General features: G+C 66.7%; 32 protein-coding genes, 1 pseudogene and 1 CRISPR repeat array. Of the genes and pseudogenes, 10 read left to right on the top strand and 23 right to left on the bottom strand.

What is annotated here, in order from left to right; all coding sequences use genetic code 11:
* The first annotated feature begins 1,000 nt into the window (after positions 1-1,000).
* The 3 genes from ACTWQJ_RS04260 (at position 1,001) to ACTWQJ_RS04250 (ending at position 3,758) form a co-directional block, all read left to right on the top strand.
* Complete coding sequence (locus tag ACTWQJ_RS04260) at positions 1,001-1,684, top strand: transglycosylase SLT domain-containing protein (RefSeq protein ID WP_443305250.1); 684 nt, start codon at positions 1,001-1,003, stop codon at positions 1,682-1,684.
* A 65-nt stretch (positions 1,685-1,749) separates the two neighbouring features.
* Positions 1,750-2,715 carry an RNA polymerase sigma factor gene (locus tag ACTWQJ_RS04255; RefSeq protein WP_443305249.1) on the top strand — a complete coding sequence of 322 codons (966 nt, stop codon included), beginning with the start codon at positions 1,750-1,752 and terminating at the stop codon, positions 2,713-2,715.
* 122 nt (positions 2,716-2,837) lie between these two features.
* On the top strand, positions 2,838-3,758 hold the full coding sequence (locus ACTWQJ_RS04250) for an alpha/beta fold hydrolase (RefSeq protein WP_443305248.1): 921 nt from the start codon (positions 2,838-2,840) through the stop codon (positions 3,756-3,758).
* A gap of 413 nt (positions 3,759-4,171) precedes the next feature.
* On the opposite strand, the pseudogene ACTWQJ_RS04245 reads toward ACTWQJ_RS04250, so the two are convergent.
* The 5 genes and pseudogenes from ACTWQJ_RS04245 to ACTWQJ_RS04225 form a co-directional block, all read right to left on the bottom strand.
* Positions 4,172-4,606: pseudogene (locus ACTWQJ_RS04245) on the bottom strand (transposase); the annotation flags it as partial.
* A complete protein-coding gene (locus ACTWQJ_RS04240) occupies positions 4,525-4,821 on the bottom strand; it encodes a hypothetical protein (RefSeq protein WP_443305247.1) in 297 nt (98 codons plus the stop codon). The gene ACTWQJ_RS04240 and the pseudogene ACTWQJ_RS04245, both read right to left, overlap by 82 nt.
* A 948-nt stretch (positions 4,822-5,769) precedes the next feature.
* The gene (locus ACTWQJ_RS04235) at positions 5,770-6,390 is read right to left on the bottom strand and encodes a hypothetical protein (protein ID WP_443305246.1); all 621 of its coding nucleotides are present in this window, start codon (positions 6,388-6,390) and stop codon (positions 5,770-5,772) included.
* Between the two features lie 216 nt (positions 6,391-6,606).
* Positions 6,607-7,632 carry a hypothetical protein gene (locus tag ACTWQJ_RS04230; RefSeq protein ID WP_443305245.1) on the bottom strand — a complete coding sequence of 342 codons (1,026 nt, stop codon included), beginning with the start codon at positions 7,630-7,632 and terminating at the stop codon, positions 6,607-6,609.
* A complete protein-coding gene (locus ACTWQJ_RS04225) occupies positions 7,617-7,988 on the bottom strand; it encodes a hypothetical protein (RefSeq protein ID WP_443305244.1) in 372 nt (123 codons plus the stop codon). The genes ACTWQJ_RS04230 and ACTWQJ_RS04225 overlap by 16 nt, the downstream gene beginning before the upstream one ends.
* Before the next feature lie 10 nt (positions 7,989-7,998).
* On the opposite strand from ACTWQJ_RS04225, the gene ACTWQJ_RS04220 reads away from it, so the two are divergent.
* Positions 7,999-8,181: a hypothetical protein gene (locus tag ACTWQJ_RS04220; RefSeq protein ID WP_443305243.1), complete on the top strand. Its 183-nt coding sequence runs from the start codon at positions 7,999-8,001 to the stop codon at positions 8,179-8,181.
* A gap of 739 nt (positions 8,182-8,920) precedes the next feature.
* Entirely contained in the window at positions 8,921-10,009 is a 1,089-nt protein-coding gene (locus tag ACTWQJ_RS04215) for a DUF6207 family protein (RefSeq protein WP_443305242.1), read from the top strand.
* Positions 10,010-10,100: 91 nt separating this feature from the next.
* On the opposite strand, the gene ACTWQJ_RS04210 is transcribed toward ACTWQJ_RS04215, so the two are convergent.
* The 8 genes from ACTWQJ_RS04210 to ACTWQJ_RS04175 all read right to left on the bottom strand — a co-directional run bounded on the left by ACTWQJ_RS04210 (position 10,101) and on the right by ACTWQJ_RS04175 (position 25,514).
* Entirely contained in the window at positions 10,101-10,604 is a 504-nt protein-coding gene (locus ACTWQJ_RS04210; protein WP_443305241.1) for a hypothetical protein, read from the bottom strand.
* A 224-nt stretch (positions 10,605-10,828) separates the two neighbouring features.
* Entirely contained in the window at positions 10,829-11,035 is a 207-nt protein-coding gene (locus ACTWQJ_RS04205; RefSeq protein WP_443305240.1) for a DUF6417 family protein, read from the bottom strand.
* Positions 11,036-11,643: 608 nt separating this feature from the next.
* Positions 11,644-11,811: a hypothetical protein gene (locus tag ACTWQJ_RS04200; RefSeq protein WP_443305239.1), complete on the bottom strand. Its 168-nt coding sequence runs from the start codon at positions 11,809-11,811 to the stop codon at positions 11,644-11,646.
* A 339-nt stretch (positions 11,812-12,150) separates the two neighbouring features.
* Positions 12,151-12,561, bottom strand: coding sequence for an Imm10 family immunity protein (locus tag ACTWQJ_RS04195; RefSeq protein ID WP_443305238.1), 411 nt, complete (start codon positions 12,559-12,561; stop codon positions 12,151-12,153).
* A 6-nt stretch (positions 12,562-12,567) separates the two neighbouring features.
* Complete coding sequence (locus tag ACTWQJ_RS04190; protein ID WP_443305237.1) at positions 12,568-19,089, bottom strand: RHS repeat-associated core domain-containing protein; 6,522 nt, start codon at positions 19,087-19,089, stop codon at positions 12,568-12,570.
* Positions 19,090-19,237: 148 nt separating this feature from the next.
* A complete protein-coding gene (locus tag ACTWQJ_RS04185) occupies positions 19,238-22,579 on the bottom strand; it encodes a LamG domain-containing protein (RefSeq protein ID WP_443305236.1) in 3,342 nt (1,113 codons plus the stop codon).
* A gap of 1,231 nt (positions 22,580-23,810) precedes the next feature.
* Positions 23,811-24,464, bottom strand: a complete 654-nt coding sequence (locus tag ACTWQJ_RS04180) for a GNAT family N-acetyltransferase (protein WP_443305235.1) — start codon at positions 24,462-24,464, stop codon at positions 23,811-23,813.
* A gap of 54 nt (positions 24,465-24,518) precedes the next feature.
* Complete coding sequence (locus tag ACTWQJ_RS04175; protein ID WP_443305234.1) at positions 24,519-25,514, bottom strand: hypothetical protein; 996 nt, start codon at positions 25,512-25,514, stop codon at positions 24,519-24,521.
* Between the two features lie 845 nt (positions 25,515-26,359).
* Here ACTWQJ_RS04175 and aspS point away from each other — a divergent pair.
* Positions 26,360-27,682 carry an aspartate--tRNA(Asn) ligase gene (gene aspS / locus ACTWQJ_RS04170; protein ID WP_443305233.1) on the top strand — a complete coding sequence of 441 codons (1,323 nt, stop codon included), beginning with the start codon at positions 26,360-26,362 and terminating at the stop codon, positions 27,680-27,682.
* Positions 27,683-27,739: 57 nt separating this feature from the next.
* Here aspS and ACTWQJ_RS04165 read toward each other — a convergent pair whose 3' ends face one another.
* The 5 genes from ACTWQJ_RS04165 to ACTWQJ_RS04145 all read right to left on the bottom strand — a co-directional run bounded on the left by ACTWQJ_RS04165 (position 27,740) and on the right by ACTWQJ_RS04145 (position 31,817).
* A complete protein-coding gene (locus ACTWQJ_RS04165; protein WP_443305232.1) occupies positions 27,740-28,525 on the bottom strand; it encodes a hypothetical protein in 786 nt (261 codons plus the stop codon).
* 7 nt (positions 28,526-28,532) lie between these two features.
* A complete protein-coding gene (locus ACTWQJ_RS04160) occupies positions 28,533-29,438 on the bottom strand; it encodes a radical SAM protein (RefSeq protein WP_443305231.1) in 906 nt (301 codons plus the stop codon).
* Positions 29,435-30,736, bottom strand: coding sequence for a radical SAM protein (locus ACTWQJ_RS04155; RefSeq protein WP_443305230.1), 1,302 nt, complete (start codon positions 30,734-30,736; stop codon positions 29,435-29,437). Before ACTWQJ_RS04155 ends, ACTWQJ_RS04160 begins: the two co-directional genes overlap by 4 nt.
* Before the next feature lie 4 nt (positions 30,737-30,740).
* Positions 30,741-31,097 (bottom strand): hypothetical protein, encoded by a 357-nt coding sequence (locus ACTWQJ_RS04150; protein ID WP_443305229.1) that lies wholly within the window; start codon positions 31,095-31,097, stop codon positions 30,741-30,743.
* Between the two features lie 240 nt (positions 31,098-31,337).
* Entirely contained in the window at positions 31,338-31,817 is a 480-nt protein-coding gene (locus ACTWQJ_RS04145) for a helix-turn-helix domain-containing protein (RefSeq protein WP_443305227.1), read from the bottom strand.
* Positions 31,818-32,095: 278 nt separating this feature from the next.
* Between ACTWQJ_RS04145 and ACTWQJ_RS04140 the strand changes: the two genes are divergently transcribed.
* Entirely contained in the window at positions 32,096-33,526 is a 1,431-nt protein-coding gene (locus ACTWQJ_RS04140; protein WP_443305251.1) for a carph-isopro domain-containing protein, read from the top strand.
* A complete protein-coding gene (locus ACTWQJ_RS04135; protein ID WP_443305226.1) occupies positions 33,523-34,485 on the top strand; it encodes an FAD-dependent oxidoreductase in 963 nt (320 codons plus the stop codon). The genes ACTWQJ_RS04140 and ACTWQJ_RS04135 overlap by 4 nt, the downstream gene beginning before the upstream one ends.
* Positions 34,486-34,516: 31 nt before the next feature.
* Here ACTWQJ_RS04135 and ACTWQJ_RS04130 read toward each other — a convergent pair whose 3' ends face one another.
* From ACTWQJ_RS04130 to ACTWQJ_RS04110, 5 genes are all read right to left on the bottom strand, one after another.
* On the bottom strand, positions 34,517-35,392 hold the full coding sequence (locus ACTWQJ_RS04130; RefSeq protein ID WP_443305225.1) for an aminoglycoside phosphotransferase family protein: 876 nt from the start codon (positions 35,390-35,392) through the stop codon (positions 34,517-34,519).
* Positions 35,389-36,864, bottom strand: coding sequence for a helix-turn-helix domain-containing protein (locus tag ACTWQJ_RS04125; protein ID WP_443305224.1), 1,476 nt, complete (start codon positions 36,862-36,864; stop codon positions 35,389-35,391). Before ACTWQJ_RS04125 ends, ACTWQJ_RS04130 begins: the two co-directional genes overlap by 4 nt.
* Before the next feature lie 101 nt (positions 36,865-36,965).
* On the bottom strand, positions 36,966-37,694 hold the full coding sequence (locus ACTWQJ_RS04120) for an HAD family hydrolase (protein WP_443305223.1): 729 nt from the start codon (positions 37,692-37,694) through the stop codon (positions 36,966-36,968).
* 2 nt (positions 37,695-37,696) lie between these two features.
* A complete protein-coding gene (locus ACTWQJ_RS04115) occupies positions 37,697-38,548 on the bottom strand; it encodes a hypothetical protein (RefSeq protein ID WP_443305222.1) in 852 nt (283 codons plus the stop codon).
* A gap of 153 nt (positions 38,549-38,701) precedes the next feature.
* The gene (locus ACTWQJ_RS04110; RefSeq protein ID WP_443305221.1) at positions 38,702-39,058 is read right to left on the bottom strand and encodes a helix-turn-helix domain-containing protein; all 357 of its coding nucleotides are present in this window, start codon (positions 39,056-39,058) and stop codon (positions 38,702-38,704) included.
* Between the two features lie 881 nt (positions 39,059-39,939).
* Here ACTWQJ_RS04110 and ACTWQJ_RS04105 point away from each other — a divergent pair.
* Together ACTWQJ_RS04105 and ACTWQJ_RS04100 are read left to right on the top strand one after the other, a co-directional pair.
* Positions 39,940-40,134, top strand: a complete 195-nt coding sequence (locus tag ACTWQJ_RS04105; RefSeq protein ID WP_443305220.1) for a hypothetical protein — start codon at positions 39,940-39,942, stop codon at positions 40,132-40,134.
* A gap of 348 nt (positions 40,135-40,482) precedes the next feature.
* A CRISPR array of direct repeats spans positions 40,483-41,060; the repeat unit is 29 nt; unit sequence GGGACCATCCCCGCGGGTGCGGGGAGCAG.
* 230 nt (positions 41,061-41,290) lie between these two features.
* Positions 41,291-42,061: CRISPR-associated endonuclease Cas3'' (locus ACTWQJ_RS04100; protein WP_443305219.1), on the top strand; the 771-nt coding region annotated here is incomplete at its 3' end.

Genomic DNA, 42,061 nt, shown 5'->3' with positions numbered 1-42,061 from the left:
CCAGCCAGCCCGCGGCGGTCAGTTCGTCATGGACGTAGGCCTCGGCGCGCTGCATCGCCCGAGGTGCCCGCAGCCGACTGCGCGGCTCGGCGGCGAGGAACTCCACGTGCCGCCGTAGTCGGGCGGCTTCCGGAAGCAATCCTCGAGTGGGCGTCGCCGTAGGGTCGTTCGTCATCCGGCACTCCGATCTGTGCGGGATCAAGGGGCGCCGGACCGGCCGACAGCCCTTTCATCTGGGGGATTTCGCGGCAGGCGAGGTCGTGCCCGACCGACGGCCGCCTCCGGGGGGATCCGTCGGCAGAGGAGCCGGAGACATCCGGCGCGATTGTCTTGTCCCATCCGTGAACCTGCCACGGCTCCGATCCCCTTGCCCCAGGTAGGAACTCCTGCGGTCAGGGTGTTGATTGGCTGACCTGGCCGCAGGACGGGGCGGTCGTCCTCATGCTCTTCCCCCGACGTGAGGGCGGCCGCTCCACCCACCATACCGGGCCGGCCCTGAAAGCCAGGGTTTCGGCTGAGGTTCTCGCAGTCGGCAGCCCGAGCCTCTTCCATGACAGTCCGCAGTCCGGTCGGCGGCGCGGCGATCCTGCGCGCGTCCTCGCGCAGATAGCGGACCTCGTCGCCGAGCGTCACAGGGGCGAAACCTGCCCTGTGCACGGCCCGCGTACTCCAGGTATCTCGTGTTGCACACATGGCCGTTCAGGTCCCGTCGTCCCAACGGACTTCAAAAGGCTTCGTGAATACCTTGGACATGTCAGAGGACCAGCCTTTCTGCGTCATGGTCACCGACCTACGTGAAACCCCTACGTACACGGATCGAACAGGGCAGAGGGTTCAGCTTCGCGAACTGCTCGGCTGACATCAGGTGTGAGTGTTCACACCTGCTTCACGATTGCACCCTCTGCTCCGGCACGGCAGAGTGTTCCAACTGCCGGCCCCCGCAGCGAGATAGCTGCGACAGTCGCGGCACGAGCCTACGGACGAACCGGAAGGAAAACGTGTGAGCCCGATTTCGGTCCGGGGATTCGCGGTGGCCTCTGCCACCGCGGTCACCGCTGTCGGAAGCGTCGTCGGCGTTGCCTCGGGCAGCGTCGCGCAGAACAACGACGCCGAGGCGACGGCAGCCGACACCGCGCTCCTCACGGACATACCGGCGGGCCACCAGGCCCAGGTGCAGACCGCGTCCCTGACGCGGCAGGCCGATGTCCAGGCCATCGCCGCCGACGCGAGCGCCAAGAAGGACGCCGAGGAGGCGGCCCGCAAGGCGGCCGCCAAGTCCGCGATCGAGAAGAAGGAGGCCGCCCAGCAGGCGGAACAGGAGGCCAAGGAGCGCGCCGAGGCCAAGGCAGCGGCTTCCCGGGACGCCTCCGGCTTCCCCGTCCAGAGCTCCTACACCGTCGCGCAGATTCAGGCGATGGCCGCACAGATGGTGCCCGGCGACCAGTTCCAGTGCTTCAGCAACATCGTGGACCACGAGTCCAGCTGGAACTACACGGCGGTCAACGCCTCCTCCGGTGCGTACGGCCTCTTCCAGGCACTGCCCGGCTCCAAGATGTCCTCCGTCGGCGCCGACTGGCGGACCAACCCGGCCACCCAGATCAAGTGGGGCCTCAACTACATGAACAGCACCTATGACAGCCCCTGTGGCGCCTGGGCGTTCTGGCAGGCCAACCACTGGTACTGAGCCCCGGGCCCCTCGGAGCGGTTAGGGTCGAAAGAAGACACGTGTCGCGGCCGGGAGGACAAGGCATGAGCGGGATACCGGGAGACACCGGGCCGACGGAGGACGCAGCTCTGACACGGGCCGCGCAGGCGGGCGACGTATCGGCGCTCGCCCTGCTGCTGGAGCGTCACCGGCCCGGGATGCGCGCGGTGGCGCTCAGCCTGCTGGGGCCGGGCCCGGACGTGGACGACGTTATGCAGGAAGCGGCGCTGGTGGCGCTGCGCCGGATCGTGGACGTACGCGATCCGGAAGCCGTGGGGCCATGGCTGCGCGTGGTCGTGCGCAACAGCTGCCGGACGCTGCTGCGCGCCTCGCGCCGTGTCGAGCCCATGGAGTGGGTACCGCTGCCATCGGACGGCGGCACACCCGAGCAGGTCCTGCAGACCCATGCACTGCGGGACTGGATCTGGGAGGCCGTCGAGGCGTTGTCCCCGACCCTGCGCCTGCCGCTCGTCCTGCGCTACTTCTCCACCGGGATCACCTCGTACCAGCAGATCGCCGAAGCCTGCTCCGTTCCCGTCAGCACCGTGCGCAGCCGGCTGAACCAGGCACGCGGCGCCCTCGCCCAGACCCTGACCGCCACCGCGGCCTCGGCGCACGAGGACGTGACACGCCGCACCGAAGCCAGCTGGCAGGAGGTACGCGAGACACTCGCGGCCGCCGAGCGCGGCGAGTTCGGCAAGGTGGTCAGGGACCGCTACTCCCCCGAGGTCTCGCTGCTGACCGGAGGCCAGCGGCTCGGCGGAGCCGACCTCCTGCGGGCAGGGATGGACTGGGACCTCTCGGCGGGTGTGCGCCAGCGCCCCCTGCATGTGGTGGCCGGCCGGTCCCTGGTCGTCTGGGAGATGGAACTGGTCAACCCGCCCGACGATCCGGACCACTGCCCGCCCGGGGTCGCCTGGATCATGTCGCTGGACGGCGGCCGCTTCGACCGGGTCTCCCTCTATCACGCAGCACGCCCCGAGGCCGCGCCCGCGCCTGCCGCGGCCTGAGTCCGGGCCTTGCCACCTCACCCCAACAATATGACCCAGATCACATTTAGGCGATAAAACTTCTCGGATTCCGGAGCGTCTTGTCGGTGTCACAGACACCTGCGGACCCTACGGAGATCCCGATGAACATACCCACCGCACACACCGACCCCCTCTCCCCCGGCACCCACTCCTACCAGACGGGCGGAATCGTCCAGCGCTATCACGTGCACGGCAGCGGCCCGGTGTGCGTGGCGCTCCCCGGCGGTCCCGGCATCTTCTGGGACTACCTGCGCATGCCCGCCCTCGAAGAGCATCTGACGATGGTCTACGTCGAGCCCGTCGGCACCGCCGAGGACAGCCGTCTCCCCTCGCACCCGCACGGTTACACCCGGGAGAGGTACAGCCGCTTCCTGCAGGTGCTGATCAACCGGCTCGGCGTGCGGAAGGTGCACCTGCTGGGGCATTCGCACGGCGCGTTCGTGGCCGCCTACCACGCCCTGTACCGCCCCGAGCAGGTGGCGGGCGTCGTGCTGTACGAAGGCGCGCCCGTCACTGGTCCCGAACACGGCGCGGAGGCGGGCCGCAGGGTGGAGGCGTTCGCCGCGCAGCACGCCGGTCACCCCGGACTGCCCGGTGTGCTGGCCGCGTTCGGCGCGATGTCCACCATCTCCAGCGACGAGCAGACCGTGACGGTCGCCCGCGGTGTGCTCCCGTCCTACTTTGCCGACTACTGGGGGAACGAGGAGCGGCTGGCCCCGTTCCGGGACGCGATCCGGGCCACCTACATCTCAGGCCTGGACGAGGACCTCGTACCCGATGTCATCGACGACCGCCCTGCCCTCAAGGGACTGGAGCCGCCGGCTCTGGTCGTCGTGGGCCGGCACGACGTGATCTGCGGGCCTCGCTGGGCACTCGAACTCGATGAGCTGATCCCCGACTCGCAGCTGCTGGTACTGGAGAACAGCGGCCACATGGGGCACATCGAGGAGCCCGAGCTGTTCGCGGGCGCGGTCCGTGACTTCGCCCTGCGGACCGGCGGCCCGCGGGACGGAGCCGCGTAGGCACCTCACGACGTGCGTCGGCCCGCAGAGGGCCGACGCACGTGAACCCGGCCACCGACGGCACCACCAGCGCACAGCCACGACGCACGCACACCTCAACGCCGACACCCGTACCAGCGCCGCTCGGAGGGGCGTCACGGACACCCGCAGACGCACCGCGCCGCGTTTCGCTCGGAGTGGTCACCGGGAACCACCCCTACGACGGCGCCGACGCACCTGCGGCACCGTTACCGTGCCGGAAAGTACCAGCTCACGTCGGCTACGGGGCCTTACAGATACTGTCGGCGCCACCCCGGGGCGTTCGGACCTGCGCAGTCATCGCCCGCAACCGCTGGGAACTTCCCAATGGATCAATGACCGGCATTCCTAGTCGCCGTCAGCACGCGCATTAGAGGTCGTTTTCTCCCGATGTTTCATCCCGGAATTGGTGTTTGATCCCGTGGTGTCGGGTCGCGCCAGGAGATGGTGGCTTCGCCGGTGAGGCGGCGGGCCATCAGGTCGGTCATGGCGAGGTGGATCATGGCTTCGGAGCGGGCTGGGAGGGTCTCGTAGTCGCGCGTGAGGCGGCGGTGGAACATCAGCCACCCGTAGGTCCGCTCCACCGTCCAACGCTTCGGCAGCGGGGTGAATCCCCTGGCCCCGGGGGTGCGTTGGACGATTTCCATGTCGATGCCGAGGGCGGCGGCGTGCTCGACGAGGTGCTGGCGGTAGCCACCGTCGACCCAGACCTTGCGGATGGTGGGGTGGGCGGCGGCCACCTGGTCGATCAGGTGGGTGCCGGCGACGGAGTCCTGCACGCTCGCGGCCGTGACCAGCACCGCAAGCAGCAGTCCGAGGGTGTCGGCGACTCGAGCCGCGCGACGAAGCAGGCAAGATCCTCGGCAGCACCGCGGGGCAGGCCGGCGACCATCACCTCCGGCAAAGTCGTGATCACGGCCCGCAGCCGCGCGCCGAGCTCTGGCAGCAGGGCCCAGGCCGACGCAGGGGCATTGACGGCAGCGAGCAACAGGTCGCCCTCGTAGAAGTAGGCGTCGAGCAGCGGCTCCTCGATCAGCAAGCACACGGCGAGTGGAAGGACGTAGGGCAATCAAGAAGCAGGCGGTAGCCGGACGCGGTGGCGGGAAAGGCCGCAGTGCCAAGCGCCGCACCGGGCCCGGAGAGCACAGCGGCGACATGAACATCCCGGTGAGTGTCCACGAGGAGGCCACCCAGTCCCTACCCGAGGAGGTCGCCTCGCCGGACTCGCCAGTGGCGGAGGGCAGGCCGCGTACCGCTCCCTGAGCCGACCCCGTCTGCTGGTACGGCGCCGAGGCGACCGCTGCAGCGATCCCAACCATGGCCCGCCCCAGCGGCGAATGAACCGGTGCAGAGCGCCGGCCGGGCTGCCCTCCCAGCGTCGCGGCTCCCTTGGGATCCTCCGGGATGCGCCCCAGCACCTCGATCCCCAGCGTCTCAGTGATCTCACCGGTCGGATAACCGTCGCCGACCAGGACGAAACAGGGGCGCCTCGACCAGCGCGCCGCCGCATCCAGCCGCGTGGCCACGTGGGACAGGGCGTCATCATGGGCGCGGGTCAGCAACAGCAGCACGTCGGCCGTCCGCATCACCGGCACCGCGGGCGAGCCGGGATCGGCTCGCCCGCAATCCGCGACGACCACCGTCCCCGGCCGGTCCGCAGCGCGTCGCAACAGCGCCGTACGGCTGTCGGTGATCTGCGCCAGCGCGGCATGGGCCTGTTCCGCTCCGGCCGGTCCCACCACCACAGGCAGCCCGCCGGGCAGGCGCTGGGTGTGCTGCCAGATCAGCCCCGGTTCGGCAGCCCGCCGCGCGGCGGCCGCCAGGCTCACCAGTCCCGGGGAGATCCCCAGCCGGAACCGGGTCAGCAGGTCTCCCCCGGCCGGATCACACTCCACGACGACCGGCTGCTGTCCGCTCGGCCAGCGAGCGGCCAGCGCCACCGAGGCCGTGGTCACCCCGGGCGATCCCTTCAGGCTGCACAACGCGACCAGGGTCACTGCCCACCCCCGTGCACCACGACCACGCTGATCTGGCCCTCGGGCGCCGCGGCGAGCCGTCGCGCATCACCCTGGTCCATCTGCAAGGAGACGACCGTCGTCTGTTCGTTTGCCCGGGACTCCACGGCGATGACCGTGGCTTCCCAGGACGAGGACGACGACGTGGCCGATCCGGTGGCCTCACTGCCGCTCGACGCCACGACGACCGTGACGCGGTTTCCCGGCTGCAGGCCAGGCGGGAACTGCCCCGCCTTCAGCCCGACCGCCGCCACCGCCTGCCCGGCCGGTGGCACCTGCGCCCGCCCCAGCACGTCCGTGGTCAGCAATGCTCCCTCAGGCAGGCTGTAGGCAATAGGGCGTCCCTCCACCGTCGACCGCGAACGGGCCGGAATCGTTTCGAGGCTGTTGTCCGCCGAGACACTGATCTCGCGCAGGTCCCGGGCACTCAACTGCTGGCCGACGGAGACCGGGCGCGCCAAGACCAACACCGCTTCCCGGTAGCCCAGTTGAGTTCCGACAAGCACGCCGGCGGTTGCGCACCCCAAGACGAGCAGCGCCCCCAGAAGCAGATAGGGAAGGCGCCGGGGGCGGGGCATGCCGGTCAACCGGGTGGGCATCTGCCCCCTTCTCCGGCCCGCCCGGCTGGTTTCTGCCGACACACTGTCCCTCGTCACCGAGGCCGGATCCGAGTGCGCGGGCACACGGGTACTCACCACCTGCCACCTCCCGGTACAGGGCTGCTCCGCACCGCGTCGCCGACGCGGTGAGCTTGATCGGTTGTGGGTTGTGGCCTCTCCCCCATCGATCCCAGGGAGGGGCGTTGCGCTCGGTGCTCAGCCGCCGGTGTTCAGCGCCTGGCTCTCCGCGACGCGGAAGGCGGCGGTCGACGTGGTCGTCAGGTCGGGGAACGTGCCGGATTCGCCGGCCCCCGCCCAGGTCACGGTCCAGTGGACCGTCGCGGAGACCGCATACGCCTGATTCGGGCGGTCGGCCAATGAGGAGCGATAAGTGTGGCCGCAGTCCGGCGAGGAGCTCTTCGGGTTGCCGCCCGCCGCATACGGCGTCCCCGGTCCCTTGCAGGTCACCGAGCTGCCGTCGCCCATCGCCCACACGACCGTCGTCGGGCGGGCCGTCGCGGTAACCGACACCCCCGGCACCGAAGCGGTCGCCGACACCGGCCCCCAGTCGTCACGGTCCAGCCACAGCCACGTCGGCAGATTCACCAGCTGATCGTCGACGGGGTTCGTCTCGATCTTCGGTGAGGGAAGGCGCAGTTGGTCGCGCGCCTGCTCGGCGAGCGCCGCCGGGTCGACCTGCGGCCCGCCGCCGCCCGGATTCTGCGCGTCGGGGATCCACACCGGCGGCCGGTAGTACGCATCCCGAACGCCGCCCGCCTCGCACCGATACACGTACCAGGCACCGTCCTCCCCCGGCTGGGGATCATCCACCCGCCGGGCCGCTGCCGACGGGCCGTACGCCCGGAACACCGCGGGCTGAACCGCCGGGACGCGGTTGCTCGGCGTGGGGACGTACGCCGCCGGTGCCACCGTGGACGGCTGGTAGTCGCTGCGCTGGTAGGAGCACTTGGCCCGGTTCAGGTCGGGGTTGGCAAACCTGGGAGGCTGCGGTGCGCCACCACCGGTGCCGCCTCCGCGCCTCTGCCCGGGAACACCACCGCCGCCTCCGGAATGGGGAGCGGGCTGCTGCGCGCCGCCGTCTCCGGCGCCCAGGTCGCATCCGGGGTGGGGGTTCTGGGCACAGTCGACCGTGGTCCAGGGGTCGTCTGCCAGGGCCGGAACCACGCTCCCGACCACCCCGAGCGCCGTCAAGCCCGTCACGATCACTACTCGCCGGAGCATGATCCAATCCCCTCGACGGCGAAACGTGTGACCTTCCATTGCCCGTCGGCCTGTGCCTTGACCTCGGCCGTGATCGCCCGATACCCGCCCGGCTCGTCGTCCGCGAGCTTGCCGGTGGCGGCGCGGTAGTGCAGCCAGTGTGTGGAGTCTCCGCAGTCGGAGATCATCACCGTGGTCGGATTCTTCGCCGGATCGACCTCGGTGACCTTCGGCGAGTTCTTCGGCCGCCCCTTGGACACCAGCCCGTTCTTGTGGTCCGCGTACAGGCCACGGGTGATCGCCGACAGAGCATCGCCGGTGGCGTACTGCGTCAGCCTCGGAGACCTCCAGTTCGACGTCTCCCCCGCCTCGGCCATGCTCTGCCACATGCCCAAGTACGCCGCGATGGCCAACTCGCGTGCAGTTGCAGCCGAGGAGGAGGGTGCCAGCGATCCGGAAGTCGCGGCACTGGGCGTGCCCGTCGACACGTCGCTCGCGCCGGACGGGTTCGCGTCGCCTGTATCAGATGACGTACATCCGGTCGCGATCAGAGTGGCCGTAGCACCGTAAGCCGCCCAACCGATCTGCCGCTTTCGCTGTCTCCGTGCACCTTCGATCGCCACTGCAACCTCACCCCGCGAATAAGGCAGACTTCTGCACCTGCGGCGCATGCAGTTCCATCAATACCGCGACGATCCGTTCCAACTGCAAGGTGCGAACGGCCGGTTCGTCGTTCTGACTTCAGAGTGCGTACGAACCTCTTGGGCTTCACTTTACCTAGGCATGGGCTCCTTGCCTGCTGCATTTGCATCTCGTCAAGGCTCTGCCGCGATGTCCACCGGTCCGGACACCATCAGCGCCCCGATCACCCGCTGGCCATAGACGCCGTACCCCGTGTCGCCCCGCCCGAGGAGTTCGCGGCGGAGGCCAGCGAGTTGAGGTCGGTCCCACCCCCCGCTCGGGGCGTTGCCCTTGCGGAGCAGAAGCCACCCCGAGGCTCGGAGCGGTAGATGATGTCGGCGATGGCGACTCCGCTAACGTTCACGGCAGTCACCAGGTCGCGATTGGTCCACGCGGAGCCGGACAGGAGGATGCCTGGTCGATCGTCGCCCCGTGGTACCCGGGGAAGGCCCACAACTCGTCGCCGACGGTGGCGAGGAAGTCGGTTTGGCCATCGCCGGTGATGTCTCCCGCGGCGACAATGGCGTGATGGTCGAGGGGCTTGGTACGCCCGTCGGCAACAGGATCTTCCGCCGCCAGTCGATGTTGGCCGCGCCGTACCGTCGTCCGCCCGGATAGCCTCCAGCTCATGCCCGAGGGGATACTTATGCAGCTGGACACGCGCAACTGCTGGACTCTCTCCGAGGCACTGGGGCCACTGCGGACCACGCCGCCTGCAGCCCTCCTCTCCCGCTCCCTGCTGATGCAAGACCCCCAAGTCCCGTCGGACACCGTCGCGTACGAGGACACCGCCTACCCCGCGCTCAGCTTTGAGGACACCCCCCTGTGGGACAGCTGCGGCCGCGACCTGGCGGACGACACTGCCGCGCAGAACCTCCAGGCCCTGTGTGAGGCGGCCGTCGCCCACTCCACCCCCGGCCAGGTCGCCGACTTCATCACCGAGCAGCTGCCCACCCCGCGTGGCGCCTGGATCCTCGGCTGTGTCCTGCACCTGGCCCACGCCGAAGACGGCGCACGCTTTTGGTGGCAGTACGCCGCCGGTGCCGGTGACGCCGCCGCCTCCTACTGCCTCTACCTGCTCCACCTCGCGCACGGCGACACACATGCGGCCGCCTTCTGGCACGAACAGACCGGCATCGACACCCCCACCGACCCTCCCGCCGACAACGGCACACCCGCCTACAGCCTCAGCGTCGACACCAGCATCCCCACCGTCCTGCGCATCCTCAGCCGTCTCACCCCGGCCGCACCGCGCGGACACACGGAATCCACCGTCGCCGTCATGGACTACGTCACCGCCGCCGTCGCCGCCGGCTACACCCGCCACCCCGACTACGAAATCCCCCTGCCAGGACCCGACTTCGCCGAGCACCTTGAGATCATCCTCGCGGCCACCCAACGTTCCGCCCGCCGTGGCAGGCCCCTGGCGACGGACCTGCCCAACCGCCGTCCGGTCGAGCCCGACACCAGCGACCACCCCGGCGAGGATCGCGCACAGGAGCCGGAACGGGTCCTGGTGGAAGTCGCGGCCGCCGAGGACGAGTCCGCGTCCGCTTTCTTCAAGGAGGCGATCGCCGCCTGCTGGGAGACGGCTACAGCCGAGCGCACCGCCAGGGAGGTCGGCCAGCAAGGCGCGCGGCTGCGCTACTACCTGGACCGACGCCCGCTCACCGAGCCCCTGCAGGCTTCCCACACCCGGGCTACGCAGCCGTCTTGACCCGGGGACGGTCAGCCGTCGGGAGTCCCTGCGTACTCGGGCCCGCGCATCGCACGGCGTTTTACCCGGCCCGGACGACCCGCGCCCGAGGTCAGGCGCTTGATGTGTCCGGCGTTGCGCGTCCGGTCGGTGGCGGGCCCGTGCTGGGCCCGGTGGCCTGGTGCAGCGGAGGGCGGCTGACCGGCACCTGGGTGAGCTTGTTGTGCCGGGGATCGACGTGCAGCCGGGCCGCGTTGATGAAGTCCAGCCGGGCGGCTTCCATCAGGTCCCTGGCCTCATTCCAGGTTGCCTCACTGGTGGCGGTCTGCTGGATGAACTGGTTCCTGTGATCCCAGAAGACCTGGTCCATGGTCGCTGCGGCGGTGACGACGGCCGGGCTGCCCACCAGCCAGATCGTTCCGAGAGCCACATTCCAGGGCACCCAGTCCACGGGGTCGCCGTGACGCCACGCCCGCCGTAGGGCGAGCTGGATGCGGGTGGACTCGGCAACGATGGCGGCGCACGCTTCGATCTGCTTGTCGCGAGACCAGTGCATCCGGTCGGTCCGGCTGGTGAGCAGTGAGCCGGCCAGCACACCGATCAGCGTCGCTGCCACGCCTCCGATCGTGGTCACGGTCGTCGCCCAGTCCACAGACTTCCTCCCCCTCGCGGCTGTCACGGTGAAGAGGAGTTCTGCCCGGCGTCGCCCTGCTGGTATGCGAACGGAAGTCCGCAAGAGGATTGATTAGGACATCACCATGCGGACTTTGGCTCGCACGCAGGCAGCCCGTACGACCAGGCCGGCCTCGATGGCCTGCGCGCACAGTGCCCGGGCGCGGGTCAGTTCTCCGAAGGGATGCGGGCAGCAATCTCGCGCGCCAGCCGATCCGCCTCCGGTGACACCGGCCCGTCCTGCTGCGCCACCGTCTGCAGCAGCCGGAGCAGGTCGTGCGCCTCTTCCAGGGTCAGCAGGGCCAGGCGCTCCACGGTGTGCGCGGCGGGCGGGATGTCGATGTCGTCCAGATCGACGTACTCGTAGTCGTCCATGATCTGGGCAAGGTACCCCGGCTCCAGCCGGTCACGCGGCCCGACATGTGTCCAGCCCCGGCCGGCGAGGGCACCGGCCGGGGCTGGAGGGGATGTGGTGGTCGTGAAGGGCGGTCGCCTACGCGGCGAAAGGCTCTGCAGGGCTTCAGCCGAACGATCGTCCCTGCAGGCAACAGGTGAGGCCCGGGGACACTGTCCCCTCCACAACCACGCCCCTCACAACACGGACCGCCCCTCGGGCATTCCCACCCGGTACGACCGGGGATGAGCTCCCGTCCCGGCTCGGGGAAACCACGGGACGGGAGCTCTCCATCATCATCCGCCCGCCGTGACCCCAACGGATGCCGCACGCGCTGCCCGCTCTGCGGGGCCCGTCGTCCGTTCTGATGTCAGTCGCGGCCGGGAAAGGGCGTCGCGCGGCACCGCGCGCGGCGGAAGCCGGCTGCCCATCCCGGTCACGACGCGGCCGCCTCAGCGCCTTGCCCGCTGCTGACCTGCCGGACCGTGGGCCACAGGGAGGCCCCGGCGCGGCATGCCGACAGGCCTGCTCGGCCGCGGCTCAGCGGGGGCGCACAGCCGGGCGTGCGCCGTCCCGCCGTCGGCCGCTATCACGGTTTCCAGGTGCGCAGGAGGGCGGCGATGCGGGCGGCGGTGCACCGCGGGCGGCTCAGCTCGTAGGCGAGTGCGGTGAGCTGTCCGCGGGTGGGGCTGACGGGGATGTTGAAGGAAACGCACCGCCGCCCGAAGACGGCGTGGGCCGGGAGATCTGGGAGCACCGAGCGGCTGGTGTCTGGAAGCGGACTCCCCGGTGGGCGCGGTCTACTCGCGTCGAGGGCGGCCCGGGTCGGCTGGGGCCACTGATCACGGCACAGGTCGGCAGATGGTCCGACCGAATATCCCGACCCGGCCGTCGCCGCGCCACCGATCAGCTGCTCAACGCCGCTGGAGAGGTGGAGAACACGGCGCGCCTGGAGGCGGCCCTGGAAGCCTCAAGCAAGCCCTTAGCCTCGATCGCCTGCGGCGCCGGCTGACGCACCTCGTGGCGGGCCCGTCACCACCTCAAATGAAATCGGTGACCCAGACGTAGGCTGGGCCACCGATTGGCGTCGTCTAGGTCAGAGTTCCGAGATTTCGGGGACCTTTTCTGGGTTTCCGTAGGTCAGAACTCGGCGCAGGCCAGCGCGCAGTTGCTCCAGGTCCGCCTCAGGCGCAATATCCAGTTCGATTTCTGGGGCCGGAAGGTCGAGCTCTGCAACTGCCTCAGGGTTGAATTGGAAGCTGATCCTGCTTGGAGAGAGAGAAACCTTCTTCAACCCCCCATAGTGGACGCCCCCCGTCTCGTTGAGGATGCAATAGCTGTCCAGCTCGAGCCGACGGGATTGCTCGTCAGGGGCTGTCAGGCCAGCCTGAAAGATGAAATGCCCACTTTCGCCGTACTGATCTTCAGCGATGCCGACGATGAAGCATGAATCGGGAACATTCTCCTCGGCGGTTACGACTCTGACAAGCCAGTCAAGACGACTCATATCTTCTCACCCACTGGTCCAAGTGTTTCCGTTCCAAACGTACACGAAGGTAGCCCCTGTCTCATCAGCCGCACGACGCATCGACCCCTGGCACTGCGTGCATGGCGCCTTCGTGCCGTGGATGGTCACAGTGTCTCCAGGATCTACTGGAGCCAGGTTGGCGTAGCGGTCGCCTGATATATGGACTGTTGGGGATCCTCCCGACATTCTGCAAGCCCTGCACTCCGTGTGGCTGGCCTGGGTGTTGTTCGGGAACCCGAGGGCTTTCTCTTCGGGCGTTTGAGTTCCGCTTCGCAGTGAGTACGAGTTGGTCAGAACTCCCTTGGCATTGCGCACTTCAACGAGGGCCCAGTGGGTCGACTTCGTCGTGGGGCCTACCATGCTTCCCGCGAAAGGTTTGTTTCCCTTTCCATAAATGGGCCTGTGGCTAAAGATTGCTGCGAGAGCGCTGGGAACCTGATAGCTATCGCTGGTGATGTCGTAGCCGTGGCCTGCAACCCAATTGTCGAACTGAGCTCCGTAATCACAGCCGGGCGCTCCGGGGCCACCGTTTCCGCGGCAGTCACTGTCGAACATCCAGCCGAAGTATTCCGCCATGTGCGGAACGTTGCTGACGGCCCCGTAGAACAATTCCCCGACGCCGGAGCAGACGCTGGAGAGGAATCCCCAGGATGAACATCCTTCAGAATCCTTGGGGCCTTCCTTTACACCATCGCTTCCGCCCTGCGCTGTTCCGCTTTGAGGGGTGTAGCCGCAGTTGCTGTTGCAGGGGTGGTCAGGGAGGGGCTGGGACCAGTCGACTGCTTCTCCGGGGCGCCCGTTTCCGGGTGTGCCGTCGGGGCGTGTGGGGCAGGGTGTGTCGTCGCCTTGGCCGCCACAGGCAAGTCCCATGCCGGTGGGGTCGCTGTGCGTGAGTGGGTTCTGGACGGCGTAGCTGTAGCCGTTGAGGGTCTGGTGCTTGTCGAGCTCCAGCAGGGGGTCGACGCTGATGAACTGGCCGGTTCCCGGGTCGTACTCGCGGGCCCCTATATGCGTGAGTCCGGTCGACTCGTCGGCAGGTTTGCCGAGGAATGCCTTGTCGTCGGGCCAGCCGGTCGCCTTGGTTCCCCGGGTGCTGCCGAACGGCGATACGTAGCGCTTGGTGACCGCGTAGGTGCCCGCTTCGAGGGCGATGCTGGACGTCCCGTGATGGTCACTGGCGAGGAAACTGAGTTTCGTGCCCGAGACCCCGGTGGTCGCGGTTCGGACGGCGATGGTCTTGCCGTTGGCTCCGTAGTAACGGGAACCAGTCAGTGTCTTCGTGGTGCCCTTGACCGTGAGGCGGACTTCGGTACCGCCTAGGTAGAGAACGGTGTCGCCGTCGCCCTTGGCGCGGCGGATGAGTAGCTCGCCGTCTGCGTCGTAGAGGTAGCTGGTTTCCTTGGTGCCTTCGGTGAGGGTGGCGAGGTCGCCTTCGGTGTTCCAGGCGAGCGTCTGCTGGCCTGTTGGGCCGGGGCGGGAGGTGGTGTTGCCGGCGCTGTCGTAGCGGTAGCTGGCGGAGCGGGCACCGGTCGTCTTGTCGAGGGTGTGTGGTTTGTTGTCGGTGGTGTCGTTGTAGGTGTAGGTGGTGGTTTGGGCGTCAGCAGTCGTGTGCTGTGTCTCGGTCTTGCGCTGACCGCTGTCGGTGTAGGTGTACGACGTCCAGTACGGGGCTGCCCCGTCGATGTTGGAGATGGTGCGGCCGGTTGCCGCGCAGTCTGCGGTCTTGGGGGTCCAGGCTTCGGTCAGGCGGCGGTGGCCGTCGTAGGTGAAGCACTGGTAGTCGGCCTTCGTGGTGCCGCCCTGGGTGGTGGCGTCGAAGACCGAGGTGACGTTGCCGGCGTCGTCCTGGGTGTACTTCAGCTCCTGCGGCATGTAGCCGTGGACGTCGTCGGTGACGAAGGAGCGGGTGAGGCGCCGGGTGCCTGGCTCGTAGTCCCAGTTGAGGTAGGCCTTCTTCGCGGAGCTTGTGGGGTCGGTGCCCACGGTGAGCTGGCGGAGGTCGCCCTGGGGGGAGAACGCTGCACCCTGCAGGTAGCTGGTGGTACCGGTGGAACTGATCTGGTGGCCGGTGGCGTTGTACTTGGAGGACACCGTCTCGGCAGGAAGGCCGCCCACTGCAGGGGAGGCGTACTGGCTGATCGTGCCGTCGGCGTTGTAGCCGGTGGTGAACGACAGCGTTTTTGGAACGAATTGCCCGGCGACCAGTGGTTCGGTGTCGGGGAGGATCAGCTGGTTGCCGGTGGCGCGGTAGAGGCTGTCGTAGGCGGTGATCTTCCGGGTGTAGGCCTTGGTCAGGCCGCCGTCGTAGCGGACCGAGCTGTCCAGCTGGCCCTTGGCCAGGGTGTCGAATGTCCAGGCTGCGAGCTTGTTGGCGTCCGTCTTCGTGGCCTGCCACGTGCCGGTCATGCGGCCGAGCACGTCGTACTCGTAGAGCAGCTTCTTGCTGCTGTCGTCGTTCGGGGTGGTGCTGATGCTCTGGTCGAGGGCGTTGTACTCGGTGGCGGTTTTGCCCTTGTCCGGGTCGGTGGCCGTCACCTGGCGGCCGAACAGGTCGTAGGTGTACGACCACGTGGTCTGGTCCGGACCCGTGATCGTCTCCTGCTTTCCTGCCGGCGTGTACGTGTAACTCGTTGTGGTGTAGGCCGTGCCGGTCGGCTGAGGGCCTGCGTATTCGCGGCGTTCCGTCGTCTGTCCGAGCGCGTTGGTCACGACTGCGGTGGCCTGGCCGCCGTTGGGTGCGCTGGTGGTGACCGTGTCACCCGTGTAGGTGGTGTTGATCGTCCAGCGCGTCGTGCTGTGCGTCTTGGTCACGGCCTTGATCGGGCGGGCCGCTCCGTCGTACGTCGTGTCCGTCTGGATCGGGGCCTGGCCTTCGGAGGTTTCCACCGGCGTGGAGGCGGGAGCCGAAGTGCTGTCCCAGATGTCGGACTGCTGGCTGACCGCAAGGCCCCGTGTGTCGTAGAGCGTCAGCGAGATGAGCCGGCCGCCCTGCGGGGTGGGTGACTGTGTCTGCCTGGTGCGCAGCAGTGAGTCGTAGAAGGTGTAGCTGGTGTTGTAGCCCGAGCCGTCACCCTTGATGGTGGCGGTGGACACCCAGGACATGCCAGCGCTGGTGACGTTGTAGTTGTAGACGTAATTCGGTGTCTTGTTCAGGACTTTGAGGCGGTCAGGCAGCCACACCTTGGTAACACGGCCGAGGCTGTCGTACTCGGACTCGGTGACCTTGCTGTTCGGGTCGGTGACCTTGAGGGTTGCGCCGGTGGCGAAGTCGACCGCGGTGGTCGTCTTGTGCAGCTTGGCGTTCTCCACGACGGTCGACGTCAGCGGGCCGGTCGCCGCGGGTGTGTAGGTCGTCTGCGAGACCTGCAGGTCGTCGGTGTTCTTGACGAGGAGGGGACGGCCAAGCGTGTCGTACGTCGTGGTCGCCACCTTCTGCCAGAGGGGGGCGTCATCGACGCCGTAGCCCTTGGCGCGTCCGGTCCATACCGCGTCGCCCTTAGTCGGTTTCTGGCTGGCGGACCAGGTTGTGGCGGTCGTGTCGTCGTACACCGTCGCCGTGTCGGAGACGACGTCACCGGGACGCTTGGAGTCCGCGGGCAGGTCCAGGGACGAGTCGGCGGTGGCGCAGGGCTTGGCCACCGTACGGGTCCGGGAGACCAGGGAGTTGATGCCCTTGTCGTCGTTGCGGGCGTACCAGGTGCGGGTGCACTTCTCGTCGCCGGTGACCGCCGCGTCGCCCTGGTCCTCGACGGTGGCGACCATGCCGTAGTCGTCGTAGGTGGTCTTCACCGTGCGCACGCGGTCACGCGGCGCAACACCGCTGGTGATGTTGGTGCGGGTGTGGGTGGCACCGCTGCGGACGTAGTACGCCTCGATGTCCGCGTACGACTTGTGCTGGGTCGCCGTCCGCTTGGACCACGGGTCGTTGATCGTGCCGCCGACCTCAGTCGTGCCGTTGTAGGTGACGCTCTCGCGGGTGAGGCCGGCGTACTGGTCGGAGTCGGTGACCGCACCGGCTGTGATGCCGGAGACCTCCACCGTCTTGCGGGCATCCGGGTCCGGCGTCTTGCCGTCCGGGCCGAGGACCCGGTCGCCGTGCATGCCGCGCAGGTAGACGGTGACCGTCTTGCTCTGGGTGCCGGTCGAGATGCCGACCAGGTGGGTGACCTTCTGGAAGCCCCGCCAGACGGACCAGGTGCGCTCCTTGGCGGGCGTCAGCGGGTCCTCGTTGTAGTGCCAGGCACCGCCGGCGGAGGAGTACTGGTAGGTGTGCTGCACCGCCTCCGAGCCGCCGTGCGGGTCGGTCGTCGACACCGAGCTGACCGGGTACTTCTGGAACCAGTCGAGGATGGGGTCCTGCTCGCCGTTGGGCGACCAGTACACCGGGTAGCAGCGCTTGGTGTTCTCGTCGACCTTGGGCATGGTCTGGCCGGCGACACAGTCGGCGTCCAGGTAGGTGACGATGGTCTGCGCGCCGGTTTCTGAAGTGACGGTCTTCAGGCGGGGCTTGTGCAGCGGGAGGATGTTGTCTGCGGTGCCGTCGACGCGGTTGGCCCGCATCTCGTGCGTGAACCTGACTGGATCCAGTGCGAGGTCGGTGCCGCGCTTGCCGGTGTGCCTGATCTCGTCCAGCCACAGGGACTGGTCGGTCGAGTCACCGGTGTCGCCGGGGTCCAGATAGAGCTGCTTCAGCGTCCAGGCGTCCACCGGCTGGAACGCGGGGGTCGAGGCCGCAGCGTTCCACGCGTGAGTGGTGATGGTGGTCAGACGCTTGCGAGTGAAGAATGTCGGACCGGTGTTGCCGGTGCACTTGTCGCCGTCCTTGCAGACCGAGTCGAAGGGCACGTCCGGCCAGTTGTCGCGGGTGTCCTCGGTCAGCGAGTCGCATCCCGTGCCGGACGCCAGGCAGCGCTCCGCGTAGTCGAAGACGACCTTGTTGGACGCAGCCGGGGAGCCGGAGAACAAGGCACCGGCGCGCTGGCCGTAGCGGATCTCCTTCAGATAGCCGCCGCGAACGTATTCGCTGCCGATGGTGTCGTCGCCGAGCTTGTCGTAATTGTTGAGCTCGGCCGTGTACCAGTACGACATGGCGTTGCCGTGAGTGTCCTCGACGTAGTCGAGGTTCCACCGCCAGGCCTGGGGTTTGTCGCGGCCGGAGAACGAGGTGCCGTCGGAGTATCCTGGCTCGCCCTCGTCGTCACCGAAGACCGGCACCGTCCACACCGACTCAGTGCGGTCGTCCGTGCCAGCGCCGTCGAGCTTGTTCAGACCGAAGACGTACTTGGTGCCGTCGCCGGTGACGACCGTCCAGTACTCACCGTTGTCGTCATCGTTGTCCGCCCCGGTGGAGCGGGTGACGGTGGAAGCGTCATCGTTCTTCAGCCGCCACACGCCGGTGGTGTCGTCCTTGACCAGCTCCGTGGCCTTGCCGTTGAGCACGAGCGAGGCGTTGTCGTACTTCCAGCACAGGTCAAACTTGTCCGTCTGGCCGTCATCGTCACACGCGCCGTACTTGCGCTCGATGAAGGAGGACGTCAGATCGAAGCCCTCGCCGATCTGGCTGCCCTGGTTGTTCGTGCTCGCCGTGCGTCCGTCCACGCTGCCGGAGTCGTAGGAGATGGACAGGTTCGGCTCAGGGCCAGCTGCAGCGGGTGGAACGCGCAAGGGGTAGGACCAGGTGAACGTGCCTGACGAGCCGCCTGCTTCCCACGTCGAGGAGGACGCCAGCGGCGTCGCCTTGTAGTCGCCGGCCCCGGACTGTATCCCCGCCGCCAGCGCCAGCATCATCGACGCGCCGCTGGATGGGAGACTCACCGGTGCCGTGATGCGCTCTGCGGTGCGGTTGTTGGTCGAATCCAGTTCGGTCTGTTTGCGGCATTTTGCCTTGGCCGGTTCGTCGGCCGCACAGACGGCGAGGCGGGTCAGACGCAGACGCCCTGCCCAGTCCCCGCCGTAGGCCGTGGCAAAGGACGAGTAGTCGACGCCGAGGCGGGCGGTACCCCCTCCCTTGGGCGCGGTGACTTTGAGAACGATGCCCTTGACGCCGAGCTGAGCTGCCTTCTTCTGGTCCAGGACCTCGACGGTGACGGACTTGGCCGGCGTGCCCTTGCTCGGTGCGGTCACGGTGACCGGCAGCGATCCGGGTGCCGCCTTGGCAGTGCCCCGGGAAGGGATGGTCAGTGCCGCCTTTCCGGGCTTCGGCCAGGTGACCTTGCGCTGTTGGTCCTGGCGGGCTCTGGCCGCAGCGGTCCGGTCCGCGGCGGCGGACCGCTTCACGAGGGCGGTGGCCTCTTTGTTCACCTTGGCGGTGAACGGGGTGACCTTCGCCGAGCGGGCGGCTGTCAGCTCAGGCTTGCCCAGCGGGTCGACGTCCGCTGCGAACGCGACGGGCGTGAGCAGGCCAGGAACCAGGGCCAGACCAGTCGCCGCGGCGAGACGCCGGACCCACCGTTGTCTGATTCCGCCCCTGCGGCCGGGTTCGGGCCAGGGTATGCCGAAGGGATTCATGTGGCTTCTTCCTGCGGACGCCCGGCCGCGTCGCGGCCGGGCACGTGCCGTTGATACGGGTGAAAGGAAGGAAAAGAAGGGTGCGGCGCGCCCGTTGCCGCCGGGCCGGAGTGCTCACTGCCCATCCCGCCCGGCGGCAGCTAGGTGCTCAGACGCTGTCCGGGGTGGCCAGGATCTGGGAGCGGACTTGGTCGGCGGTCATGGCCCCAGTCCAGATCCGCAGATCCTGCAGCCCGCCGGGCAGATAATTGCCTGTGCTGCCCGATGTGGTGCCGCGCCCCAGGGTCAGCTCTCCGCTGCCCTGCTGCGGGGTGGAAAACCCTGCCGTCTCGCCCGCCTGCTGGTCGTATTCACCGACGAACAGGTGCAGCTTGCCGTAGCGGGTTTCGGTCTTGGTGCCGTCGGCGGGGTCGATCCACTCCCAGGTCTCCTGGGCGTTGAAAGCTCCCGTGATCTGCACCCAGCTATCGACAAGGGCCAGATCACCGGCGGAGACTTCGGCGCTCTGAGTGACCTTGCCGTCGGTCCCCACCGCAGTGCGGGTGAACTTCCACTGGTAGACGCCGTCCTCAGGCTTGACCACCCACAGGGCCCACGAGGACTCCCCCGCCATGCGCTGAGCAGCCACCTGCGCCTGATAGCCGACTGGTTTGCTCTTGAGCGCCAGCGAGTCCAGACGAACGCTCGCCGACACGGTGAACGAACCGGTCTCATCGATGACCGGACCCGTGGAGGCCGCGTATCCGGCTGTCCCGTCCAGGAACAGAGCGTTGTCGTCCTCGTTCAGCGTGGCCCCAGAGGCTGACAACTTCATCGACGGCACCGGGTAGATCGTGCCTTCGGCGATTTCGGTGCCCTTGGCCGAGGTGGCATCCCACCGGGCCACCAGTTCATTGGCGGGCACCCCCTCCTGCAGAAGCGCGGCGTCCTCGGCGACTTGCTCCGGGCTCAGCGCCCGCTGCCACACCGTGGCTTCGTCCAGCAGGCCGAAGTAGTAGTTGCCGTAAGTGCCGCTTGCCTTGGAACGGCCGAACTGCAGTCCTCCACTCGCGGCCCACGGCGTGTAGGTGGATGCTGCCTGGGACAGGGCCACAGGCTGGCCCTGGGGCCGACCGTTGATGAAAAGCTGGATGGTGTCGTTGGCAGGGTCCGTGTCGGGGAGGTTGTCGTCGCCTTCCGTCTTGAAGACGCCCGCCACGTGCGTCCACACGTTCAGTGGAGGGTTCTCGCGGTCCGCCATCGAGCGGATGTACACCGCGCTCGTTTGATCCTTGTCCGCGCGGTTGAACACCCACTTCTTGTATGCGGATGAGTAGTACAACGCGAACGAGCTGTTGTTCGTGCCGGGCGCGGACAGCACAACCCGGTTGGCCGAGGCATTCGACAGCTGCACCCAGGCGGAGGCGGTGAAGGAATCCTGGGTGTTGACCGCTGGCGTTTCCGTAGCGGCGTAGCTGGTCTGCAGTGCGGGATCGGTGGTGGTGTCGTTCAGGCGCAGCGAGTAGTCGCCCTCGCCTCGGCGGGCCCGGTCCGACCAGCGGGTGCCGGCTTCTCCGACCACGGTTGCATCATGGCGCTCTCCCACGGTGGCGGTGTCCTTGGCCGTCGTCACATCGGCGCCCGGTGGGCCGTCGAGGTGCCAGCGCCCCACGGGCCCCTGGGCAGGTTCCACCTTGAAGACGAACTCTTGCGGGGTGCCCCACCGGTCGTAGACGTCCTTGGCCCGCACCGACAGCACCTGGGTGCCCGACAGGGGCGGTGTCACATCATCGACTTCGACTTTCAGGCTGCCGGGAACCTGCCGAGCACGTGTGGACAGCAGCGACCATTCATACGCCTTGATGTCGGTGTGCCCGGTGCTGTCGATGTCGGCAGTGTTGGGCTGGAAGGTGAAGGAGCCCGGTATACCGGGGCCGCCCTTGCCCTCGCAGACTGTGGCGCATTCGGTGTACGGGGAACCGGCGGTGATCCGTGGTTCCTTCGGCGCCGATGAATCGATCTTGAAATAACACCACGAGGTGTAGGAGGACCACAGGTCACCGGTCTTGCCGCCGTAGGACCAGTGCGACTGGGTGCGGGCCCGGTAGCGGTACAGACCGCCGTCAGCACGGTTGGTGGTGCGCAGCTTTTCCAGCGTGCCGTCGGGGTCCCATCCGGTGTCGGGCATGTGTCCCGTCCACACCTCGTGCCAGGGCGCGTCGTCACCCCGCTCCACGACGTACTCGGCCTGCAGGGATCCCTCTTCGGCGCCCTGATGGGCTTCGACCTGCGTCTGCACGCGGGCCTGCACGATCGGGTCCCTGCGGGTGACGATCAGCGGATCGGACGAGGACTTCTTGCAGTAGGCGGTGGTGCCGTTGCCCGGGATGAGACCGACATCCGTCGGCACACCAGGCTTGTAGGCGAAGGTGACCTGGAGCTCGGCGCTGTCATCGAAACGCTTCCAGGCGCGCGGGTCGCTTTCGTCCTTGGCCCGCAGCATCAGCGTCAGTCGGCTGATCTTGCCGTCTGCGAAGGAGCGGACGGTGTTCTTCAGGTTCTCGTCGGACTCTTCGGGGTTGTCGTTGAATTCAATCCACGCATCCGGCTGGTCCGGGCTGCACAGATCACCGCGGCCCGCTGAGACGTACCGGTCTCCCATCTGGTCCAGCTGCGCGGGTCCAGGCCAGCGTGTGCCTTCGGAGATGTTGTCGGTGCGCTCGAGGTCCACCCAGTGCGGATCGCAGTTGAACGACCACGTCTCACGAGCGCGGAACGTGGCGTCCAGCACGTACTTGCCGGCGAGCTTGGTGGGCGCGAACTCGAAGTACATGCGGTCGACGTAGCCGCTGCCGCAGGTGTAGCCGTCGGCTGTCCCGCATTTGCCGACGCCCTTGTCCCCGTCGAACATCCAGAACTTGTCGCCGTCGGAAGAGATCTTCGTGCGCTCCGACACACCCAGGCCGACCGAGGGGTCGATGTACACGGGATAGACGGTGTCGTTGCCGCGCAGCAGGTCCAGATCCGGCTGGACGGCGACTGTGCCGTCGTCGACCTTCACCGGCAGCACCGCGGTGACATCGCCCTCCCCCGGCTGCGACGGGTCCTCGGCCTGCGGCTCGTCCGCCGTGGCAGCGGTGGCTGGCAGCAGCTGAGGCTGAGGCCCGGATTCGGTGGCGCCAGCGGAATCCCACATCTGACCGGCGGGTCCCCGGAAGACAGCGTTGCCATCCTCATCGATGGCGCGCAGGCCGCCGCCAGCGCCGGGCACTACCGACAGGCCGTCTCCTGACGCGGCGAGTGTCACTTGCTCCAGGGCCGGGTTCTGGGCCGCTTCAGGTGTCTTGACGACGAGGACTTCGCGGTAACCCTCGGCGGTGGCCGTCAGCTGCAGGTCCACCCCGTCGAGCACGTTCGCGTACGTGGCTGTTGCACCGTCCAGCGTCGGCTCCGGCAGCGCGTCCGCCCAGCCCAACGTGATGGACCGGCCGTCCTTGGCCAGGTGGATCATGTCCTGACCTGAGCCGCCGCCCGAGAACGACAGGTCAACTACTGCTCCCTTTGGAGCGATTCGCCCGTCGGCTCTTCGCTCGAGTACGGGATCGACGGGGCCCCAGCTGCCGTCTTGCTGCTTGACCCGCTGAGGTGTTGTGGACTGGGTCAGTGTGAACGAGCCGTCGGGGTTGGCATGCGTAGTTGAGTATTCGGTGCGATCAGCCGTCACCTCCACAGGCTCACCCGACGCTTGAGCCTGCGTCAGGGCGGTCGACTCGTCTACAGCACCGGCTTGCGCTTCTGCAGCTGCCGGCACGGCGGCCGCAGGCGGTACAGGCAGTGCTGACAGCAGCAGCACTGACGCCAGACCCCCCAGCAACGCTTCGCGCATTCGTCGCGCCCTCGACGCGGGCGCGCCTGCACACCCCAACTTCACCGTGCCCCACCCCAGTTACACAAATTTCACAGGTGTGCAGAGTTAACGAATAGTTACTAAGTTGAGTCAACTAGAAGTGATGTAGATCACGTACGCATGTCCGAATGCCGCCTGAGCTGGCCAAATGCGCACTACCCTGCTGGTCGCCCGCTACGCAACCAACTGAGAGCGTTACCACGTGCATACGGACCTGCCCCTTCTGATGACCTTTCTGATGACGAGCCTCTGACTGTCAGTAATCAGCGACTGCCACCACTCCCAGTCGGGCAGCTGTCTGAGAGCCGGTGTGGGGCAGGAGTTGGGCAGAGTTCACTGCTGAAAAGTCCGGTGGCTCGAGTACCACCTGCCCACCCACACACACGGCGGACAGCCCATCGCCCGCGGGCCCGCCGTGCGATGAGTTGGCGAACGTCCAGAGGGAGGTCCTCCCAGTGTGGGCGTACCGCTGTGGAGTTGTACCGGAGGCGGGGGGTGATGATGTTGGGCATTCCGTCAGGATGGGGGAACGGTATTCCCGGCACCACAGAGTTATCGCGTGGATGTTAGATATGCGACGGGCTACCAGGCGTCATTCACTCAGCGCGATAGCCCCACTCCTCCCAAACTATGCGCTTCCACTGGCGCTCTTCCTGCTCGCCTCGCACGGTGGAGCGGCGCTGGGCTTCAACGACAACTGCCAGGCCGATGGAAACGCAGACAACAGCTACAAAGGCCCTCCAGACCCCGAGCAGAGAGGCCAGAAGGAGGACTCCCCTTCCGAAGACGAGTAGTCCTACAGCCACAGCTGTTGGATCGTTCCCCGACCGCGACATCACCAACGGCGGTGCATGAACGCCGCACGGTCAAGCCGCCACGTGACGCGGACTCCGCACTCTGCGGGCGCTTGTGGTGTCCCTCTGCTGATGTCGATCTGCGCGAATCCAAGTCGCTTGGGAATGGCGCAACTTGGATGATTCGCTTCGTCGTGGAGGATCTCCACGCACTGGATGTCCGGGAGGCTGAAGGCCTGGATCGTCAATGCGGCAACGGCGGAGGTCGCCAGGCCGCGCCCGGTGTATGAGGGTGCGAGCCAGTATCCGATCTCCATACCTGTGATTTGGTCGTGGCGAACGACGCCGCAACTCCCGGCCAGGGCGCCTTCCGAGAGGATGGCGTAGGTGTAGGCGGTACCTGCCGCCCACGCTCGTTCGCAGTTGACGGTGAACTCCGTGCTCTGCTGTCGGCTGTGCTCGGCTGCCCATGGCATCCAGGGGCGCAGGTGGTCGAGCGACTCGTTCACGAGTTGGTACACAGCATCGGCGTCCGCGGCTCGCCAGCGTCGCAATGTGGCGGGGCCGTATTTGGGGGTTTCAGCGGGCATCGCGATCTCTCTGCTGGTCGGCCCGACCACGATGGAGGCGCTCAGTGTCGCTTGCGTCGCCTTCTCCTGGTTCGAGCACGTTCCACCGTTTTTTGATGAGGTCACAGGACTTGCGTGCAATCCACCGGCGCCTGGTGCGAGGTGGCTGTTGTCGTGATGTCAGCCGATGTCGCGGTTTACAGCGTCGGCTGGTGGACCGAGTTCCAGGATGCTGGCGCGAAGCTGCCCGCAGGCGGCGGCTGTTGCCCGTCCAGCGGAGGAATGGTGGGCTACCGTCCCCCCGGTCAGCTTGCGTGAGATTTCGGCGATGAATTCGGTTTCCCGTGTGCTGGGTCGCAGGAGGCTGCCCTGTACGGGATTGAAGCTTGAGGGCCGCAGCAGAAGGAAGCGGCCCCCGTAGGGGGTGAGCAAGTCAGTGAGCGCCGACTCGTCCTCGGGCCGCGTGTTGTGCTCGCAAAGAACGTAGTTCAGGACCACGGGGCGCAGGTCGGCAGTAGCGGCCCACAGCGGTAGTACGGCAGCTGGGTCGTCAGCGCGTGGAATGACCACCCTCCGCTGAGCAGCATCAGCTCCGTGCAGCGAGAACATGAACCGGTTCGGCAGCCAGGTTCGGGGCTTCAGGAGGCTCCGAACCCACGCTGGCGGGGCGATGCTGGTCACCTTCACCTCGCGAGCCGGTTCCCGGCCGGTGATCGTTCTCGCGGCGGCAGCGACGTGGGCCCAGTTGGCAGCCGCATCTCCGACGCCGGCGAAGTCGATCCAGGCGAGAGGGCCCTGCTCATCCCGGACGTTTACCTCCACCTGCTCTACCGCGGCGACAATCTCGTGGCCTTGCAGGTTCCGGACATAGGGGGTGCGTGCGAAGGCCGTGGCGCAGTGCGTGCAGCCGTACCGGCATCCTGCCTGGGCCGACATGCACACCGAATAGGCTCCGTGGTCTCCCTCCCAGAGTTGCACAGCCTCGAAGGTGGCCCTGTCTGACGTTTTGAAGACGTACTTTATGGTGCGGTCGGGCGCTTTCGATGACACGGTTGAGACAACCTCAACCAGATTCTCGGGAGTCGACGCCCCTTCCATCGAGTGGATCCCTTTCCCTGAGTCATCTCGCCGGGTCGGTTCCGGAAATCGGAACGATGGTTCATATCTGGTGTTCACACTCGCCGATCGCTCCTCAGCCAGTGGGCCGAATATCGCGAAGATTGGGTCGGCGGCAACTCAAGCGATGACGGCTGCCGATTCACGCCAAACGCCATCGCATGCAAGTCCCTCCAGACGCATGAGGTGGGCAAATATGCGCGAGGATCTCACCAATGCACAATAGAGATTGATCGCAACTGCCTAAAATAACTCTCGTAATATCTCCCACGTAATTCCTGGAGGCAGGTCTGCAGATCTGCCTGTTCAGCGGGCTGCGGCGGGGATGGTGCGTGGCGGTCTGTCACGGCGCTGAGGGCTGGGCATCCTGGTCAGGGGGAATGCAGTCGACGCCGAGCAGTTCGTCATGGATGCCCGGATTTGCTACGCGCCGACGGAGTGTGGCGACAGACTCGTGAAGATCCTGGGCAGCGGCCGGGCCCTCCCATGACTGAACATCGCCCCATCACGTCTGATGCGGCAAGACGGTGGGTGGCACGACGGCGGTGGGAGGTAACCGCGTGGGTGACAGGCCAACCCGTTGGCGTGATCTTGCTGTCGTATCCCTGTCTGCCCAGCTATGCTCAACAGCAACGCGTTGACGGAGACGAGTAACCGCGGGATCACGCGAGCAGAGAGAGCCGCTGGTAGCTGGGAAGGCGGCCTTGCGCCCCGGGGTGAAGACCCTCCTGAGTGCGGAGAGGAACGGCCTCGTGAAAGGCCCAATGCTCCGCCGGCTGGCCCCCGTCATCGGGCACGAATGAGGCCGTAGCTCTTCGAGTTGCGGTAAAGGCGCGGTGGCACCGCGAGTACCCTTCTCGTCCGCGCCCCCAAGGGATCATGACGACGCCCCTGGGAGGGCTGCGATGATCCACACGACTAGCCGTGTACTGGTGTCTGGCCTGCGAGAACATGTTGGGCAGACCGTTTCTGTGTCGGGCTGGGTGAACACGCTCCGCCTGCAGAGCAAGATGCAGTTCGTCGTCGTACGCGACCACACCGGAATGGTGCAGGTCACCCACAAACGCGGCGGTGAAGGCGACGAGGTTGAGGCTGCGCTGGAGGGACTGACGCCGGAGTCCGCGGTCCGGATCACCGGTCGCGTGGTCGACAACCCGATCGTGAAGCTCGGCGGCCTGGAGATCATCCCGGAATCAGTCGAGGTTCTGAACCGGGCAGAGACACCGTTGCCCATCGATGAGCAGACTGGACTCGAACACCGCCTGGACTGGCGGTTCCTGGACGTGCGGCGCCGGCCGCAGGCGCAGCTGCTGTTCGCTGTGCAGACCACGTTCGAGCAAGGGATGCGTGAGTACGCCTATCGGCAGGGCTGCACTGAGATGCACACCCCGAAGCTGATGGGTACCGCATCCGAGTCCGGCGCTGAGGTGTTCAAGCTCGGTTACTTCGACCGGTCCGCCTACCTGGCGCAGTCGCCTCAGTTCTTCAAGCAGATGGCGATCTCGGCGGGTATCGACAAGGTCTTCGAGATCGGGCCCGTCTTCCGCGCTGAGCCGTCGTTCACTTCCCGGCATGCCACCGAATTCACCGGCGTGGACGTGGAGTTGGGGTGGATCGACGGGGTCGAGGACGTGATGGCTTTCGAGGAGCAGATGCTCGCGTACGCCGTCGCCAAGGTCGCCGACGCACACGGTGAGGCGATCCGGGAGACGTTCGGTGTCGAGGTCACGGTGCCGACGACGCCGTTCCCGCGGATCACGATGGCCGAGACGCAGGAGATCCTGCGGGCCAAGGGCTGGGACCCGGCGGGCGTGAAGGAGGACCTGGACCCGGAGGGTGAGCGCGGGATCGCAGCGCACATCAAGGAGCAGACCGGACACGAGTGGGTGTTCGTCACCCACTATCCGACGAGCATCCGGCCCTTCTACCACATGCGGCCGACGGACGACCCGAGTGTGACGCTCAGCTTCGACCTGCTGTGGAGGGGGCTGGAGGTAACAACCGGTGCTCAGCGTGAGCACCGCTACGACGTGCTCTTGAAGCAGGCTGCGGAGAAGGGCATGAGCACCGAGCCGATGCAGGACTACCTGAACGCCTTCCGGTACGGGTGCCCGCCGCACGGTGGTCTGGGCATGGGGCTTGGGCGCGTCCTGATGGTGATGCTCGGCCTCGACTCGATCCGGGAGGCCACGTTCCTGTTCCGTGGTCCGAACCGGCTCACCCCGTAGTCACGGCGAAAGGCCGGGGCCGCTGCTCCCATGAAGGGTGCAGCGGCCCGGCCCCGGTCAGTAGCGGGCGTTACGCAGATCGAGCTTCCATGCCTCGTCGGGGTGCTGGTCCCAGTAGGCGCGGAGTGCCAATTCACGGTCTGCGAAGCGGCCCTGGTGGCACAGGCCGCCGTGGGAGAGGGTGACGCTCATCGCGAGGGGGGACTCGGTGGTCACCCAGTGCGGGGTCAGGGCGTGGCTCCACAGCAGGTCGCCCGGTCCCATCCGTACGGACTGGCGGTCGGCCGGGTCATGTTCGGGCGGTTCCTCTGCAGTGGTCTCGCCTACGACAGCGGCCTCGGCCGTGAGGTGTCGGTCGGGGTCCTTGTAGCTGTGGAAGGTCTTGGCCCCCTCGATCTGCCACGCGAGTCCGTGTGAGTTGTCGTTGTGGTACGTCGATGAGGCGCCGCCTGTCGAAATGAACAGCAGCGGCGCGCACCGTTGCCACGTGAACCCCCAGCTCGACAGCTGGGTTCGCCAGGGGATCATGATCCGCTCCTGGAATCCGCTGAGGAGCCCGTCGTAGAAGCGGGTGAGGTTGAAGTGGACGAGGCGGAAGGTCCAGGTGGCCACTTCTTCGATCGGGGCTGTACGGAAGGCCGACGTGCGGTCCATGCGTACGGACCAGTCCTCGTCTCCGAGGATGGTGAAGCGCACTTCTTCGTCGTGTCGGATCGCGTCGAGGACGTCGAGGGCAGGCGGAAAGGTGAAGCCGGTGGCGGTGAGGACGTTGCTGACGCGCAGGTTGGGAGGAGTTCGCCACCGCTCGATGAACTCTTCTGGTGTGGTGACTGAGGTCGCCATCGTCTGCTCACGGGATGTCGGCGGCGCGGCAGATGGCCGCGCACTCTGGGGTGGTCCGGTCGTGGGGTTCAGCGTGGAGGAAGCGACTGATCTCTGCGCGGGGTCCGCGGACGCTCACCCCTGACTTGCTGTAGGGGCAGCGCCGGATTTCACCACTTGCGGATACATACAGGGCCGCGGACGCGCAGGAGGGCCGTCGCTCGGGGTACAGCTGCATGGCTCGCAGCGTGGTGAGGTGCTCCTGGAACCGCTCGGAGAGCTGGAAGAAGCGGCCGAGAAGGTCGGCGTCCTCCCGCTGCCGGGCAAGGTAGTCGTAGAAGGTGTAGCCGGCGCGCTGTTGAGCCGTGCTGTCGAGCGCCACCGGGCTGATCTGGATCTGGACTCCTGACTTGTCGACCCGCTCGTAGATGTCCTGGCATTCGCGGGCTGTGAGGTTCCAGTACGTGAGGTGGAGAACTCTCTCTGCTGCGGGGACCTGTTCCAGTGTCGCGATCGCCGACGCAACGGACCGGGTGGTTCGCCCGAGTTCCATGGCGCCGATCGAGTCGGCGGACACCGTGACGTTCGCGAGCAGGCGCGCGATGTCGGCCAAGCGGTCGACGTCTTCGGGATCTCGGGCCGAGGTGACGATCGACACGGGAATCCCGAACTGGTGGGCGAGCCGAACGAGTTGGCGGAGTTCGGGGTGGTGCGCGGGTTCACCGCCGGTCAGGCAGATCGCTTCGACGCCGGTCTCCTTCAACCTGGACAGTGCCCGAGTGTAGGTGGGGATGTCGAGGAAGCCGTGGGCCCGGTCAGCTCGGAAGCAGAATCCGCAGGCGATCTTGCAGTGGCCGGCGGTGCTGATGAGCGCGGAGCGGAACCGCTGCCGGGCTTGCGCGGACGGGCTCTCGGGGTGGGTGACGGTGTTCACTGCACCCCCGTGCTGTCCCAGACCGCGATCTCCACGGTGCTGGTGTAGAAGTCGCACATCTGCAGGTCAGGTCGGTCTCCGCCGATGAGGAGTTGTTCATTGCGGGAAGGCCCACCGCAGATCGCAAGGGCCGGGCACTGCCCGCATTCGGGGATGGGGGCGACGTTCTTGGCGATGCCACCGAGCAGGTTCGGGTCCGCTCGCAGCTCGTCGAGGGTGTGCAGGAAGGAGGGCGCGGTGAAGTTGATGTCGCAGAGGCTGACTCGGTTGCCGGGGAGCAGGGCGACGTTCAAGGTCCGGTCACTCTGCATGTGGTCGAAGAGCATGGGGCGGCGCCGGTCGAGGGCCTGGAATGCCCGGTCGAGGACGGAGAACATCATGGCGCCACGTCCGAGGGCGGCAAGGCGTGCCTGGTACAGCTCTTGAGCCAGTTCTCTGCCCTTGACCGTCCAGCGTCCGCTGGTGGGTATCGGGGTGTTGGCGTAGATGAACTTCAGCCCGAGGTGGTCGATGATCCAGCTGACGGTTTCGGCCAGGCGGCCGATGTTCGCGGACGTAGGGGTGAGGTTGCAGCCCACGTGGACGCCGTCTGCGTCGAGGAGTCGACGGACGTTGCGCTGGATCCTGTTGTCAGCCGGTTGCCCTCCCAGGAGTCGCCGGTGCTCGGCGTTGATGGCGGGTGGTCCGTCGATGGAGATGCCGACGCCGTACTGGTAGCGGGCGAAATGGTCGATCATGGCGTTGGTGATGCGGGCGCCGTTGGTGACGACTGTTCGACGGACTCGTTTGACGTCGTACTGCTCGGCGAGGGAGTCCGCGAGGGTGTCCCCGTACTGCATCAGGTCGAACCGGGTTGTCGGTTCGCCGCCGAACCACTGGATGGCTACCTCGTCGCGGCCAGTGTTCGCCTCGAAAAGGTAGGTGAGGCCGTCGGCGATTTCCTGTTCGGTCATGTCCGGCTTGCCGGTGTTGGTCTCGACGAAGCAGTAGCTGCACTTCATGTTGCAGGCGTCGGTGAGGACGACGCGCAGGCCGCTGATCCGTACGGGGACTGGGTTCAGGCCGAGTTGGTGGAGTCGGCTGCGGAGTGCTTCACGCTGATCGACGTCGGGGCTGTCGGGCGTGAAGCCGAGCTCTGCGAGAGCTTTGTGTGTCGCGGTCGGGGGAACCGCGGAGAGGTCGGTGACCTCCCCGCGGTCGAGGTACACACTGTCCAGCGTGACCGGGTCGAGGAGGGCGCCCTCGCCGTCCCGGACGTACTGGATGTACTTCCCCCACAGGAGCTGTGAGGAGGTCACGGTGTTACGCGGCTTCCTCTTCGACGATGCCGCGCTCGGCCATGACCTTGCGGACGAGCTCCTCGCCGGTGGCCTGCAGCTGCGCCGAGGCCTCCGGCGAGCCGCCGTCGGCGAGGACGATCACGCCGGGGAGGGTGGGGTTCGAGGCGATGATCGTGATGCCGGCGGGCTCGGTGCTGACCACCATGATCGCGTTCTCGACCGGGACCCAGTCCGCCTTGTCCTTCACCGCTTCCAGGATCTCGGCCTGCTTGGCCTGGAAGGCATCGCGCTCACCCATCCAGACGCCAGCCTTCGTCTTGGAGTCGACGACGTCGGCGTAGAGCAGGTGGTCGTTCTTGGTCCGACGAGGGGTCGGCATGTTCTCTCCCTTCGAGTGCTCTTTTCTTGACGACGATCGGTGTTGCTGCGTGCAGAGTCCTGAAGGACTGTGCGGCGAGTAGCTTTCCGCACAATGAGGATCGGGAACATTCCGCGAGTGATATCACTGCAGCAATATGGATTCAGCAACCGGATCTGCAACACCACCGAGTTCCCGTTCCCGGTTCCCCTAGCACGTTTCGACTGCCAAACATCACGGTTGTGATATCCCACAGGGACGCTATGGCGTATACCGGATTTGCGGGTTCTCGGAGGGTCCCGGTGATTGGGTTCCAGGTGAAGTGGCGCGGTTTGGAGTGCGAAGCATCGGCCCCGTCAGCACCGTGGGCACGTTCATGCCGTCCAGGAGGGTGACGATCTTGTCAATGTTGGTCAACTTGCGCTGGCCAGATTCCAGCATCGAGAGGTAGGGCTGGCTGAGCCCTGTGATCAGCGCCAGGTCGTCTTGCCGCATCGATGTCAATTCGCGGATGCGTAAGCACAGGGAACCGAAGTCACGGGAGACCAGGGCTTGCTGCACTTCGCGGTCATCCCAGATGTCCTGTGGGATCGCCGGTGCGGATGCCTCCGGCATGGCAGCGTTGCGGCTGCAGGCGAAGCAGCGCCGGCCGTCGTTGTACCGGTTCAGGCGGCATCCGCAATCAGCGCACAGGCGGCCGGAACCTGGAGGTCGTGTCTCGATGGTTTGTCCGGCCAGCACAGACGCTCACTCCTTGCGGACGGGGTGTCCTGCTTCACGCTCGGGCCCCGAGCCGGTGTCCCTGCCTGATCTGGGCGCTGAGGCCAGTTCGTAGCCCGAAGCACTAGAACACCGGATCCATGGGGGCTCAGCGCAGACCATCAAGCGGTCAACTCGGTCAACTTTCCGACGGGTTGATCATTGGGCCGAAACCTGGGAATGCCCGAGCGGGAGCACGTAGTACGTGCAACGGAGAGAGGAGGCTGGGAGTGTCGAAAGCAGCCAGGGGGCACAACGAGGTGCTGTCGGCGCTCCTGGAGGAGCTCGGGTGGAGCCCCAAAGCTCTTGCCCGAAAGCTGAACCGCGTGTTCGGAGCCGGGACGGTCGCCGAGACTGCGCCCTACCACTGGCGAGACGCCGGAGGTGTACCGCGCTCCCCCTTGCCCGCGATGACGGCCCACGTTCTCTCATACGAACTCGGCCGACCGGTTTCCTTGGAGCAACTGTGGCAGGGCAGGGCCCCCGACACTCCCCTGCTGCTGCCCGCGGATGCGAACCTGGAACACCCATGGACCGTCAAAGGGCTTGATCAGATCGTGGAGGACTGGGTGCTTGGCGGGCTTGTCGACCGCCGCCGCTTCCTGGCCATCTCGGGGGCAGGGCTGCTCGCGGCGATCTCTCAATACCTCGACGGAGTGGCAGGACGAGGCACCTTCACGCCGAGGATCACAGACAGCGAGGCCTCCGACCCTCTCGTCGCCCAGGTCGAGCAGAACCTGCCGTTGCTGCAACTCCTCGACGACGCGAACGGCGGCGCGCGGCACCTCCCGTACGTCGGAGCGCAGTTCCGCGCCGTCGGTCTCCTGCTGCGTGAGGGCGGATTCTCCGAGGATGCAACCGCCCGGTTGATCCGTGCCTTCGCCGAGATCGGGCAACTCGCCGGCTGGATGGCCTTCGACTCCGCCAATCACGGTCTCGCTCAACGGTATTTCGTTACGGCTCTCAGAGCAGCGCACCAGGTCAACGACCGACAGCTGTGCGCGCACATCCTCGCCGACATGTCCTTTCAAGCAGCCAGCCGGCACCATCCCGACGACGCGATCACCCTGGGCGAAGCCGCTCGACGAGCAAGCGATGGCGGAACGGCAAGCGTCCGGGCGTCAGTCCTCTCCCGCCTGGCGCACGGATACGCGGCCGCCGGGCAGGCGGCAGAGTTCGAGCGGACCAGTTGGCTCGCCCGAGAACTGATCGAGACACGAGCGGGAAACGAAGTCGAACCACGGTGGATGTACTTCCTCACGTCGAACCACTTGGAGTGCCAGACCGGCTACTCGATGATCAACCTGGGGCGCTCAGCCTTCCGCGAGGGACAACAGTCGACCGGTCGTCGGCTCATGCGGCGCGGGCAGGATCTCCTGGAGACCGGGGCTCACATGGTCAGCAACGGAGACCCGAGCCAACGGAGAGCCCTGTTCGAAGGCGCCTGGCTCGCCCTGGGCTACAGCACCTCAGGCGAGATGGAACGCTCCATCGAGATCGCGAGGACCGCCGTCGCACGCCTGGAAACAGTCCGCTCCCCCCGCAGCACAGGGCTTCTCCAGCAGCTGGCTGTCGAGTTACGCCGACGGCAGAGGAACCCGCACGTAAAGACGTTCCTGCCTGAGCTGGAGGAGGGCCTTCGGATATATGCCGGAACAGGGCCTGGTCAGGCGGATACGGTCGAGGCATGACAGCAGAGCGGACGATCGTCATCATCGGCGGAGGCGTCTCCGGCCTCACCACAGGGATTGCGCTCCTCGAAGCAGGGTTTCCCGTGCGCCTCGTGGCGGAGGATGTTCCTGGCGTGACATCGCTGGCAGCCGGCGCGATGTGGGGGCCTTATCTGGTCGAGCCGCGGGCCCGGGTCCGCGAATGGAGTCTCGCTTCCCTCCACACCTTCGAGGCCTTGGCCGACGATCCCGAGACCGGGGTGCACATGGTGAGCGGGATCGAGGCCGCCCGGACCCATGCGTCGGCGCCGGACTGGAGCAGCCTGCTGCCCGACTTCCGCATCTGCACGTCGGAGGAACTGCCCACCGGATTCACCAACGGCTACAGGTTCACCGTGCCGCTCATCGACATGCCGGTCTACCTGCAGTACCTGCTGAACCGCTTCCGAAGCGCGGGCGGGGTCGTTCAGCGCGGGACGATCCGTTCACTGGATGAGATCGAAGGCGCCTCCGTGATCGTGAACTGCGCGGGGCTGGGAGGCGGAGACCTCGCCGGAGACTCAGACCTCCGACCGATCCGCGGCCAGCATGTCGTGGTGAAGAACCCAGGAGTCACAGAGTTCTTCTCCGAAGACACGGGCCTGTCGTCCGATCTCCTGTGCATCTACCCGCACGGCGACACCATTGTGCTCGGCGGAACCGCGATCGACGGAGAAGCAGACCTCCACGAGGATCCTGAAGCGGCCCGGGCCATTGTGGAGCGGTGCGCTGAGATCGTGCCTGCATTGGCGAAGGCACCCGTGATCGCCAACCGAGTGGGGGCCCGGCCGACACGATCTGCCGTCCGGGTCGAGGCGGAGCGCCACGAGAACGGCGTCACGGTGGTCCACAACTACGGGCACGGCGGCAGTGGCGTCACCCTGTCGTGGGGCTGCGCGGGCGACGTCGTCGAGTTGGTGTCCACGACGACGGCCGCATGACGATCGCTCACGTGTCCGAGGGCGTGGTACGTCAGGCAGCCTTCCATTGCGCTTGGAAGTCGCGGTTTCTGAGGGTCTCAATGCGATGCGACAGTTGCTGCGCGGCAGCAGTATCTCCGCGATCTGCACGGCGGATATAGGAACCGAGGGTGTGTAGGTCGCGGATTTCGCAGAGAACGCGAAGTCCGGGCCACTGCCTGATGTCGCATCCGTACTGATGGCTAAATTCGTCAAGTTCTTCAGTGGTGCGCCCGAAACGGACCCCTTGAAAGGTGTTTGCCAGGTCGATCTCACGGGGCCCGAAGGCTGCTTCGTCCCAGTCGCCGAGTCGGACGCCCTGATGGGCCCACAGAGTGTTGCCCGGATACGCGTCTCCGTGGATGTGGCCGCTGCCTAGCAGGAAGTCAAGCTGTTCGTACTCGTCAAGGAGTTCTTCTCGCCTCGCAGTCAGCCACGCTCGCCGGCCTGCCTCCAGGTGGGTGCTGGATTCCACGGTGCTCTTGAGCGAGGCGAGCGGCTGGTACCGCGGGAGGGCCAGCGGGGGTGACGGCAGGGCGTGGAAGGCACGAAGCAGCTCGCCCAGCCATCCCGCACGTGGTGCACCGTTCGCAGGCTGAGGGTAGTGCCGCCAGAACGTCACGATGTAGGGGGCGTACGCCACTGGCTGTGGAATGCCCATAGGTTCTGTGGCTGGGAAGTCGTTCGCGACGAGCCAGCGTGTCAGGGAGACGGCGGTCTCGAGCCTCTGCTGCTGGGAGGCAGGGCTAACGCGAACGACTACGCCTTCTGCAGCGAGCAAGAACACTGAGGTGGCATGTTCGTGGAGTTGGGTGAGCGATTGGTCGGCCAGGCCTGACGCCCGGCAGGCCATGCGCGCGGCGGACTCTGGGGAGACCGTCAGGGTCATGGGGTGAGGGCTTCCGTTCGGGTGTCGATCGCCTGGTAGCCGCGTGTCGCGTCCGCAAGCTCACGGGCGAGCGGGCTGCGAGCGAGCCGCGGTTCCTCCAGCAGCGTAGTCACTGCTTGCACAGCGTCGCCGATCTGCCGGATCCGCTGGTCCGCAGGGAGTTCGAGGATGGAGGTGAGTTGCTCTCCGGCTTCTTCGATTTCTCCTGCCGCTATGCGTGCGGCGACGATATCGAGGCGGGCCAGGGCCTCGTCACCGTATGACCGTTGCTCCTGGGGCCCGCTCTCGTACAGTTTGATGGCTGCGGCAGCGTGCTGTTCGGCTCGCTGGTACTCCCCGAGGAGGGCGAAGGTTCCTCCGATGTAGTACTGCTGCTTCGCCTCGGGAAACGTGAGGAGCCCTCCGAACCGGGTGAGCGCGTCAGGGGTCGCTTTCTGGTCTCGGGCGCGTTGGAGGTCCTCGAGGGCGGCCATGGCCGTGGTTCGGTCTCCGATGCGTGCCGCCGCCCTGGCTTCGATTGCCGCGATCCTGATGCGTGTCTCCCCACCGGGCGCCAGTTGGATCGCCTGACGTGTGTAGTCAAGGGCTGTCTGCCGTCGAGTGGACCACTCCGCGATGAGTGCGGCTGTGCCTTTGACCCAGGCCCGCAGGTCGTCGTGGTTGGCCTGCTCCGCGAATGTCCAGGCGGCTTGGAGCTGTGCGATTGCGGCGTCTTCGTCGCCGAGGTTCTGTGATGCATGCGCGAGCAGGAGGCAACTCGTGCCAGCGAGGAGAAGGAGTTCTCGGGCCTGGCCCAGTGGCTGGCGGCCGTTCAGCAGCGTGAAGAGGTGGTCTCGTGTCGTGACGAGGTCGGTGAAGATCCGGTGGAGCGGAGCGTGGACGTAGTCGCTCGCGATCCGTGTAAGCGTGGACTCAAGTCCCTCAAGTTCGACATCGCTCACGTTGGTGTTCGTGATCTCGTCCGCGAAGCGCAGCGACTGCACCGCTGCCTGCGCCGCCAGGTCGTCGAGGTCCGGGGCGTCGTGTTTTGTCGGCCCGATGTCATCCGGACAGGGCCTGGAGTACGAGGCCCGAGCGAGTGCAGGGGGCGCTGAGTGTTCGCGGAATGGTGGGGCGAGCAGGGCGTCGGGGGTTCCAAGGCCTTGGAGAAACCGTGCGGCCTTTTCGAGGTTCGTTAAGCGTCGGCTGCCGGCTTCGAGCATCGACAGGAAGCTCTGACTGAGTCCGGTCATGAACGCCATGTCGTCCTGCCGGAGGCCCGCTCTCTCGCGGATGAGGCGGCTTGCGAGGCCGAAGTCCCAGTGGACAATGGCACTTTGAATATCCAGGTCAAGCCAGACCTGGTCTGGGATGCTGGGTCCGTGGCCGGCGTCCGGCCGCCGGTCGCGGGAGCATGCCGCACAGCGGTCTTCCTGGTTGTACCGGCTCAGTCGGCAGCCGCAGTCGGCGCATGCCCGAGCATTCTTCCTCATCGCACCCCCGTTCCTCGTCTGCGCACGCCAGCGTATGTGCGGGGGCTGTCGAGCCCGTATCACGCATGTGATACGGGCAGGTGAGGGGTTCTACGGGGCGGTCAGTCTTGTTCGCGGGTCACTGCTGTGATCGCATCCAGGAGTTTCGGGACGTCTTCCAGGCTTTCGAGTACGACGTCGGCTCCGGCCGACTGCAGCTCGTCGGCGGAGGTCTTGTCGGAGGCGACTCCGATGACGGGAGCGCCGCCCTCAAGGCCCGTACGGACGTCTTCGAGAGAGTCGCCGATGATGACGGTGTTCGAGCGTGTGAAGCCTGCTCCGTGCTTGGCCTGAGCTCGCTGCTGCGCGACGCTGACGAGGGCTGGACGGTGATCGTTGTCGGAGGAGTACCCGCCGATCTCTGTGTCCAGGAACCCGGCGAGATCGAACGCTTCCAGCTTCAGCAGCGCGTTGGGCTTGAGGTTGCCCGTAACGACGGTCGGAACGAGGCCCGGTTGCGTGTGCACGGTCTTGAGAGCGGACACAGCACCAGGTAGGAGGACGCCTTGCTCGCGCAGATCTCCGGTGTGCGCGGCGAGGCGCTGCGGCAAGAGTTCGACCATGCGCGGCAGCAGGGAGGGGACCTCAGTCTCGGGGACGCCGTTGTCCAGGAGGAGGGATCGAATTGCGAGGGGCATGGTCACCCCGGTGCCCCGGGCCGGAAGATGCTCTGCGGGACGGCCGACGATCTCGGCGAAGGTTTCCCGGTAGACCTGCCGGTCGATGTCGCCGACGTACAGCAGAGTGCGGTCGATGTCCCACAGCACGAGGATCTGCCTGGTGTCGGTCAAGTTCAGCTCCCTGTTGCCGTCAAGGCGGCGTATCGCTCCAGTACGTCTTGAGCGTACGGGTTGTGCGTGACGGGGTGGAGTTGCTGGATCATGCTCGTGACGTGGCTGTTGAGTCGGGCTGACTGAAGCTTTTCGGCAAGGTCGAGGACCTCGTGCGCTGTGGCGCATCCGGCTTCGAGATCGCCCTGCTCGATGTGGGCGGTTGCGGCGCGCGAGAGGAATAGTCCCCTGGTTCGGTGGTCGGTGGGGTTGAGCGCCTCTCGGGCCTTTGTGAAGCTGGCGACGGCGTTGCGCGGGTCGCCGAGGTCGAGGTGGCAGCTGCCGGTCTGTCCGTGGATCTCGCCTTCGTTGATCCAGTACAGCCAGTGCGGGTCGTGGTCGGAACGCCCCTGTGCGCAGAGTTCAGCGGCTCTTCCGAGTGCGGCGAGGGCCGCTTGGCGTTCGCCGAGTTTGGCGTGTCCGCGGGCCTGCCTGGTCAGGAGCATCGCTTCGAGTGCGGGCGTGCCGAATTTCTTGATCTTGTCGCGTGCTTGCTGTGCCGCGGCGACGGCATGGTGTGGGGCTCCGGTGGAGTACCCGTGGATGGCTATGTAGGACAGGGCGCCGGCGCCGAGACGTACGTCGTGTGACGCTTTCGCAGCGCGGAGGGCTGCATAGAGGTAGCTGAGCGGGCGGTCACGGTCGCCGGAGTCGAAGACGAACCATCCGGTCTGCGTGGCGGTGTCCGCGATGATCGCCGCGAGCCGCCGTCCTGTCGCCTCGCCGTAGGACGTTTCCTCCAGGAGGTGTTTGAGGAACTGGAGGTGACGGTTTCCGAGACTTGTCAGGGTGCCGCTGCCGTCGCTCGCGTCCATGGTCCGCAGGTTGTCGGTGGTGCGCTGGAGGGCGTCGAGCAGGTCATTGGTGAGGCGGCTTCCCTCCGCTGCTCGGCGGAGCGGTTCTGCTTCTGCGGTGTCCCACGCGTTGACGAATGCGGTGAGAGCGACGCCACTGGTGGTGAGGAATCGTCAGCGGTCCATCGCACTGCCTCCCACCGCTGTATCCAGTGCTGCCACCATACGGGCCGCGGTCCAGGGCAAGGTGGGATCAACGTCTCCGGCGAACGGGGCAGCCGGCTGCTCTGCTGCCGGAGCGGGGGCATGTGCGAGCGGAAGCGAGACCAGGTTGGCGGGTGCGCCCAGGCCTTTCAGGAACTCGATGATCTTGTCGATGTTGGCGAGGCGACGGCGGCCTGATTCCAGCATGGAGAGGAACGCCTGGCTCAAACCGGTGAGTTGGGCCATGTCTTCTTGGCGGAGGCCACCGCGCTGCCGGATCAGGCGGCTAGCCCTGCCAAAGTCCCAGGCCGCGAGCGCACTCTGCACTTCGGGGTCGAACCAGACACTCTGGGGGACCGTGGGAGTGTGTCTCGCCCATGCTCGAGAGCGAGTGCAAGCGGCGCAGAGTGTGTCCGTGTTGTACTGGCTTAGGGAGCAGCCGCATCGATCGCAATGTCGCCGCGCCTGCTGGAGCACTCTTTGCCTCCCTATGTGAGCGGCTCACCGGCACTTCCGGAACCGGAATCACCTGAGTGATATCACCCTCGGAATGTGCGTAATCGCCTTTCAGTAAACAGGCTTGGGGACCAGCCAACGCCCTTGTGACAGCAGTCACTTGGTCAGGTGGCTCAATCAGTGCGTCCGCACGTACAGGAGCTTCCCGGTGATTGCCGCGCCAGGCCGAGTTGAGGCCACCCCTGATCCACCCACCACCCAGCAGTCGACCACGGATGTCGTGCGGCCGCCTCACGGCTGGCAGCAGCGGCACGGCCTCCATCTCTTACAGGAGTCGCCATTGGCATCCACGCAGACCGAACTCCCGTGGAGAGTCCAGCTCACGGCGCACCCGTTGCTGCGACTCGGCGCGGTCGATGTCGTGCAGGCAGGGCTCTTCGTCGGATTACGAGCGATCGAGAGTGTCCGAAAATGGGGGCTCCCTGTGGGGCCGGTTCTCTGTTGCCAGGCGCATTCCTTCATTCACATTCCGGTTGAACCGGACACGGCGTACCGGTGGCACGCCCCACAAACCATGTGCCGTACGGGCATGTGGGTGTGCTCAATCGACAGGCAGGGGTCCGCGTACTCCACCTGTCTGGGGGTCTGGCTGCTTCCCCCCGACGGTAAGCACGTGTGCACCGACAGCGCCGCCCTCCTTCACGGACTCTCCGTGACGCGGTCCGCCGTCGCGCACAACTGGGGGTCGTCGTATGGCAGTTAGCATCTCAGCCGTCGTCCTCTTGGCCATCATCACGTTCTTGCTGATCAAGAAGGGCGGGCTGAAGGCGGGGCATGCCGTCGTCTGCACGCTGTTCGGCTTCTACCTCGCCAGTTCCTCGATCGCGCCGACGATCTCGCAGGCCGTAACGAGCCTCGCCCAGATGATCAGCGGGATCAAGTTCTAGTCGGCCACCGACGGCGAGCGCAGCGACGCAAGGTGCCTCGCTTGATCGTTCCTCCAGCCACCGTCAGCCTGCGCCCCCACGGGTGCCCGCCGCTCCCACTCTGCTGTCGCCGCCCCTTCCACCCCAGTGAGAGAACCGATGAGTCACGAGATAGCCTGAACCGCTCCGGGATCGGTGGAGGCTCCGGCCTGCCCCGAGTTGAGTGGAGTCGGGGTGTCTCCGATCGCGCTGTGGAGACGGTGGATCACGGACCAGCGACGGACCACAATGCAAGTCAGGCAGTCTCGGAACTGGCGGTTGACCCTACAGCTTGCCAGGATCATCCCCTGATGATTCCGCCACCGGTCGGGGACCATCCCCGCGGGTGCGGGGAGCAGACCTCGACCGCCTGGCCCTTGCAGGCCTGGGCGGGACCATCCCCGCGGGTGCGGGGAGCAGACGTCCCACCCAGATCTCGTAGCGCGGGGAGCGGGACCATCCCCGCGGGTGCGGGGAGCAGCAGACTTCGAAAAGCCCTGGCCACAGGCTCACGGGACCATCCCCGCGGGTGCGGGGAGCAGGTGCAGGTCCCGCGCGAAGTCTCCGGCCAGCCGGGACCATCCCCGCGGGTGCGGGGAGCAGACACCCCACACCAGAGCGGCGTCGCCGAGCCAGGGACCATCCCCGCGGGTGCGGGGAGCAGTCTTTCCTGTCCGGTTGTGTGTCGGCGGGGTGGGGACCATCCCCGCGGGTGCGGGGAGCAGATCGACGCGGCCAGCCGGTCGACGGTCGGCGCGGGACCATCCCCGCGGGTGCGGGGAGCAGACGCCCACCTGCCACGGCTGGCCCGGCGTGCAGGGACCATCCCCGCGGGTGCGGGGAGCAGGGCTGAGGCCATGATGACGGGATCACCGGACCGGGACCATCCCCGCGGGTGCGGGGAGCAGACTGCCTGACCTGTGGGTCTATCGTTCCAGGAGCCAGGATTCACACGCTTTCGCCGATTCCGGCAAATGGGGCATACGTTGCGTCCAGTTTCGTGGTGTTGCTTGTGGCGGACAGATCACCATACGCCTCAAGCGTGCTTGTGGAGCACTGGGCGCCTGCACCAGCTCCAGTTGGGGCCCGCTTCCGTAATTTGGCCGAATGGGCGCCGGTTTACGTGTAGTCATCTTGCATGACTAGTGGGGGAAGTTCTGGCACTGACCTGCTGTCGCGGCTTCAGGCCCCAGCCCGGGCGGTGTGGGCCAAGCATGATCGGGACAGTCACGGATGGCTTCCGCTGTGGCGGCACATGGAGGACAGCGCCGCGGTGGCGGGGCTGTTGTGGGATCAGTGGCTGCCGGACAACGTACGGGCCCTGATTTCGGGGGTGCTGCCGGGCGGGCTGGACGATGGGCGTCGTCTGGCGGTGTGGCTGGCGGGGGTGCACGACATCGGGAAGGCGACGCCGGCGTTTGCTTGCCAGGTCGAAGAGCTCGCGTATGCGATGCACGAGCAGGGCCTGGAGATGAAGACTCAGCGGCAGTGGGGGACCGAGCGCCGGATGGCTCCGCACGGGCTGGCCGGGCAGTTGCTGCTGGCCGAGTGGCTGGAGGAGCGGTACGGGTTCACGGTGCGGCAGTCGGGGCAGTTCGCGGTCGTGGTGGGCGGGCATCACGGAGTGCCGCCGGAGCACGGGCAGATCAAGGGGCTCGACGACCGTGAGGACCTCCTGCGTACGCCGGGGGCAAGCCGGGCGTTGTGGCTGCGGGTCCAGGAGGAGCTGCTGGAGGCGTGTGCCGAGGAGTTCGGGGCGGCGGGGCGGCTGGGTGACTGGCGGTCGGTGAAGTTGCCGCAGCCGGTGCAGGTGCTGTTGTCGGCGCTGGTGATCGTCGCGGACTGGATTGCCAGCAACCCCGATCTGTTCCCGTACTTTCCGCAGGCCGCGCACCAGAGTGGTGAGGAG

The organism is Streptomyces sp. KR55 (assembly GCF_052245645.1).
GTDB classification, from domain to species: domain Bacteria; phylum Actinomycetota; class Actinomycetes; order Streptomycetales; family Streptomycetaceae; genus Streptomyces; species Streptomyces flavusporus.
Note: the sequence above shows the minus strand (reverse complement) of the source record. Positions and strands in the feature narration are given on the sequence as shown.

Bases quoted from the DNA above. Each gene is read 5' to 3' on its own strand.
- ACTWQJ_RS04250 (WP_443305248.1), top strand. From the start codon at position 2,838: ATGAACATACCCACCGCACACACCGACCCCCTCTCCCCCGGCACCCAC.
- ACTWQJ_RS04215 (WP_443305242.1), top strand. From the start codon at position 8,921: ATGCCCGAGGGGATACTTATGCAGCTGGACACGCGCAACTGCTGGACT.
- ACTWQJ_RS04220 (WP_443305243.1), top strand. From the start codon at position 7,999: ATGCCCAAGTACGCCGCGATGGCCAACTCGCGTGCAGTTGCAGCCGAG.
- ACTWQJ_RS04125 (WP_443305224.1), bottom strand. From the start codon at position 36,864: ATGAGGAAGAATGCTCGGGCATGCGCCGACTGCGGCTGCCGACTGAGC.
- ACTWQJ_RS04230 (WP_443305245.1), bottom strand. From the start codon at position 7,632: ATGCTCCGGCGAGTAGTGATCGTGACGGGCTTGACGGCGCTCGGGGTG.
- ACTWQJ_RS04150 (WP_443305229.1), bottom strand. From the start codon at position 31,097: ATGCCGACCCCTCGTCGGACCAAGAACGACCACCTGCTCTACGCCGAC.
- ACTWQJ_RS04235 (WP_443305246.1), bottom strand. From the start codon at position 6,390: ATGCCCACCCGGTTGACCGGCATGCCCCGCCCCCGGCGCCTTCCCTAT.
- ACTWQJ_RS04225 (WP_443305244.1), bottom strand. From the start codon at position 7,988: ATGGCCGAGGCGGGGGAGACGTCGAACTGGAGGTCTCCGAGGCTGACG.
- aspS (WP_443305233.1), top strand. From the start codon at position 26,360: ATGATCCACACGACTAGCCGTGTACTGGTGTCTGGCCTGCGAGAACAT.
- ACTWQJ_RS04205 (WP_443305240.1), bottom strand. From the start codon at position 11,035: ATGGACGACTACGAGTACGTCGATCTGGACGACATCGACATCCCGCCC.
- ACTWQJ_RS04105 (WP_443305220.1), top strand. From the start codon at position 39,940: ATGGCAGTTAGCATCTCAGCCGTCGTCCTCTTGGCCATCATCACGTTC.
- ACTWQJ_RS04190 (WP_443305237.1), bottom strand. From the start codon at position 19,089: ATGAATCCCTTCGGCATACCCTGGCCCGAACCCGGCCGCAGGGGCGGA.
- ACTWQJ_RS04165 (WP_443305232.1), bottom strand. From the start codon at position 28,525: ATGGCGACCTCAGTCACCACACCAGAAGAGTTCATCGAGCGGTGGCGA.
- ACTWQJ_RS04185 (WP_443305236.1), bottom strand. From the start codon at position 22,579: ATGATCCACCTGGCCAAGGACGGCCGGTCCATCACGTTGGGCTGGGCG.
- ACTWQJ_RS04115 (WP_443305222.1), bottom strand. From the start codon at position 38,548: ATGGACGCGAGCGACGGCAGCGGCACCCTGACAAGTCTCGGAAACCGT.
- ACTWQJ_RS04130 (WP_443305225.1), bottom strand. From the start codon at position 35,392: ATGACCCTGACGGTCTCCCCAGAGTCCGCCGCGCGCATGGCCTGCCGG.
- ACTWQJ_RS04135 (WP_443305226.1), top strand. From the start codon at position 33,523: ATGACAGCAGAGCGGACGATCGTCATCATCGGCGGAGGCGTCTCCGGC.
- ACTWQJ_RS04195 (WP_443305238.1), bottom strand. From the start codon at position 12,561: ATGAGTCGTCTTGACTGGCTTGTCAGAGTCGTAACCGCCGAGGAGAAT.
- ACTWQJ_RS04255 (WP_443305249.1), top strand. From the start codon at position 1,750: ATGAGCGGGATACCGGGAGACACCGGGCCGACGGAGGACGCAGCTCTG.